The organism is Nocardia sp. NPDC056564 (assembly GCF_042793755.1).
Taxonomy (GTDB): domain Bacteria; phylum Actinomycetota; class Actinomycetes; order Mycobacteriales; family Mycobacteriaceae; genus Nocardia.
The window spans coordinates 110,466-165,809 of the sequence record NZ_JBHTUR010000007.1; the positions used below are offsets into that span (position 1 = coordinate 110,466).

The following is a 55,344-nucleotide window of genomic DNA, read 5'->3' on the forward strand; positions in this document are numbered from 1 at the left end:
CAGGGCGATCGAAGCAATGAATCGGCGGCTGGTCGTGTTGGTCTGCATGTTTCCCCCACTGATCGTTGTGTTCCTTCACTGTTCTTCGACGCGCCTGTGGCACAACGGGTTCCATCCGATTCGGTGACCTGGATCACCCGAATCGACCGCGATTCGGCGGGTTCGCCCTCGGTCCGGCGACTTCGGTGCGTAGGTTGGCGAGGTATGCGACGAATGACGCGTGGGGTCTTGCCCGTTGCCGTGCTCGCCGCGGCCAGTGTGCTGGGAAGCGGGTGTGGGACAGGCGATTCGGGGGCCGAACGGGAAGTCACTGTCGTCGGTAGTGGTCAGGTGCGTGGGGCGCCGGACATCGTGAACGCCGATATCGGCATCGAGGTGACCGCCGAGGATGTGTCGGCGGCGATCACCCGCGCCAACGACAAGGCGAAGGCGATGACCGACGCCATCGTCGGGGCGGGCGCGATCCGGGAGGACATCCGGACCACCGATGTCTCGATCCAGCCCAAGTACGCGGGCGGCCCGGACGGCGGCAATACCGTCGTCGGCTACCGTGCCGACAACTCGGTCCGGGTCGTCGTGCGGGATCTGAGCAAGGCCTCCGGCGTGCTGGACAGCGCGATCCGGGCCGGCGGCAACGAAACCCGGCTGCGCTCGGTGTCTTTCGCGATCGACGACAACTCGCAGCTGCTCGCCGACGCCAGGGCGCGCGCGTTCGCCGATGCCAAGGCCAGGGCGGAGCAGTACGCGGTGCTCGCCGGGGTGCGGCTGACGAAGGTCATCACCATCACCGAGGCGAACGGCCACGACGAGGCCAGCGCCAAGCAGTCCGGTCGGGATGCGGCCGCCCAGTCGGTCCCACTGGAGCCGGGCACCCAGACGGTGACCTTCACCGTGAAGGTCACCTGGGGCCTGGGCTAGACCGTGATCGCGAACTTCGGCAGCGTCACGACCTGCGCCGCGTAGGACAGCCCCGCACCGAACGCGATGAGCAGCGCGGTATCGCCCGGCTTCGACTCACCCTTGCGCAGCAGCGATTCCATCGCCAGCGGGATCGACGCGGCCGAGGTGTTGCCGGTCTCCTCGATGTCGTTGGCCAGCGCGCAGTTCTCCGGGAGCTTCAGCACCCGCGCCATGATCTCGATGATCCGGCCGTTGGCCTGGTGCGGAATCATCGCGTTCAGGTCCTCGGTGGACAGTCCGGCCCGGTCGATGGCGTCGCGGCACACCTTCTCCAACGAGTGTGCGGCCCAGCGGAATACCGCCGTGCCCTCCATCGCCAGGTAGGGGCGGACCGCGTCGGTGCCCTTCTCCTCGATCTCGCGGAAGAACTCGACCCAGTCCTTGTCCTGCCGGATCGCGTGATGCTGGGTGCCGTCCGAACCCCACACCGTTGGCCCGATGCCGGGCTCGTCGGACGGGCCGACGACCACCGCGCCCGCGCCGTCGGCGAACAGGAAGGCGGTGGAGCGGTCGGCCGGGTTGATCGTGTCGGTCAGCTTCTCCACGCCGATCACCAGCACGTGGCCCGCGGTGCCGCCGCGAACCAGGTCCGAGGCCAGCGCGAGCGCGTGACAGAAGCCCGCGCATCCGGCGGAGACGTCGAAGGCGGCCGAGCCGTTCATGCCGAGTTCGGTGGCGATCCGCGGGGCGGCGGCGGGGGTGAGCAGCAGGTGTGTCGACGTCGCGACGATCACGCAGTCGACCTGGTCGACCGCGATTCCCGCCGATTCCAGCGCCCCCTTGGCGGCCGCGACGCTCATGCTCTGGACGGTCTCCGACTCGTCGGCGAAGCGCCGGGTCTTGATCCCCGACCTGGTCTGGATCCACTCGTCGCTCGAGTTGATCGGACCCGCCACCTCGTCGTTGGTGACGATCCGGGCTGGGCGGTATACGCCGAGTCCGAGGATCGCCGTGTGCTCTGCCCCGGTGGTCTGGGCGATTCGAGCAGCCATGTGCGTCTCCTATGTACCTGCGGCACCGCCGCCGGGTTGTCCCCGAAGCTTCGAAATGGATCCCTCATCAGCCGCCACCTACGGAGCCGTAGACATGAGGCACCCTCATATTAGCCGGAGAATCGGCGTTTCGCCGTGCGTATTCTCACAAACCCCGGGTATCCGCGGATTAGCATGCTGAATGCTCAGTCCAGCGTGCCCCAACTATGTGTCTGCTTTCTTACCGTTCGACGGACAGCAGGCGCGGATTGCGAGGACACCATGCTCGGTCTCGGGATTATCGGATGGATCATCATCGGCGGTCTTGCCGGGTGGATCGCCAGCAAGATCATGAAGACGGACGCCCAGCAGGGCATCCTGCTCAACATCGTCGTCGGCGTGGTCGGCGGCCTGCTCGGCGGCTTCCTGCTGAAGCTGCTCGGCGTCGACGTCGAAGGCGGCGGCCTCTGGTTCAGCTTCTTCACCTGCATCGCCGGTGCCGTGATTCTGCTGTTCCTGGTCGGTCTGGTGACGGGACGCCGGGTCCGAAGCTGACGACGCCCTGCCACAGGCTCCTTTCCCGTAAGGTGTGAACGCTTGCGCCGGTCCGCTCGTCGACGGCGCGATCCGACTGCATCTAGCACGAAAGAGGAGCCTGTGGCCCGCCGTCCCACGCCGCCCGGCACGCCTGACCGCACCGGAGTCGGCCACGTCGCCGATCTGGTTCGCAACGCGATCCCACCGCTGCACCCCGCCGGGCTTCCGTTCGTCGCCGCACCCCTGGCGGTCGCCGTCCTCGGCGGCAAGCGCAAGTGGGTCCGCCGGACGGGCCTGCTGGCCGCCGCCGCGTGCGCGACCTTCTTCCGGCACCCCAACCGGGTGCCGCCGACCCGGCCCGGCGCCGTGGTCGCCCCCGCCGACGGCGAGGTCGCCCTCGTCGACACCGCCGCGCCGCCCGCGGAATTGGGCCTCGGCGACCAGCCGCTGCCCCGGGTGAGCATCTTCCTGTCCGTGCTGGACGTGCACGTGCAGCGCACGCCGGTCTCCGGCATCGTGCGCTCGGTTCAGCACCAGCCCGGCCAGTTCCGGTCCGCGGATCTGCCCGAGGCCAGCTCGGTGAACGAGCGCAACACCATGGTGCTGGACACCCCGGCCGGCGATCAGCTGATCGTGGTGCAGATCGCGGGCCTGCTCGCCCGCCGCATCGTGTGCGACGCCCAGGTCGGTGACGTGCTGACCATCGGTGACACCTACGGCCTGATCCGCTTCGGCTCCCGGGTGGACACCTACTTCCCGGCGGGCACCGAATTACTCGTCGAACCGGGACAGCGCACCATCGGCGGTGAGACCGTCCTGGCGGTACTCGGGTCCACCCAATCCGTCGTTTCATGATGGAGGCGGCTGCTCCGACCCAGGGACGGCGGCGCCGCTCTATTCGGCTGCTGCCGAGCGTGGTGACCATCCTCGCGCTGTGCTCCGGACTGTCCGCGGTGAAGTTCGGCCTGGACAACCGGCTCGATCTCGCGCTGGCGATGGTCGGCGCCGCGGCCGTGCTGGACACCCTCGACGGCCGGCTGGCCCGAATGCTGGACGCCACCACCAAGATCGGCGCGGAGCTCGACTCGCTCTCCGACGCCATCTCGTTCGGCGTCGCGCCCGCCCTCGTGCTCTACGTGACGCTGCTGCACTCCGAGACCGCGGGCTGGATTATCGCCTTGCTGTTCGCGGTGAGCATCGTGCTGCGGCTGGCCAGGTTCAACACCCTGCTGGACGACGACACCCGGCCGGAATGGTCGCGCGAGTACTTCGTCGGGGTGCCCGCGCCCGCGGCGGCGCTCATCGCGATGGCGCCGGTCGCGTTGTTCGTGCTGTTCGGCGACGGCTGGTGGGTCGGCTTCTACGCGGTCGCCGCGTGGACCGTGCTGGCGGCCGCGCTGGCGGTCAGCACCGTGCCGACGCTGGCCATGAAGTCGGTGTCGGTGGCGCCGCAGGCGGCGGCCGGGCTGCTGGTGCTGGTCGCGCTGGCCGCGGCGCTGCTGGTCACCTATCCGACCGTGCTGCTGCTGATCCTGATCGCGCTGTACCTGGTGCACATCCCGTTCGCCTGGCATTCCCAGCGCTGGGTCGCCGCGCGCCCGGAGACCTGGACGCACAAGCCGGCCGAGCGGCGCGCGCAACGCCGGGCCCAGCGGCGGCCGGTGATCCGCCGCCCGGCCATCCGCGGCTCCACCGCGCGGCTGCGTTTGCGCAGGCCAGGCGGTAAACGACGGGATACCGACGACCTGTCCCGCTGAATCTTGTTTCCTGCTGGGATTTCTTAAGGTCTTGGAAAGCCGGGCCGACAATGCTCTCGGAGCATGGGCACTCTGGCGGCAGTGGGTGGCTTCGACTTCGGTGAGTGGGGGATCGGTGGCTTCGGCGCCACCCGGTTCGGCCTGAAGCGATTGCTCGGTATCGCGGATTCCGCGCGGGGTGAGCACGGTCGGCTGTCCGACCGTGCGAGCGGTACGGTCATATCCGGCGGGCGGGCGCGGAAGAAGGTAGCGGTGGAGCCGGACGGGTTGGGCGTATTCGTGACGCATCGTCCCCGGCTGTTCGCCCTCGCCTACCGGATGCTCGGCGCGGCCGGGGAGGCCGAAGACGCCGTGCAGGAGACCTATCTGCGCTGGGCCGCCGCCGACCGCAGCCGGATCCGTTCCGCCGAGGCCTGGCTGACCACCGTGCTGGTGAATCTGTGCCGCACCTGGCTGGTTTCGGCGCGGGCGCGCCGGGAGACCTACACCGGGCCGTGGCTGCCGGAGCCGGTGTCCACCGAACGCGGCGAGCTCGGTCCGCTGGAGACCGCCGAGGAACGCGAGCTGGTCTCGTTCGCGCTGCTGACCACGCTGGAACGGTTGTCGCCGGTCGAGCGGGCGGTGTTCGTGCTGCGCGAGGCGTTCGGCTACGCGCACCGCGAGATCGCCGACATGCTCACCATCAGCGAGGCCAACTCGCAGCAGATCTACCGGCGGGCCGGGGTGCGGGTCCGCGAGGGCCGGGCGCGCTTCGACATTCCGAGCGAGTACGCGGGCGAACTGATCAAGCGGTTCCTGAAGGCGGCGCGCACCGGGGACCTCGAGTCGCTGGAGCAGCTGCTCACCGCCGACGTGGTCTCGATCGCGGACGGCGGCGGGCAGCTCAACGCGGCCCGGCGGCCGGTGGTCGGGCCGAAGAAGGTGGCCAGGTACCTGTCCGGGCTGTTCCGCTGGGAGGTGCCCGGCATGGAGATCCTGATCGAGCAGGTCAACGGCGCGCCCGCCGCGGTGGCCAGGGTGAACGGCCTGCCGGTGGCGGTGGTCGCGGTGGAGCTGGTCGAGGGCGCGATCGCGACGCTGCGCTTGGTCGTGAACCCGGAGAAGCTGGCCTACTTCGCCAGGTCGACCGCGCCTTCCGCGTAGGTCGCCGCGACCGTGACGTGGTTCACGGCCGATAGTTGTCAGGGACGGCTGGGCTGTCCGGTCTGAAGGGTGTCGACCGAAAAGGAGTCACCTCATGACCGGACAGCATCGGATCGTCGTTCTCGGCGCCGGATACGCGGGCTTGGCGGCAGCGGGTCGCCTCGCGCGCAAGGCGCGCGGGGCCGAGATCACCGTCGTGGACGCGCGCGACCGCTTCGTAGAACGGGTACGGCTGCATCAACAGGCGGCCGGACAACAGATTTCGGCGTGGAATCTGCGGGAACTGTTGGAAAGCAAGAAGATCCGCTTTGTCCGTGCGCGCGCGACCGAGATCGATACCGCGGGTAAGCGGGTATTGCTCGACACCGCAACGGCTCTCGACTACGACACCCTCGTGTACGCGCTGGGCAGCATGGCTGATCCGACCGGCGTGCCGGGCGTGACGGAGCACGCCTACTCGGTGTCGACCCCCGACGACGCGGATCGTTTCCGGGTACCCGGCGGTGCGATCGCCGTGGTCGGCGCCGGCGCGACCGGGATCGAGCTGGCCGCGGAACTGGCTGAATCGCAACCTGATTCGCGGGTGCTGCTGCTCAGTCCGGACGAGCCGGGCGCGTGGCTTTCGGCGCGGGCACAGGCGCATATCCGGCATGTGCTCGAGCAGCTCGGGGTCGAGATCCGCGCGGGCGCCAAGGTGATCGAGGTGCGCGCCGACGGTGTGCGGCTGGCGGACGGGTCGCTGGTCGAGGCCGCCGCGACGGTGTGGACCGCGGGCTTCGCCGTGCCGGATCTCGCTGCGCGAGCGGGTCTTTCGGTCGACGGCACGGGACGGGTGCGGACCGACCCGGCGCTGCGGTCGGTCTCGCACCCGGACGTCTACGCCGCGGGTGACAGCGCCGTGATCGCCGGCCCCGGCGGCCGGGATCTGCGGATGGCCTGCGCGACCGCGCTGCCCACCGGCAAGTTCGCGGCCGATGCCGTCGCCGCCCGCCTGCGCGGCGGTGAACCGGGTGAGCTGCGGTTCCGCTACGCCCTGCAGTGCCTGAGTCTCGGCCGCCGCGATGGCCTGATTCAGGTTCTGCGCGCGGATGATTCGCCGGGCCGCATCGTGTTGACCGGCCGGACCGCGGCCTGGGTGAAGGAGCTGATCGTGCGCGGCGCGGGATTCGCCGCTCGCCCCTGATATTGGCGTCAACTCAGGGTTGACGATGGGTGATCGTCAACCTATCGTTGACGCATGACGATTCCCTACCGCCTCGACGATCTGATCGACGGCATCAAGAAGGCCCGCCCCGACAACGTGCTCGACCAGCTGTCCGACGCAGTGGTCACCGGAAATCACCTCGGCGAACTGGCCGATCACCTGATCGGCCACTTCGTCGACCAAGCCCGCCGGGCCGGTGCCTCGTGGACCGACATCGGCGCCAGCATGGGCGTCACCAAGCAGGCCGCGCAGAAGCGGTTCGTGCCGAAGGGTCCCGGCGACGTGGCGCAGGCCGCGCTGATGGATCCCAACGCGGGCTTCGCCCGGTTCACCGACCGGGCGCGCTCGGTCATCGTGGCCGCGCAGGAATCCGCGCGCACCACGAACCACCAGGAGATCAAGACCCCGCACCTGGTGCTCGGCCTGCTCGCCGAACCCAACGGCATCGGCGCGAAAGAGATCCTGACCAGCGGCATCACCCTGGACGCCGTGCGCGCCGCCGCGACCGCCGCGCTGCCGGCGGGCGAAGGCGATGTGCCCCCGCTCATCCCGTTCGATCCGGAGGCCAAGAAGGTTCTCGAATTGACCTTCCGCGAGGCACTTCGCCTGGGCCACAACTACATCGGCACCGAGCACATCCTGCTCGCGCTGCTCGAGCAGGAGAACGGCAACGGCCTGCTCACCGGCCTCGGGATGGACAAGGCGAAGACCGAGGCGCACATCGTCGAACTGCTCGCCGCGTTCGTCGCCGACAAGCCGTGAGGCGCGGATGGACGTCGAAGTGAGCGGAGGCGCGATGCAGATCGGTGCGGCCGTCCTCGCGGTGTCCATCGTGGCCGGGGTCGCCGGGTCGGCGACCGCGCGCGGACGGATTCGCCGTGCGCGCAACGGAGTTCGAGCGGTCAACGCCGCACGGGTGCGCAGGCGGCGGCTGCTTCGCTCACGCGGCACCGCGTCCCGGCGGCAGGTCGGGCAGCGCTCGCTCGATCTGCCGCTGGCCGCCTGAGCTAGGCGCGTCCGCGCAAGCCGCCGCCCCAACGCGGCCACTGCGCTTGCGGTTTCGGCTCGGAGACCAGCGGCGCGCGTTCGATATCGGTGACGTACAGCGGCAGTTGCGGCGCCAGTTCTGCCAATAACGCCAGCGTCTTTCCGCCCTGCGCCGCCCGGTATTCGAGCATGGTCAGCCCGACCAGTTGCAGGAATCGCATACTCCCGTGCGGAGTTTCGATGGTGCCGAGTTCCGGGTCGGCGATGAAGCCGACGGCCTGGATGGTGCAGTTCGGCCGGTCGGCCGCGATCGGCCCGTTCGACTTGATCGTGTGCCCCGGCTCGAACCACTTGCCGGACTGGAAGACATAGCGGGCGAGATTCTGCAGAAAGTTCGTGGGCCACACCGGCGGCTCGGTCTCGGTGGGCTCGCGGACCAGCCGAAAGGTGAACTCGAAGCCCCAGCCGGACTCGTCGGGGTTGTCCCACTCCTTCTCGTACAGCTCGGTCATGCCGTAACTGATGTAGTGCCAGTGCGGTACCGGTTCGGTGCGTGAGTACGCGCTGATCCCGTCGAGCGGGTCGGGTCCGCCGAGCGACCAGCGGTGATCGGTGGCCCAATGGAAAGGTTCGAGATCGCCGTACAACGGCCGCAGCGCGTCGTCGATGGCGGTCCAGCCGGGTGCTTCACTCACCCGATCACCATAAGCGGAACCTCCGCGTTCGCTCCGGCCGTGCGCGGTCCGCGCCCGGCCGATGCCCCGTGTGGCGCCAGCCGAATCGTCTTGGCGGACAGCCTGGTCAGTCCTGCGGCACGTTGCGGGCGAGTTCGTCCAGCCAGGCCGCGGCCGACGCGTCGCTCGGCGCGCGCCAGTCGCCGCGCGGCGAGAGCGAGCCGCCGGAACCGACCTTCGGCGCGTTGGGCAGCGTCGAGCGTTTGAATTGGCTGGTCTGGACGAATCGGCGCAGGAACTCCGCCAGCCAGTGCTTGATCGCGGCGAGGTCGTAGGCGTTGCGCTGGTCGGCGGGAATGAGTTCCGGCCAGTGCCCTCGGCTCGGGTCCGACCACGCGTGCCTGGCCAGATAGGCGATGCGACTGGGGAGATAGCCGAAACGCAGCAGATAGTAGAGGTGGAAATCCTGGAGTTCGTACGGTCCGACGGTGGCCTCGGAACTCTGGCCCGGCGCGGACGAATCCGCATCGGGCACCAGCTCGGGCGAGATCTCGGTGCGCAGGATCGACGCGAGCACCTCGCCCGCCGCCGGCCCGAACTGCGCGGTCTCCACCGACCAGGCGATCAGGTACTTGATCAGCGTCTTCGGCACCGACGCGTTCACGCTGTAGTGCGCCATGTGATCACCGACGCCGAAAGTGCACCAGCCCAGGGCGAGTTCGCTGAGGTCACCGGTGCCGATGACGAGCGCGCTGTGCTGGTTGGCCAGCCGGAACAGATGCGAGGTGCGCTCACCCGCCTGCACGTTCTCGTAGGTGATGTCGTACTGCGGCGCGCCGTCGGCGGCCGGATGGCCGAGGTCGCGCAGCATCTGGGTGGCCGACGGGCGGATGTCGATCTCCCGCGCGGTCACCCCGAGCGCGTCCATCAGCCGGTGCGCGTCGGTGCGGGTCCTGGTGCTGGTCGCGAACCCGGGCATGGTGTACGCCAGCACGTTCGCGCGCGGCAGCCCGAGCCGGTCCATCGTCTCCGCGGCGACGATCAGCGCCAGCGTGGAGTCGAGGCCGCCGGAAACGCCGATGACCACCCGCTCGATCCCGGTGGCCCGCAGCCGCGTCGTCAGCCCCTCCACCTGGATGTGGCGCACCTCGGCGCACCGCTCGTTGCGCGCCGCGGAATCGGCGGGAACGTATGGGAAGCGCTCGATTTCGCGCCGAAGCTCGACCGCGCCCGGCGGAATCGGCAACTCCACCTCGATCCGGCGCAGCCGGGTCAGCCGATCCCGGTGGTCGTGCACATTGTCAGCAAAGCTGGTGGTGCGCAGCCGATCCGCGGCCAGCCGGCGCAGATCGAGGTCGGCGGTGACCAGCTGCGGGTGGTCGGCGAAGCGTTCCCCCTCGGCGAGCAGGTCGCCGTTCTCGCAGACCAGAGCCTGCCCGTCCCAGGCCAGGTCGGTCGTCGATTCCCCGTGTCCCGCAGCCGAATACAGATAGGCGGCCAGATAGCGCGCCGAATGCGACGTGCACAACGCCCGGCGATAGTCCGCCTTGCCGATGACGATATTGCTCGCCGACAGGTTGACCAGCACCGTTGCCCCGGCCAGCGCCGCATAGCCGCTGGGCGGCAACGGCACCCAGCCGTCCTCGCAGATCTCCAGATGGAACACGAATCCGTCGAGATTGCTCGCCGTGAACAGCAGATCGGCGCCGAACGGCGCCCGCTGCCCGGCGATCGTGACGTGCGTTTCCAGGTTCTCCCTGGCCGCCGCGAACTGGCGCTTCTCGTAGAACTCCCGATAGTTCGGCAGATAGCTCTTCGGCACCGCCCCGAGCACCACGCCGCGGCAGACCGCGACGGCGCAGTTGAACAGCCGTCCCTGGGTCCGCACCGGCGCGCCCACCACCAGCACCGTATCGATGTCGGCGCTCGCCGCGACCACCTGCGCCAGCGCCGCCTGTACCGCGTCGTCCAGCGCGTCCTGGTGGAACAGGTCGTCGGCGGTATAGCAGGAAAGTCCCAGCTCGGGGAACACGGTCAGGACGACCGAGTCGGCCGCCGCCTGCCGGGCCAGCAGCAGCGTCTGCTCGACGTTGTAGGCCGGGTCGGCGACCCGCACCCGGGGCACGGCCACCGCGACCCGCGCGAAGTCGTGCCGGTAGAGCGAGCCGAAGGGCAGTTCATCCACTGCCGTCCCCCTTCGCCGAGGCTGCGGAGTTGATCATGATTTCCCCTCCGCAACCTACCCTCGATGGTTGCCCGCTAAGCTATAGCAATGGCGGATGAAACGGATTCCGACCTAATCGCGGGGGAACGACGCGCCGATCTGCTGCGTGCGCTTTCTTATGTGTCCACGGAGTCACAACCGGACGGCAGCTACGTCGTCAACGGCGACCTTCCCCCCGAGGTGGCGCCCCCATTCATTCGGGCGATCATGCGGGTCGAAGCGGAGTTGTTGTTGCACGATGCCGAGCTGGTGACGGTGGAGGGCGGCGAGCCCCGCTCCCCGGAGGAACGCCGGACCGACGCGTTCGTCGCGTTGGTCCTGCGGGTAGACGATCGGGCCTGATTCCTGACCTTGCACTCGGCACCCCCGAGTGCTAGAAATGGCATTGGCACTCTCTACCTGTGAGTGCCAGGTCGGGACGGTGAGACCGGGTTCCATCGACACCCTCGGTCGTCCGTCGCGGGCACCGAACCTGGCCAGCGTAATGGGGCGATCCAACCTGTGGTCGTCCTGTGTGTCAGCCATACACATGGAGGATCTCAACAACGCCATGGCCAAGACAATTGCGTACGACGAAGAGGCCCGTCGCGGTCTCGAGCGGGGCCTCAATGCCCTTGCTGATGCGGTCAAGGTAACGCTGGGGCCGAAGGGTCGCAACGTTGTCCTGGAGAAGAAGTGGGGCGCCCCCACGATCACCAACGATGGTGTTTCCATCGCCAAGGAGATCGAGCTGGAGGACCCGTACGAGAAGATCGGCGCCGAGCTGGTCAAGGAAGTCGCCAAGAAGACCGACGACGTCGCGGGCGACGGCACCACCACCGCCACCGTGCTCGCCCAGGCGCTCGTGCGCGAGGGCCTGCGTAACGTCGCGGCCGGCGCGAACCCCCTCGGCCTGAAGCGCGGCATCGAGAAGGCCGTCGAGGCCGTCACCGCCAAGCTGCTCGACACCGCCAAGGAGATCGACACCAAGGAGCAGATCGCTGCTACCGCTGGTATCTCCGCCGGCGACTCGTCCATCGGTGAGCTCATCGCCGAGGCCATGGACAAGGTCGGCAAGGAAGGCGTCATCACCGTCGAGGAGAGCAACACCTTCGGGCTCCAGCTGGAGCTGACCGAGGGCATGCGCTTCGACAAGGGCTACATCTCGGGTTACTTCGTCACCGACCCGGAGCGTCAGGAAGCGGTCCTCGAGGACCCGTACATCCTGCTGGTCGGCTCGAAGATCTCGACCGTCAAGGACCTGCTGCCGCTGCTGGAGAAGGTCATCCAGGCCGGCAAGCCGCTGCTGATCATCGCCGAGGATGTCGAGGGCGAAGCCCTGTCGACCCTGGTGGTCAACAAGATCCGCGGCACCTTCAAGTCTGTCGCCGTCAAGGCGCCGGGCTTCGGTGACCGCCGCAAGGCTCAGCTCGCCGACATCGCCATCCTCACCGGTGGCGAGGTCATCAGCGAAGAGGTCGGCCTCTCCCTGGAGACCGCCGGTGTCGAGCTGCTCGGCCAGGCGCGCAAGGTCGTCATCACCAAGGACGAGACCACCATCGTCGAGGGCGCGGGCGACGCGGAGGCCATCAAGGGCCGCGTGCAGCAGATCCGTGCCGAGATCGAGAACTCCGACTCGGACTACGACCGGGAGAAGCTGCAGGAGCGTCTGGCCAAGCTGGCCGGCGGCGTCGCGGTGATCAAGGCCGGCGCTGCGACCGAGGTCGAGCTCAAGGAGCGCAAGCACCGCATCGAAGATGCCGTGCGTAACGCGAAGGCCGCCGTCGAAGAGGGCATCGTCGCCGGTGGTGGCGTTGCGCTGCTGCAGTCGGCGCCCGCGCTGGACGACCTGAAGCTCGAGGGTGACGAGGCGACCGGTGCCAACATCGTGCGCGTCGCGCTGTCGGCTCCGCTGAAGCAGATCGCCTTCAACGCCGGCCTCGAGCCGGGCGTGGTCGCCGAGAAGGTGTCCAACCTGCCCGCAGGCCACGGCCTCAACGCCGATTCCGGCGTGTACGAGGACCTGCTCGCGGCCGGTGTCGCCGACCCGGTGAAGGTCACCCGCTCCGCGCTGCAGAACGCGGCGTCCATCGCGGCGCTGTTCCTCACCACCGAGGCCGTCGTCGCCGACAAGCCGGAGAAGTCCGCCGCACCTGCCGGCGACCCGACCGGTGGCATGGGCGGCATGGACTTCTGAGTCCAGCCACCCGGCAACACTGCTAGAAACCGAAAGCCGGTCCACCCTCGGGTGGACCGGCTTTCGGCTGTCTGCGGAGTCCCTTCCGCGTGCTTCGGATCCGACTGTACAGGTTAGGCTAACCTATCTACAAGTCCGGTTCAGGAATAACGTTCAGATGCCCTCGACGGCGACGATGGTGAAGGGCTTCGGCGTGCCCGGTCCCATCGGCCCGCCCTTGTCGAATTGTGAAGCGACGACCAGGTTCTGGTTGTTGCTGTGCACCGAAGTGGTTGGCAGGCCCAGAGATTCGTCGGAAATGCGCTGATCCATGGTCGCGCCGGCGCCGTCCTCGCCGATGCTCCAGCGAGCGATGGCGTTGTCGGTGTTCTGCACCACCCACAGGGTGTTGTCCCGCAGTTCCAGTCCGTCGCCGTGAATCAGGTTGCCGCCGTTCAGCTTCACCTTGCGGATCGGGTCGGCGGCGTTCGGGGCGATGGCGATGCGGAACAGCTCGCCCGCGTTCATGTCGACGACCAGCAGGTAGCGACCGGCGGCATCGGCCACGATGCCGTTCAGGGTGAAGGCGTCGGCCGCGTGCGGGGCGACCGCCGCGGTCAGGTCGAAAGCCGTTGACAGCTCGGCCCGTCCGCCGTGCGCCGCGGTCTCGGCCACCTGCGCGGCGGTGACGCGGTAGACGACAGCGCGGCTGGAGTCGGTCAGGTAGGCCGTGCCGTCCGGCGTGATGGCGATGTCGTTGACGAACCGCGGCGCCGGGCCGGGCACCTCGAACCGGGCGATCAACGCGCGAGTCGCGATGTCGTACACCGCGACTCCGGCGGTCGAGTCGGTCACCCACAGCCGGCCCGCCGGATCGACCCGCAGGCCGTTGGCGGTCTTGCGGCCGTCGGCGCCGGCCGGCAGGAAGACCTCGGCCTGTTTGGTTCCTGGCGTCGCCCGGTAGACGGCTCCGGTGGCGTACGAGCCGACGTAGGTGTCACCGGTTCGCGGATCCGCGGCGATGCCCTCGGGGTAGACGCCCTCGCCCGGCAGCTCGTACGCCGTGCTGACGCGCACGGACCGGGTGGCCGGGGCGGGTTGTGCGGTGGTCTCGGTGGTGCCGCAGGCCGCGGCTGCGGTGCAGGTCAGCGCGATGGCGATGGTCGCCGTACGGCGACGCGGTGCGTGGAACACGGTTCGTGCCTCTCATCAGGTCTATCGCTTAGACGTATTAACATCTAAGAATGGATACGAAGATAGATTAGAGTTCTAACATCAGTCAATAGTCTTACGTTCGATCGGGCAGATACCATGCGGTAATGACGTCCCTGCACTCCTCCGAGCGCGTCGGCTCGTACGTGAAGCGCGCCGAGCAGGCGCTGCAAACGGCGAAACATGCCGCGCTGAAGCCGGCGGGCGTCACCGTTCCGCAGTACGCCGCCCTGCTGTTCCTCGACGAGAACCCGGGCATCTCGGCCGCCGCGCTGGCTCGCCTGTGCGGCGTGACGCCACCGACGATGAACGCACTGCTGACCAACCTGCAGGAGCGCGGCCTCATCGAGCGCACCCCGCACGCCTGGCACAAGAACATCCTCGAAACCCGCCTCACCGAGGCGGGCACCGCCGTGATGCGGGACGCCGACGCCCGCGCGGTCCGGGTGGAGCAGGCGGTGGCGGAGGGATTCACCGATACGGAACGCGCCACGCTCGAGCGTCTGCTCACCCGCTGCGCGGAGCTCTACGACGCCGTCCGTCCCGAAACCCCCACGGCGCCAAAGAAGTAGGCAAGCGGCGGTCTGTGTCCTTTATTCGGCGACCTATTCGCCGACGGCGCCGCGGTCCGCGAACTCCGTTGGCGGACAGGACGAATCAGACGTAACCGGTGGTCCAGTTCGGTTGAAGATTATTCTATGAATTCCCGTCAAAATCGCGGACCGGCAGTACTGTCGGTCGGTATCGTCTGTTTCGGCAAACTGTCAGTGACAATGGATTCGTCCCGCCTGAACCGTAACTCGCGACGGTTTGTGTCCCTATCGTTCGACCATATGAACCTGCGGTCCGTGCGACGCTGATGACGCCCGGTGAGTGGTTGCCGAACTGGCTACAACCCTGCCAACTTTCGGCAAACGCCTGGTCAGTTGCGGGTTGATACCAACGGCCCGATCCATGTCAGGGGCTTCTCGGGCTTCTGTATTGTCTGGCCCAATGTCACAGGATGCGAATACGGGTCGAATGTATGCCGGGCAACCCGTCGAGGACCGGCAACGTCAGCGGCGTGCGCGTTTTCTGGAATCGGGCCTGACGGTCTTCGCGCGCGACGGTTACGCCAATAGTTCGGTCGGCGCCATCTGTAAGGACGCCGGACTCTCCTCACGACAGTTCTACGAGGAGTTCACCGGCCGCGAGTCCCTACTACTAGAGCTCTACGAGCAGATCGATCGCGAGTCGCGCGAGGCGGTCGCCAAGGCGATGGAGAGCAAGGCCGAGGCGGGCGTGCTCGAGATCATCGACGCGTCCGTGCGCGCCTATGTCGAATCCATCGGATCGGATCCGCGCAAGGCGCGGGTCGCCCTGGTCGAGGTGGTCGGTGCGGGCCCGAAGGTGGAGAAGTTCCGGCTCGAGCTGCGCCGGATCTGGGGTTCGCTGCTCACCGGGGTCGCGGAGGACGCGGCCATGCAGGGCGAGATCCCGACCGGCGACTACGAGATGCGCGTGCTCGCGGTGATCGGCGCGGTGAACTACGTGGTGGACTCCTGGAGCGGATCGGATCCGCGCCCGCCGCTCGACGAGGTGATTCGGGTGCTGAGCAGGGTGATCATGGGAGCGGTCGGGGCGTAACCACCGAGCGGCCGGGGCACGGTTCGCGGGCGAACGGTAGCGTGCCCGGGATGGAGACGGTTCCGATCCAAATGCCGGACGGCAGCATGGTTCCGGTGCGGCTGATCCCGGCCGGTGGGGCACATAAGCACCCGGTCACCCCGGACGCGCCGCGTCCGGTGGTGGTGATGGTGCCTGGGCTCGGCGTACCCGCCGGGTACTACGAGCTGTTCGCCGGAAGATTGGCGGCGCGCGGGTTCGATGTGGCGATCGGTGAGCTGCGCGGCAACGGCGACAGCACGCCGAAACCCAGCGCCGCCAGCACCTTCGGCTACCACGAGCTGGTCTCGGTCGACTTCCCGGCGATCTTCGAGGTGGTGCGCGACCGCTTCCCGGCCAGCACGCCGTATCTGCTCGGGCACAGCATGGGCGGGCAGTTCTCGGTCATGTACGCCGCGCGGATCCGCGGCCGGCTCGGCGGGCTGATCCTGGTCGCCTCCGGAACGCCGTATTACCGTGGCTACCCGGGACTTTCGAGTCCGGGCATCCTGGTCGGCACGGCGGCCGCGTCGCTGACCGCCAGCCTGGCCGGCTTCTGGCCGGGCGACCGGATCCCGGCGGGTGGCTTCGGCCGCCAGTCCAAGGTGCTGATCGCGGACTGGGCGCGGCTGGCCCGCACCGGCCGGTTCCAGCCGGTCGGCGCCGACATCGACTACGAGGAGCGGATCTCCCGGCTCAAGCTGCCCGTCCTGTCCATTACCATGACCGCCGACGACCTGACCCCGCCCGGCTCGGCGGAGCACCTGCTGGAGAAGCTGCCGAAGGCCGATATCACCACCTGGCATCAGCCGGAACCGTTGGGGCACAACGGCTGGATCCGCGAGCCCGGCACCACCCTCGACCGGATCGAGAAGTGGCTGCGCGACCGTTAGCCGGGCCGGCCGAGGTCGAGGTGGCGGCTGAAGCCGTCCAGCATCGCGTCCAGCCCGATGTCGAAATGATCTGTGTCGGTAGGCTGTTCGGGCTGCTCGGTGCGCTGCGCCGCCACCGCGGCGATGGCGTGGCTGAGGATGTGCCCGATCGCGTACTCCCGTAGACAGCGGGTCAGCTGGGTCGCGACCGTCGCCGAAAAGCCCGCGCCCTGAAGGTGTTCCACCATCCAGCTGCCGGTCTCGACGGCCAGTTCGCTGCGCACCTGGCGAGTCGCGAAGACCGGCACCGCATTCGGGTGCTTGCGCAACGTGGACCGTAGCCGGTACGCGTAGGCGCGCATCAGGTCGCGCCAAGGTTCTTGCCACGGTAGGGATTCCATGTCCAGTTCGGCGAACATCGCGGCGGCGATACCGTCGAACAGGTCCTGCTGATCGGTGAAGTGCCGGTAGGCGGCCATCGGGTCGGCGCCGAGCGCACCCCCGAGTTTGCGCATGGAAAATCCGTCGACACCGGTCCGATCGATGAGGCTCAGCGCGACCGCGGCGATATAGTCGCGGTTCAAGGTGGTGCGCGTCGTCGGCGCCGGACTCGCCCGCCGGGGGCGTCGGGCGCGGGTCACCTCGACGGCGTTGCCGGAATCCACGACGGCTCTCCTCCCGGGTCCAGGTCTACGACGTAGACGATATCTACACCGTAGGCCCGGAACCTCGCAACCAGCGGTTATCCGCGCCGTTCGACCAACATCTGGGTGAAGAACTCATAGATCAGGCCCGCCTGGAACGCGGACTGCTTGTTGTCCGCGGCGCCGCCGTGGCCGCCCTCGATGTTCTCGTGGTACCAGAACTCGTGGCCCTGCTCCTCCAGCAGCGCGGCCATCTTGCGGGCATGGCCGGGATGCACGCGGTCGTCGCGGGTGGAGGTGGTGAGCAGGATCGGCGGGTAGGCGACGTCGGCCTTCGCGTTCTGATACGGCGAGTACTTGCTGATGTACTCCCACTCCTGCGGCTTGTCCGGGTCCCCGTACTCGGCGATCCACGAGGCGCCGGCCAGCAGCAGGTGGTAGCGCTTCATGTCCAGCAGCGGCACCTGGCAGACGATGGCGCCGAACAGTTCCGGGTAGCGGGTCAGCATCACTCCCATGAGCAGGCCGCCGTTGCTGCCGCCCACCGCACCGAGCTGATCGGCGGTGGTGATGCCGCGCGCGACAAGGTCTTTCGCGATCGCGGCGAAGTCCTCGTAGACCTTGTGCCGGTTCGCCTTCTGCACCGCGGTGTGCCACTGCGGGCCGTATTCGCCGCCGCCGCGGATGTTGGTCATCACCCAGGTGCCGCCGCGTTCCAACCAGCCCATCCCGGACGCGCCGCTGTAGGCGGGCGTGCGCGAGACCTCGAAGCCGCCGTAGCCGGACATCACCGTCGGGCCGGGCGTGCCCTTGCGGTCGCGATGCCGAATCACGAAGTACGGCACCTGCGTTCCGTCGTCGGAGGTCGCGAAGAACTGCTCGGTCTCGATGCCGTCGGCGTCGAAGAAGCCGGGCTCCTGCTTGAGCTGCCGGGTCTCGCCGCCGACCGAGCTGGCCAGCAGCGTGGCCGGCGTGGTGAATCCGCTTGTGGTGAGCATGAATTCGTCGCCGCCCTCGAGCGGGTCGAGGTTCATCACGCTGGTGGTGGCCATCGGCGGGGTGTCGGCCAGCGATTCGCGGCGCCAGCCGTCCGCGCCGGGCGTCACCACGTAGAGCTTGGTCTGCACGTCCTCCAGCGTGATCAGCAGCAGGTGGTTCTCGGTCCAGCCGTAGCCGTGCAGCGAGGTGTGCGCGTCCGGGGTGAAGATCACCTCGAATTCCCGTGCGCCGGCGAGGAATTTCTCGAAGTCGATGGCCAGCAGCGCGCCCGCCGGGTAGGCGTTGCCGCCGACCTCCCACGGCGACTTCAGCCGGATCAGCAGCCAATTCTTGTACCAGGACTCGCTGGCGTCGGTGGGCACGTCCACATGCCGCAGAGTGCCGTCGGCTTCGAGCAGATAGACCTCTTCGTTGAAGAAGTCGGTGGCCCGGCCGATGTAGTGGCGCTCGTAGCCGGGGGTCCGGTCGTAGCCCGCCGAGACCGCGACGTCGCCGGTCTCGCCCTCGAAGACGGTGACCGCGTCGGCCAACGCGGTGCCGCGCTGCCAGCGCTTGGCGATGCGCGGGTACCCCGAGTCGGTCAGCGAGCCGTGGCCGAAGTCCGTGCCGACGTACACCGCATCGATGTCGATCCAGTGCAGGTCGGACTTCGCCTCGGGCAGGAAGAACCCGCCGTCCGCCGGATCGATGAATTCCCTTGTCGTCAGGTCGAACTCGCGCACCACCTTGGCGTCCGCGCCGCCGCGGGACAGGCTGATCAGCGCGCGCGACTGGTCCGGGCGCAGCACCGCGGCGCCGCCCCACACCCAGTTCTCGTCCTCCGCGGCGCCCAGCGCGTCCAGATCGATCAGCACGTCCCAGTCGGGGGACTCCTTGGCGTACTCGGCGAACGTAGTGCGCCGCCACAGCCCGCGCGGGTGTTCGGCATCACGCCAGAAGTTGTAGAGCCAGCTGCCGCGCCGGCCGGGGTAGGCGATCTTGGTGTCGGTGTCGAGCATGTCCAGAATGCGCTGTTCGAGCTCGCGGAACCGGTCGGAGGTGGCGAATCGCTCGACCACCACGCTGTTATGCGCGCGGGCCCAGTCGAGCGCCCGCTCGTCGGTCACTTCTTCGAGCCAGAGATAAGGGTCGGTCACATTCAGCTCAACGCCACTCATGCCCTCATTGTTGCCGACCAGCGCAAATCGGGGCGTGGGGGTTACCAGTGGTGTGCGACGTCGACCACCACGCGCGATCCGTGGCCCGGTCCGTCGAGGGTGAACACGCGCATCGGCAGCCGGCCGCGCACGCCGAGGCCGACCGTGGTCTGCCCCTCGAACGATCCGGCCCAGGCGACCTGGCGGAAGGTCCGGTATCCGGCGACGTCGACCAGTTCGTTCCGGTTCCCCGGCCGGTAGGTGGCCTGGCCGGCGTCGTCGTATGCGGGCGCGGAGACCACGACCCGCAAGAACGCGCCCCCGCGCAGCGGAACCGGTGCACCCGACGCGTCCATCGTGACCGCGTCGACGTACCCGACGCGATACCCGGCCGCCGGACCGGCGATATCGAAGACCAGCCGATCGAAACATTCGTGCTCGCCGGAGCGGATGCCGGTGATCGGCGCAATGGTCCCTGGCCGGCTCGTCTGCTCGAGCGAACCCCACACCAACCCGCAGTAGGAGGGCGTCGCGGCGGCGGGCCCGGGAACGATCCAGAGGGCGGCCACTGCGATGACGGTGGCCAGGAGAACAAGTACGCGACGCATGTCGCACCGCCTTCAGGCAGTAAGGATGGAGCACTTGGTGAATCGGGCGAATGGGACATGTCGTTACGGCGGAGCGGATCTCGGCTCAGTAGGATCGCGGGTTCGAGCCCGATCGGACCAGGAGGTTTTCTTGCCGTTTCTGTGGGAGCAGCACTGCTGTCTGCCGTTGGTGCCGTCGGCGCGGATCGCGGACCTCGCGCGTTATCCACTCGGGTCCTATCTCTCGGTGAATGCCGGGTATTCGCCGCATTCGACCGAGGATTCGCTGAAGCTGATCCGGCAGTATCGCGCGGACGCGCTCGCCGACGGGCGATTTCGCCTGGTGCACAGCCATTCCGAGATCGGCGATCCGGAAACCATCGCGCTGGCCTTCGATCTGGAGGACTCGGGTCCGCTCGGCGGCGATCTGGACAACGTGGAGTTGTTCTACGAGTTGGGCGTTCGTTCGATGCTGCCGACCTACAACAGCGCGAACCTGGCGGGTTGCGGCTGCCTCGACGCGAACGACACCGGGCTCACCGCCTTCGGCCGGGACCTGGTGCGCAGGCTCAACGAGGTCGGCATGTTCGCGGACGGATCGCACTGTTCCCGGCGCACCGGGCTCGACCTGGCCACGCACACGCAGGTCCCGATGATCTACAGCCACTCGAATTTCGCCGCGCTGTGGGAGCACCCGCGCAACATCACCGACGAGCAGGCGAAGGCCTGTGCCGCCACCGGCGGTGTGGTCGGACTGAACGGAGTGGGTATCTTCCTGGGCCACAACGGCATCGATGACGCCGCCGCGCGGATCGAGGCGATGGCGGATCACGTCGAATACGGCGCGGAGCTGCTCGGCATCGAGCACATCGGGATCGGCTCGGACTACTCGTTCGATGCCGACGATTTCAACGACATGCTCGCCGACCACCCGGAGTTGTTCCCCGAGTCGTACACCAAATGGGGACCGCTGCAATGGGTGCCGCCGGAGGACCTGCTCGGGACGAGCGGGGTGCCCGGTCTCGACGCGGTGCTGGCGCGGCGCGGATTCAGCGCCGAGGAGCGCGCGGCGGTGTTCGGCGGTAACTTCTCCCGCGTCGCGCGGCAGGTCTGGCGCGACTAGCCGAGGTGCTCGGCGGCCACCCGCTTGGGCACGCACATCCGCCACGCCTCGACGACCAGCTCGGTCAGCTCTGCCTCATCGATGGCCGCCAGCCGCACCCGGACCCAGTTGTACCGCTCGTCCGCCGGCCGCGGCATCATGAACTTGTCCGGCTCGGCCTCGACCAGCGCCACCCGCTCGGCCTTGGGAAACGCGAAACCCATCCGGGTCTCGTCCGCGGACAGCGCCAGATAGACGATCCGGCCGATCCGGTATTTCACCCGGTCCCGGACCAGCGCCTCGGTCGTTCGCGGCAGGCTCATCGCGATCCGCCGCACGTCATCAGCAGTCACCACCCGCCCAGTATCGCGCCGGGGTACGACACCCGGCCCAGGCCCGCCGAATTGTCTGATTCGCCACTCTCGCCGCCGCGTGAGCACCGAAGTTGCGCCCAGGTGTGGCCCACGGCCCAGTGTTGTGGGGGACCGGTGGGCCAACTCGTAGCGACAGAGTTAGGCTCGGTGTCGTGACTTCCCATTACGACGTTGTCGTTCTCGGTGCCGGTCCTGGCGGTTACGTCGCCGCCATCCGTGCGGCACAGTTAGGCCTCCGTACCGCGATCGTCGAGCAAAAGTACTGGGGCGGTGTGTGCCTGAATGTCGGCTGCATCCCTTCCAAGGCGTTGCTGCGTAACGCTGAGCTGGCGCACATCTTCACCAAGGAGGCCAAGACCTTCGGGATCTCGGGCGAGGTGAACTTCGACTTCGGCGTGGCGTTCGATCGCAGCCGCAAGGTGGCGGACGGCCGGGTCAAGGGCGTCCACTTCCTGATGAAGAAGAACAAGATCGACGAGTTCGACGGCAAGGGCACCTTCACCGACGCGAACACGCTGTCGGTCGAGCTGTCCAAGGGCGGCACCGAGACCGTCACCTTCGACAACGTGATCATCGCGACCGGCACCGTGACCAAGCTGCTGCCGGGCACCCAGCTCAGCGACAACGTGGTGACCTACGAGGAGCAGATCCTCACCCGCGACCTGCCCGGCTCGATCCTGATCGTCGGCGCGGGCGCCATCGGCATGGAGTTCGGCTACGTCCTGAAGAACTACGGTGTCGACGTGCGCATCGTGGAGTTCCTGGACCGCGCGCTGCCGAACGAGGACGCGGACGTCTCGAAAGAGATCACCAAGCAGTACAAGAAGCTCGGCATCACCATCTCCACCGGTGCCGCGGTGCAGTCCATCGACGACGACGGCTCGAAGGTCACCGTCGCGATCAAGGACAACAAGTCCGGCAACGTGGAGACGGTCACCGTCGACAAGGTGCTGCAGGCCGTCGGCTTCGCGCCTCGCGTCGAGGGCTACGGCCTGGAGGCGGCCGGCGTCGAGCTCACCGACCGCGGCGCCATCGCGATCGACGACTACATGCGCACCAACGTGCCGCACATCTACGCCATCGGTGACGTCACCGCGAAGCTGCAGCTCGCGCACGTCGCGGAGGCGCAGGGCGTGGTCGCCGCCGAGACCATCGCGGGCGCGGACACGGTCACCCTGGGCGACTACCGGATGATGCCGCGCGCCACCTTCTGCCAGCCGCAGGTCGCCAGCTTCGGCCTGACCGAGCAGCAGGCCCGCGACGAAGGCTACGACGTGAAGGTGGCGACCTTCCCGTTCATGGCCAACGGCAAGGCGCACGGCCTCGGCGATCCGACCGGCTTCGTCAAGCTGGTCGCCGACGCCAAGTACGGCGAACTGATCGGCGGTCACCTGATCGGCCCGGACGTCTCGGAGCTGCTGCCCGAGCTGACCCTGGCGCAGAAGTGGGACCTCACCATCAACGAGCTGACCCGCAACGTGCACACCCACCCCACGCTCAGCGAAGCCCTGCAGGAGGCCTTCCACGGCCTCGCCGGGCACATGATCAACTTCTGAGCCCAGTCGCACAGCCCGACGGTGGCGCCCGGCCCGAAAGGTCCGGGCGCCACCGTTTTTCGTGGGCGAGGTCTGGTGGTCCCGCCGCCGGTTTGGTAGACAGCGATGATGCGGAAGTGGCTGATCGGCGGCGCGCTGGTGGTTGTCGTCTTGCTGCTGGTGGCGGTCGGCGGGTACTACCTGACGAACTCGCGCACGTTCCAGCTGGCCGGACGGCTGGTGAACCGGGTCGACACCGGCGACAAAGTGGTGGCGCTGACCCTGGACGACGGGCCGACCGATCGTGCGCCCGGCGTCCTGAAAGTGCTTGCCGAGCAACAGATCAAGGCGACCTTCTACCTGGTCGGCGGTGATCTCGCGGCACATCCCGAGTACGGCAGGGCGATCGCCGAGGCCGGGCACGAGATCGGCAACCACAGCTACCACCACCGCCGGATGGTCTTCAGCTCCGCGCGCACCGTCCGGGACGAGATCGAACGCACCGACGCCGAGATCGCGAAAACCGGTTATCCGGGCCCGATTACGTTCCGGCCGCCCTACGGCAAGAAGCTCTGGTCGCTGCCCAAGTACCTGTCCGACCACGATCGCACCTCGGTGACCTGGGATGTCGAACCCGACTCCGGCGAAATCGCGACCGCCGACGAGATCGCCGCGCAGGCCGTGCGCGAGACGCGGCCGGGTTCGATCATCCTGCTGCATGTCATGCACCGGTGGGCGGAACCCGCGCTGGCCGCCGTCCCGCGCATTGTCGCCGAACTACGGGCTCAGGGTTACCAGTTCGTCACCGTCTCGGAGTTGATGCGGCACTGATCAGAGCATCCCGTAGGCGTGCGACGGGGTGAGGATGGCCAGGGCCCGGCGATCGGCGACCATGGCGCGGCGATAGTCGTCCCAGTCCGGGTGCTCGCCGTTCGCCGCGCGGTAGTAGTCGACGAGGGCTTCGACGGTGTCGTCGTGCGGGTCCTCGGCCACCGGCGTGACCGAGGCGATGGCCTCGATCACCGCGTAGGCGAAGAAGTCCTCGCGGGTGACGTGGATGGCGGCCCACGGTTCGCGCACCAGGTTGTGGTACTTCGCGCGGTCCGCGGTGATGGAAATGCGGATGGTGCCGTCGCCGCCGATCACGTGCAGCACGTTGGACAGCTGCGGGCGGCCGTTGCGGCGGATGGTGGTCAGCACGGACCTGCGGTGGTCGCGGGCGAAGTCGACTGCTCGGGCGAGTTCCATGCCGGTATTCAACCGGTGGTGATCCGGGTCTCTTCCCCCGGGCGGCTCAGTCGCGGTGGTAGGCCGCTTGGGCGTCACGGACTTTCGGCATGTTCGTCTCGACCACCAGGACCAGCGCGTGCAGCTGATCGGCGACCTGGGCGCCCAGCTCGGTCAGCGTGTATTCGACCCGCGGCGGGATGGTCTCCTGCACCTCGCGATGCACCATGCCGTCGCGTTCCAGGGCCTGCAGGGTCTGCGACAACATCCGCTCGCTGACCCCGTCGACCCGCCTGCGCAGCGCGCTGAACCGGTAGGACCCCTCGCGCAGCGCGACCAGGGCGAGGATGCCCCAGCGGCTGGCTATGTTCTGTAAAACCGGCCTTGACGTGCAGTTTCTGGCGAATACGTCGGGTTCCAGCGACGGGTCGTCCAGGTCTGGCGACGAGGTGCGCTGCGTACTCATACATCCGATAGTACCCAACTTGACCAAAGTGGTGTATGAATGCATAGTACTTACTAATAGTTAGTGCTTAACGAACCGTACAGGCCCATGGAGGTAGTGATGACCGTTGCAGTGACCGGTGCCAGTGGACAGCTGGGCCGTCTTGTCGTACAGGCGCTGCTGCGCGAGGGCGCCACGCCGGTGGTCGCGATCGTGCGCGATCCGCAGAAGGTCGCCGATCTGGCCGAGCAGGGCGCGGACGCGCGTCAGGCGAGTTACGACGACGCCGAATCGCTGGATCGCGCGCTGGCCGGGGTCGACCGGGTGCTGCTGATCTCCGGCAACGAATTCGGCGCCAGGGTCGCGCAGCACACCAACGTCATTCGCGCCGCCGAGCGCGCGGGCGTCGAGCTGCTGGTCTACACCAGCATCCCGCAGGGACCGCGGAACCCGATGATTCTGGCGCAGGAGCACATCGGCAGCGAGGCGGCTCTCGCCGAGTCGACTGTGCCGCACGCGATTCTGCGCAACGGCTGGTACTGGGAGAACTATCTCGGCGGCCTCGCGCACGCCGTCGAGTCCGGCGTCCTCAACGGCGCCGCGGGCGAGGGCCGGGTGGCCGGCGCGGCGCGCGCCGACTACGCCGAGGCGGCCGCGAAGGTGCTTACCACCGACGGGCGTGCCGGGCAGGTCTACGAGCTGGGCGGCGACGAGCGGCTCACGTACGCCGAACTGGCAGAGGTGATTTCGTCGGTGGCCGGCCGCCCCGTCCGCTACCAGAACCTCCCGCAGGCCGACTACGCCGCAGCCCTCCAGCAGGCCGGCCTGCCCGCGGACTACGCCCATGCCCTCGCCGACGCGGACGCGGGCATCCAGCAGGCCCTCCTCGACGTCACCAGCGGCGACCTGCAAAAGCTGCTCGGCCGTCCGTCCACCCCCGCCGCCGAGGTGTTCCGCACGGCCCTGAGCTGAGCCGCACACCCGCTGATTTCCCGCACAGCGAATCGCCGACGATTCGGTGTGCGGGAAATCGGGCGCTGTGCGGCTACACCCACTGCACCAGCTGCACGATGATGCCGTTCGGATCGCGCATCTGGAAGTAGCGCTCGCCCCACTCCTCGGTCTCGATCGGGGTGACGATCGGTATTCCCTCGCCCTGGAGGCGGGCGTACTGGTCGTCGATGTCCTCCACTACGAACACGACCAGCAGGCCCTCGCCGGCGCTGCCCGCCGCGCTTTCCGGTTTGAACGACTTCAGTCCGGTCCGCAGATAGATCACGTTGAGCCCGGCGTCCGGGCGGTCCAGCGAGATGAACCCGTCGGCCGACATCTTCTCGACGAAGCCCAGGTGATCGATCAGGAACTTCGCCGAGGCCAGCGGATCGGGGACGTTGAGCGAGATGGCAGAAGCGGTGATGTTCATGGGTCCTCCTCGGAGCTGTGCTACTAATTTTATACTTAGTACGCTGTACTTTGTAGAAGAATTTCTGGGCGGCCGCACTATGACCTGGGTCACGCCGATACGATCGGGGCGACCAGGCGAGGAGGCAGGGTGGACGACGATTCGGGGCGGCGGCGCGGAAAGCAGGATCGCAGCGGGGCCGGCGATCCGGTGCGCACGCTGGAGTTGCTGTGGCGGATGCCCGGCAGTCCGGCCCCCGTGCGCGGACCGAAGCAACGCAGCAGCGTGGACGCCGTGGTCGCGGCGGCCGTCGAGATCGCGGACGCGGACGGCATCGCCGCGCTCACCATGCGCGCCGTCGCCACCCGGCTCGGCCTGACGCCCATGGCCACCTACACCTACGTCCCGGGCAAAGCCGAGCTGATCGACCTGATGGTGGATCAGGTCTACGGCGAAATGGACCGCGCCGACCTGTCCGGCCTGCCCTGGCGCGAACGGGTCGCGCGCATCGCGGCCGAGAACCGCACCATGCTCACCCGCCACCCGTGGGTCGCCTACCTGCCGACCACCCGCCCGCCGCTCGGGCCGGGCATGGCCGCCAAATACGACCACGAATTGCAGGCCTTCGAAGGCCTCGGCCTGGACGACGTCACGATGGACGCGTCGCTCACCTACGTCCTCGGCTTCGTCACCTCGGTCGCCCGCATCGCGATCGACACCGCGCGGGCCGCCGCGGACAGCGCGATGTCCGATCATCAATGGTGGGAACGCGCGGCGCCCTTGCTGGAGCAGGTCTTCGACGCGGAACGATTCCCGGTGGCGGTCCGTGTCGGATCAACCGCGGGCCGAACCCACGACTCCGCCTACAGCGCCGACCACGCCTACGATTTCGGCCTCGCCCGAGTACTCGACGGCTTGGCCACCCTCATCGAAAACCATTGAGCACCTGCGACTGCACGCACGCTTCTCGATCTCCCGCACCGGAAACGCGCAGGCGAATACCGGGCAGATGCAACAAGCGCGCTAGACCCCGTCGCGCTGGATCCGCAGGGCGGTGATCGTTGACGCCAGCCCTTCGTACTGATTGACCAGCAGCACGATCTCGATCAAGCTGCGCTCGTCGTAATGCTCGGCCAGCGCCGCCCAGTGCGCGTCATCCAGATCGCGGGTCCGCACCAGCTGATCGACGGCCGCGATCAGCGCCCGGTGCTTGTCCGTCCAACCCGGCGCTTCCGGCCCGGTGCGCAGCCGTTCGAGGATCTCCGAGGTCACCCCGGCCCGCTTGCCGAGCCGAATGTGATGGTCCATCTCGTACTCGCACCCGGTCAGGTGCGCGACGCGAATGATGACCAGCTCCGACTCGTGCCGCGGCAGCCTGCCGCCGGGCATGAGCTTGCCGGAGTAGTGCAGCCAGCCGCGGAACAATCCCCTGGTGCGGCCGAGCGTGCTGAACAGGTGCGCGTCATCGGTGCCCGCGGCCTTGGACAACACCTGCCAGACAACCCAGTTGATCGGGCCCAGCTCCCGCAGGCGTCCGGGCGAGATGCGTGGTCGCAGCGCTGAAACCATGCTTGGTCGGCTCCTCCGCGTGAGGGGGTGGGCGGCCAGGTGGTACCGGGCCGAGCCGTCAGCCTACCGGCGAGTACGGCCCGGATCGATGGCTGTCGCCAATTGCCCGCGCACCCTGGGGATTACCCCGTTACCATCAATCTGCCCGTCCTGACGACGCGGAGAGGCGGACGAGCTCGACATGCTGGTGAGGGTCAAGCCCGGGGCACAACTCTCGGGTGCTGAACAAGAGTTCGTCGAATGTCTGCGTTCCTATCCGTCGGCGGCCCTCGCCATGATCGACGTGCCGGTCGGCGATCGGCGCATCGATGCGGTGATCTGGACGCCGCGCGGGCTGACCGTGCTCGAGGTCAAAGGCTTCCGGCGCAGGCAGAGCGGCATTCTCAGCATCGCCGCGGACGGTCCATGGAAGATCAGCGATGCCGACGCGGACCTGGACGAGCCGTCCGGCAGCCCGTCGGATCGGCTGGAACACGGCATCTCGGCGGTGAAGACCACGCTGGAGCGGGCGCTGATCGACCCCGGTCACGTCTGCGGCGCCGTCGCGCTGATCCCGTTCCGCGGGGCGGTGGTGCGGCCGTCGCGTACCAACCTGCGACCGGGCCTGGACGTCGTCGTCGGCAATGTCGCCGACGCCACCGAGCTGCGCATCTACCTCGAGAGCTTCTCCGCCGGACCGCGGAAGTGGACGGCCGACCGGGTGATCGGCGACTGCACCGCGCTCGGTCTCGCCGACCGCACGCCGTCGCGCGCCGACCTGGTCGACGCCGGGTTCGAGCAGGTGGCGCAGGAGTCGCCGAGCGTCATCCCGCGCCCGCCCAAGCCGCGGGTCGAGCCCACCCCCGGTGTCGCGACCAAAACGCACTCGTACGCGGGGTGGACCGTGGTCGCGCTCGCGGTCGTCGGGATGCTCGCGGTGGTCGGGGTGATCGCCAACTCGCTGGTGCACGACTCCTCGCATCCGACGCCGCAGGAAACCAGCACGACGAGCCCCACTCCGTCGCCGCCCGCCTATCGTCCGAAGCAGTGCTGGCCGTTCCAGCAGGACTGCTGAGCGTCAATCCCGCACGGCCCGAGCCAGTTTGGTGAGTTCCAGCGCGCGCTGCGCACGGGCGAGGACGTGTGCGCGGGAGATATCGATGTGCGTGATGAGGGTGTGCAGCGCGCCCTTCACATTGCCGGACAGCAGCTGTTCGGCGATCGCGATGTGCTCGGCGGTCATGGTGGCGATGCGATCCGGGGTCGGCACGTCCAGGGTGCGGACCGGGCGCACCCGGCTATGCACCGCGGTAAGCGCTTCCGCCAGTGCGGTATTGCCCGCCGCGGTCAGCAGGGTCGTGTGGAACCGCTCGTCGGCGACCAGCGCCGGACCGGGCTCCGGCGGGTGGTCGCGCAGCGTGCGCCAGGTGTCCAGCTCGGCCCGGATCAGGTCGAGATCGTGTGCGGGACGACCGGTTTCGGGCGAATCCGGGCTGACCCGCTGAATGCCCCTGGCCTCCAGCACGATGCGCAGCTCATAGAGGTGATCGAGCTCATCGAGTCGCGGCCGGTAGGGGTAGAGGCCGTCGGCGCGCCGCTCGATCAGCCCATCGGCCTGCAACCGAGCGAGCGCCTCGCGGACCGGGGTGCGCGACACCCCGTAGATCTCCGCGAGCCGTTCCTCGCCGAGTCGTTCGGTCGGCACGAAGATGCCGGCGGCCAGATCCCGGCGCAGCGAGTGATACACGCGCTCGCTCAACGGGATCCGCCCCCGGCGCGGCATGGTGGTCAGCTCAGATCGCCATCGCCGAGCGGACCGCGGTCTCCGCACCCGCACCGCCCGCACCGGTGGAGGTGACCCGGCCGGACGCCAGGATGTAATAGCGTTGCGCCGCCTGGAGCGCGAAGCCGATGTGCTGCTCGACCAGCAGCACGCTCAACCCGCCGCGCCGGGTCAAATCGATGATGGTGCGCTCGATTTCGGCGACCACCGAGGGCTGGATGCCCTCGGTCGGTTCGTCCAGGATGAGCAGCTTCGGCTCGGTGATCAGCGCCCGCGCGATCGCCAATTGCTGCCGCTGCCCGCCGGAGAGCAGGCCCGCCTTGCGGCCGAGCAGTTCGCGCAGCGCGGGAAACAGATCCAGGGATTCGTCGATCAGCGCCTTGCCGCGCTTTCGCCCATCCGCGACCACCTGGAGATTCTCCGCGGTGGTCAGCTGCGGGAAACTCTGTTGTCCCTGCGGCACATACGCCAGACCGCGCCGCACCCGCCGCGACGGCGACAGCTTGGTGATCGGCTCCCCGTCGAATCTGATCTGTCCCGACTTGGTGCCGATCAACCCGACCGCGGTGCGCAGCAGCGTGGTCTTGCCCGCGCCGTTGTGCCCCATGATGGCGACCACGCTGTCGTCCGGAACCGTCACCGACACACCGTGAATCACCTCGCTGCGGCCGTAACCGGAGTGGATATCGATGAGCTCGAGCATCAGACGGACTCCTTCACGGTGGCATCTCCGGTCGTTCCTGCGTCTTCGAGGGCGGTGCCGATGGCCGCGGCCGTGCCGAGATAGACCTCCTGCACCTTCGGATCCGCCTGTACCTGTTCGACGGTGCCCTCGCTCAGCACCTTGCCGCCGGCCAGCACGGTCACCGAGCTGGCGAACGAACGCATGAAGTCCATATCGTGCTCGACCACGACGACGATGCGTTCACCGCCGATGCGGCGCAACAGGTTTCCGGTCTCCTCGCGTTCCTCGGCGCTCATGCCCGCCACCGGCTCGTCGAGCAGCAGCACCGACGCGTTCTGCACCAGCAGCATGCCGATCTCCAGCCACTGCTTCTGGCCGTGCGCGAGCACCCCGGCGGGCTTGTCCCGCAGATCACCGAGGCCGGTGATCTCCAGTGCCTCCTCGATGCCGGGCAGCACCGCAGTGCGCCGGCGCAGCATGGCGCGCGCCGAGCGGCCCGCACCGGCCGCGATGTCGAGATTCTGCAGCACGCTGAGCTGTTCGAACACGCTCGCCGTCTGGAACGTGCGCCCGACGCCCAGCCGGGCGATCTGGTGCACCTTCTTGCCGAGCAGTTCGACGCCGGTCTTCTGCGCCGATCCGGTGGCCGGGACCAGGCCGGTGATCGCGTCGATGAGCGTCGTCTTGCCCGCGCCGTTCGGGCCGATCAAGAAGCGCAGATCGCCTTGCAGCACAGTGATATCGACATCGGTCACCGCTTTGAAGCCGTCGAAACTGACGGAGAGGCCGCGGATCTCGAGGTACTCGCTCGACATGCCGGCATTGCCGCCGAGCTTCGGCTCGGGTGTGGTCGTGCTCATCGGGACTCCACCTTCTCCGGCTCGATCGCCGGCTGGGGTTCGACCACGACCGACGCGGGGGTGGTCGGCGTGCCACGACGGAATCTGCTGTCCAGCAAGCTCTTCAGCATCGGCCACACGCCCGCCAGCCCGGCCGGGATGAAGCCGATCACCACGATGAACAGCACACCTTGCAGATAGGTCCAGCCGGACGGGAACTCCTCGGAGAACGCGGTCTGCGCCCAGGCCACGCCGATCGCGCCGAGCACCGGGCCGAGCAGGGTGGTCCGGCCGCCGATCGCGACGCCGATGAGGAACGCGATGGACGGCACCACGCCGATGTCGGCGGGGGAGATGATGCCGACGATCGGGGTGAACAACGCACCGGCGATGCCGGCGAAGAACGCGGCGACCACGTACGCGATGATCTTCACGTTGGCCGGGTCGTACCCGAGGAAGCGCACCCGCTCCTCCTGATCCCGCACTGCCACAAGCAGTTCGCCGTACCGGCTGCGCATCAGCTGGCGCACCAGGGCGACCACCACCAGCAGCGTGCCCGCCGCGATGAAGAACAGCATCTTGCGGTTCGCCGGATCGGACAGCTTGAACCCGAAGAAGGCGCGGAAGTCCGACAGCCCGGTGAACCCGCCGATGGCCTGCTGCCCGGTCAGCAGGATGGCCAGCGCCGCCGCCAGCGCCTGACTGAGGATGGCGAAATAGGCGCCCTTGACCCGGCGCTTGAACACGCCGTACCCGAGCACCGCCGCGACCAGCGCGGGCAGCACCAGAATCCCGATCAACGCCACCGGCCCGGACGCGAAAGGCCGCCAGAACGAGGGCAATTCACGGATCCCGGAGATCTCCATGAACTCCGGTACGTCATTACCGAGCCGCGCCGCGTCGGCCATCTGCAAATGCATCGCCATGATGTACGCGCCGATGCCGAAGAACACCCCCTGGCCCAGCGTCAGCATTCCGCCCCGCCCCCAGGCCAATCCGATACCCACCGCGACGATCGCGAAGCAGAGGAACTTGGCCAGCAGGTTCAGCCGGAAGTCGCTGAGCACCGCAGGCGCGACCGCGAACAACAGGATCGCGGCGATGCCGAAGCCGCCGAGCGCGGTCAGGGTCGAGTGCGCGCGCCACCGTTCTACCAGCGTGGTCATGCCAAACTCCTTGTGCGAACGGTGAACAGGCCCTGCGGGCGCACCTGCAGGAAGATGACGATCACGACGAACACGATGACCTTCGCGATCGACGCGGTCGTCGAGTATTCGATGTAGGAGTTGAGCAGGCCGAGCGCGAACGCCGCGATCACCGTGCCCTTGATCTGGCCGAGTCCGCCGATCACCACCACCAGGAAGGCATCGATCAGATAGCTCTGCCCGATGGTCGGGCTGGTCGAGCCGATCAGCGTGAGCGCCACCCCGGCGACCCCGGCCAGGCCGGAGCCGATGAAGAACGTGCTGATATCGGTGAAACGACTTGATACGCCGCTGGTTTCGGCCAGGCCGCGGTTCTGCACGACGGCCCGGATGCGCCGTCCCATCGGCGTCGTCTTCAGCACCGTGGCCAGCGTGATCACCGCGGCGACCGCGAGCACCAGGATGAAGATCCGGCTCTTCGGCACCACCGCGCCCAGGATGGTGACGCCGCCGCTGAGCCATTCCGGCGCGACGACATTCTTGGCCGGCGCGCCGAAGACGTCCCTGGCCAGCTGTTGCAGCACCAACCCGACACCGAAGGTGACCAGCAGGGTGTCCAGCGGCCGGTCGTACATCCAGCGGATCAGCCCCATCTCCAGTGCCGCGCCGAGCAGGCCGCCCACCAGGAAACCGACCAGCAACGACACCACCAGCGAGACGCCTGCCGACGAAATGACCTTCTGCACCACATAAGTCGTGTAGCACCCGGCCATGATGAACTCGCCGTGCGCCATATTGATCACGCCCATCTGACCGAAGGTCAACGACAGGCCGAGCGCGGCGAGCAACAGAATTGATCCCAGACTCAACCCGGTGAAGAGCTGGCCGATCACGACGTCCATGCGGACTCCTCGGATATCGGGCCGGTGCGGGGCGACCGTGAGATCACGGCCACCCCACACCGATCGGGCGAATTACTTGAGGCCCTTGGCCCACTCGTAGGACTTGAGGTACGGGTCCGGCGTAACCGCCTTGCCCGAGTCCCACACCGTGTAGATGAGCCCGTCCGGCCGGATCTCACCGATCCGCGCGGTCTTGGTGATGTGATGGTTGGACCCGTCGACGGTCACCAGTCCCTCGGGCGCCTCGAACGTCACGCCGTCGGCCGCGGCCTGAATGTCGGCCACCGCGAACGACTTCGCCTTCTCCACCGTGTTCTTCCACAGGTAGACCGAGGCGTAGGCGGCCTCCATCGGATCCGAGGTCGGCTTGTCCGCGCCGAACGCGGCCTTGTAGTCGGTGACGAACTTCTTGTTCACCGGGGTGTCCACGGTCTGGTAGTAGTTCCACGCGGTCAGCTGCCCGGCGATGTTCTGCGCGCCGATGCCCGCGACCTCCTCCTCCGCGATGGACACCGAAACCACCGGCATCTCAGCGGCTTTGAGGCCGGCGTTGGTGTACTCACGGAAGAACGCCACGTTCGAGTCGCCGTTGAGCGTGTTGAAGACCGCGCCCGCCTTGGCGGTCCGCACCTTGTTCACGATGGTGGAGAAGTCGGTCGAGCCGAGCGGGGTGTAGTCCTCGCCCTTGATCTCGATGCCGTTGGCCTTCGCGTACGCCTTGATCTCGCGGTTGGCGGTCTGTGGGAAGACGTAGTCGGAGCCGACCAGGTAGAGGGAGGTGATGCCCTTCTGCTTCAGGTAGTCCAGTGCCGGAATGATCTGCTGATTGGTGGTCGCGCCGGTGTAGAAGATGTTCTTGCTGTCCTCCAGGCCCTCGTACTGCACCGGGTAGTAGAGCAGCGAGTTCAGGCTCTCGAACTTCGGCTTCATCGCCTTGCGGCTCGACGAGGTCCAGCCGCCGAACACCGCCGCGACGCAGTCGGAGCTGATCAGCTTCTCGGCCTTCTCCGCGAAGGTCTTCGGGTCCGACGCGCCGTCCTCGAGCACCAGCTCGATCTTCTTGCCGAGCACCCCGCCCGCGGCGTTGATCTGGTCGACCGCCAGCTTGGTCGAGTTGGCCACGGTGACCTCGGAAATGGCCATCGTGCCGGACAGCGAGTGCAGCGATCCGACCTTGATCGAGTCCTTCGACGTGTCCACGCAGGAGGCGGCGTTCGAGCCGGTGGTCGTTGCGTCGTCCTTGGCGCCGCAGGCGGTCAGCAACAAACCGGCGAGCGCTACCGCGGTGGGTACCGCCATCGCCTTGGCCATGCGCCGGGAGCGGGATCGATGGATGGCACGGGAATCTGACATGGGGCGGGACCCTTCTCACTTCATCAGGTAATTCGGCGGCACGACGTGCACCGCGGCGAACACCTCCGCCTTTGCCCCGGTCAGAGCTGTCGACCGGGATGTATACAGGCGGTGTATTCGTGGTGCGAACGTTAGACAGAAGTTGTTGCGCCGGAATATCTCTCGGTGACGAGTCCGTTGCCTGTGTTTCGGCCGTGTGAACCTTTGCGGTTACCGTCTGGTGAACCTCGGTGAGGTGGCGGCGAGCCTACGGTTGCGTAGCGTCGCCGCGGTACGGCAGGCTGCGTTTGTACATCGTCAAAACGGCCGAAACCTGGGAGGACCGTCGTGGGTCACTACAAGGCGAACGTGCGTGACATCGAATTCAACCTCTTCGAGGTGTTCGGGCTGGACAAGCTGCTCGACACGGGCGCCTACGGTGATCTCGACTCCGATACCGTGCGCGAGATCCTGGCCGAGGTGAAGCGGCTGGCCGAGGGGCCGATCGCCGAGTCCTTCGTCGCGGCCGACCGCGATCCGGTGGCGTTCGTGCCGGACACCCACTCGGTCACGGTGCCGGACGCGCTGCGCAAGACCATCACGGCGGTGCACGACGCCGACTGGAGCAGGCTCGGGCTGCCGGAGGGCATGGGCGGCACGCCCGCGCCCGCCGCGGTGGTGTGGGCGGTCCAGGAGATGATCATGTGCGCCAACCCGGCGGCGAGCTTCTTCAACATGGGCCCGGTAATGGCCGCGGTGCTCTACAACGTCGGCAACGACCAGCAGAAGCACTGGGCCACCGAGGGGTACGAGCGCGGCTGGCAGGGCACCATGGTGCTGACCGAGCCGGACGCGGGCTCCGATGTCGGGGCGGGCCGCACCAAGGCGATCGAGCAGCCCGACGGCACCTGGCACATCGAGGGCATCAAGCGCTTCATCTCCGGCGGCGACGTCGGCGACACCGCGGAGAACATGTTCCACCTGGTGCTCGCCCGCCCCGAGGGCGCGGGCCCCGGCACCAAGGGCCTGTCGCTGTTCTATGTGCCGAAGTTCCTCTTCGATGCCCAGACGCTGGAGCTCGGCGCCCGCAACGGCGTATTCGCGACCAACCTCGAGCACAAGATGGGCCTGAAGTCCTCGCCCACCTGTGAGCTGACCTTCGGCGGCGACGTGCCCGCGGTCGGCTGGCTGGTCGGTGACGTGCACAACGGCATCGCGCAGATGTTCCAGGTGATCGAGAACGCGCGCATGGTGGTCGGCATCAAGTCCACCGGCACGCTGTCCACCGGGTACCTCAACGCGCTCGAGTACGCCAAGGAACGCGTGCAGGGCGCCGATCTGACCCAGATGACCGACAAGGCCGCCCCGCGGGTACCGATCACCCGGCACCCGGATGTGCGGCGCAGCCTGGCCTTGCAGAAGGCGTACGCCGAGGGGCTGCGGGCGGTGTACCTCTACACCGCGGCGCACCAGAATCCCGATGTGGCACAGCTGGTTTCGGGCGCGGACGCCGAATTGGCGCACCGCGTCGACGATCTGCTGCTGCCGATCGTCAAGGGCGTCGGTTCCGAGCGGGCCTACGAGTATCTGACCGAATCGCTGCAGACCCTGGGCGGTTCGGGTTACCTGCAGGACTACCCGATCGAGCAGTACATCCGGGACGCGAAGATCGACTCGCTGTACGAGGGCACCACCGCGATCCAGGCGCAGGACTTCTTCTTCCGCAAGATCATTCGGGACAAGGGGGTGGCGATCGGGCACGTCACCGGGCAGATCGCCGCGTTCCTGGAGACCAAGAGCGGGCGCTTCGAGTCCGAACGCGAGCTGCTGCGTACGGCTCTGGGCGAGGTGCAGGCCATGGCCGCGACCCTGACCGGCTATCTGATGGCGGGCCAGCAGGATTCGGCCGAGCTGTACAAGGTCGGCCTCGGCTCGGTGCGCTTCCTGCTCTCCGTCGGCGACCTGCTCATCGGCTGGCGGTTGCTGGTGCAAGCGGAGATCGCGGCCGCCGCACTGGCCGGGGACGCACCGGCGAAGGACCGCGACTTCTACGCCGGAAAGGTGGCCGCCGCAAGCTTCTTCGCGAAGAACGTGCTGCCGCAGTTGACCGCCAACGCGGCGATCATCGCCGCCATCGACACCGACATCATGAAGCTGGACGAAGCGGCCTTCTGAGCCGGACTTCCGCTTGATCGAAGGCGCCCTTCACACGGCTGGCAGGGCGCCTTCGATCGTTATGCGGAGGCAGGGAGTTACTCGGCCAGCAGTTTCAGGACGACCGGCCGGGACAGGGTGCCGGAGACGTCGCGGGCGAGTTGGTTGGCGGTGGTCCCCTGCGCGTGGGCCTCGCGCAGGGCGGCGGCGAGCTCGTCGCGGGCGGTCTCGGCGGCCGCCTGGGCCTCGCGCAGGCGTTGGGCCGCTCGGTCGACCCTGGTGGGCTGGTCTGCCTGGGTAGTCAAGGCATTGACCGGCGCGGCTTCCGGTGCTGACGACGCCACGTCCGCCTTCATCGCGGGCGGCAGGTTCGCCATCGCCGCCTTGGCGAACTCCTGCATGAACTCGCGGGTCGCGGCCTTGTCCTCGGCGGCGTTGCCGAGCAGCAGGCGGGTGGTCTGCGGCACGGCCAGGCTCCAGTTCGACATGCCGCACAGCGCGAGCAGCAATCGCCCGGCGTACTGCGCGTCGATGCCGAATTGTTCGATGGCGCGGTCGAATTTCTGCTCGTAGTGCTGGGCGCGCCAGCCGTCGATGTCGTGCGCGTCGACGCCGCGGTGCAGGCCCTCCCACAGCAGCAGGCGCAGCAGTTGCGGGTTGTTGTTGTGGTAGTCGAACAGCTTGCCGATGTAGCGGCCGGGGTCGGTCTCGGTCAACGGCTGGACCACGTCCATGAACTCGCGCATGGTGTCGATCAAGATGACGTCGAACAGCTTGTCCTTGCTGCCGAACAAGCCGTAGATGCGTTCCTTGTTCACCCCGGCGGCCTCGGCGATGCGGTCTACCCGCGCGCCGGCCAGGCCGTATTCGGCGAATTCGTCCCGCGCGGCACGCAATAGCGCCTGTTTGGTCGCGTCGCTGCGTTTGATCGTGGCCGTCATGGTCCATGATTTTACCATCCGTTTAAACCAACTATTTGGTTGACAACCGATCACTCGCGGTCCTACTGTCATCGTCATGGCTACGCCGACTCTTCCGCTCACGACCGGTACCCCGGCCGCCGCGCCCGCCCTGGGCGCCCCCTCGCGCGCCCACACCGCGCGCACCGTGCCCGTTTTCGTGCTGGCCGCGCTGCTCGCGACCGGCCAGATGTACGTGCCGATTCCCCTGTTCGCGGCCATGAAATCGGACTGGAATGTGGGCTCCGGCGTGATGACCTGGATCATCAGCGCGTTCGCCTTCGGCTACGCGGGCGGTTTCGTGCTGTTCGGCCCGCTCTCGGACCGCTACGGGCACCGCCGGGTCCTGATGACCGGCATGCTCGTCGCCGCGGTGGTCACCCTATTGACCGGCCTGGCGTTCAGCGCACCGGTCGCGGTCGCCCTGCGCATCGTGCAGGGCCTGGTGGTCGGGTCCATTCCGCCCGCGATCATGGCCTATGTCGCCACCCGGGTCACGCCCGCGCACCGAGCCGTGGCGACCATGTCGGTGGCCACCTCGTTCCTGGCCGCGACGGTGATCGCGCAGATCGTCTCGCAGGCCGTGGTCGCCTCGTTCCCGTGGCGCACCATGTTCATCGGGTCCGCCGTGGTCTTCGCGGTGCTCGCGGTCGTGCTGCGCCGGGTGATGCTCGAGGACGTCCCGGCCGGGCGTGAGCTGCCGCTGCGGCACAGCTACGCCGCCATTCCCGCGGTGCTGCGCATCCGCCCGCTGCTGCCGATGCTGGTCGCCGGTTCGATGAGCATGGCGGTGATGGTCGGCGTCTACACCGGCCTCGAGCTCACCGGTGTGGTCAAGGGTTCCGGCGAACTGCTGGCCCTGCGGGCGGGCGCGCTCCCGGTGATGGTGGCGCTGCCGCTGCTGGCCATCCCGCTGGCCCGGTTGACCAAGCACTACCAGATCATGCTCGGTGTCCTGGTCGCGGCGGCCGCGATGGTGGCGGCCACTTTCGAGGGGTCGCACCTGGCGGTGCTGACCATCCTGCTCGCGGTTCTGGTCGGCGGCCTCGGCGTGATCGGTCCCGCCGTGCTGCAGAGCGCGGGCGAGCTCGGCGGCGAATCCAGGGCCGCCGCGATGTCGGTCGCGATGTTCAGCTTCTACGTGGGCGCCACGGTGGGCCCGCTGGTCGCGGCGGCCGCTGCGCCGCACGGCTTCTCGGCTCTGGCCTGGACCCTGGCCGCGCTGCTTGTGCTCGCGCTGGCCATGACCCTGGTCGGGCTGCGGATTCAACGGCGGGCACTGGCCGTGGCCTAGCCAGCCGCATCCGCCCAACGGCGAAGGCCGACATCGCGATCCGGCGATGTCGGCCTTGTGCCCGTTGTCCCGCAACGGCTTCGGGGCTACTTCAGTACGTAGGGCGAGACCGAGCTGCGGTGCTCGCTGATGTCGAGGACCTTGCCGAGCGGCGGGAACGCACGCTGCGGGCAATTCAGGCGCTCGCAGACGCGGCAGCCTGCCCCGATCGGCGTGGCCTGGACCTCGTCGAGATCGATGCCGTCGGCGTAGATCACCCGGCCCGCATGCCGGAGCTCGCAGCCGAGGCCGATGGCGAAGGTCTTGCTCGGCTGGCCGTAGCGGGTGGCGCGGCGCTCCACCGTGCGGGCGACCCACAGGTATTTGCGGCCGTCGGGCATCTGGGCGATCTGCGTCATGATCTTGCCGGGGTAGGCGAAGGTTTCGTACACGTTCCACAGCGGGCAGGTGCCGCCGCTGGCGGAGAAGTGGAAACCGGTGGCGGACTGGCGTTTCGACATGTTCCCGGCCCGGTCCACCCGGACGAAGGAGAACGGGACGCCGCGCAGCTTGGGTCGCTGCAAGGTCGAAAGCCGGTGGCAGATGGTCTCGTAACTCTGGGTGAAGAACGCCGAGAGCCGCTCGATGTCGTAGCGGAAGTCCTCGGCCACCTCGTGAAAGTGCGTGTAGGGCAGCACGGTCGCCGCCGCGAAGTAGTTCGCCAGCCCCAGCATGGCCAGCTTGCGGGTGTCCTCGGAGGCGAAATTGCCCTCTTCGACCAGCTTTTCGAGCAGCTCGCCGCATTCGAAATAGGCGAGCTCGGCGGCGAGTTTGAAGGTGCGCTGGCCACCGGACAGGTGCGGCGCGATCTCCAGCCGCTGGGTGGTCTCGTCGTAGCGGTGCAGCACGCCCTCGCCGAGGTCGATGCGCTCCACGATCCGCACGTCGTGCGCGCGCAGGATCCGCGCCACCTCGCTGTTCACGTCGCCGCCGTGGAATCGGATGCGCGCGGTGAGTTCCTCTGCGGCGGTGTCCAATTCGTGGATGTAGTTCTGCCGCTGATAGAAGAAGTCGCGAACCTCCTCGTGCGGCTTGCTGATCGCCGCGCTGCCCGAACCGTCGGCGAAGCGGTCCTCGGTGGCGGCGGCCAGCTGGGCGGAGGTGTTGCGATAGCGGTTGTGCATGTTGACCAGCGCGCGCGCCATGCTCGGGTGCGCGGAGACCATGTCCGCGATCTCCTGGGTGTCGGCCTCGATGCCCAGCTCCTGGTCCATCACGACCTCCTGGAGTTCGGCGATGAGCCGGGTGTCGTCCTGGGAGGAGAAGAAGGTCGCGTCGACCCCGAACACCTCGCTGATCCGCAGCAGTACCGCAACGGTGAGCGGGCGCACGTCGTGTTCGATCTGATTGAGGTAGCTCGCCGAGATCTCCAGCTTCTGGGCGAGTGAGACCTGGCTCAGCCCCCGTTCGGTCCGCAGCTGACGAAGCCGCGCCCCGACGTAAGTCTTGGCCATGCGTCCAGTTTATGGGCGTTTTCGCAACCGTGCCAATGGGTAATTAGCAGTTCTGCTGAGCTTTGTGTCACAGGTAGGCGTTACCGTCGACGAGTGTTGTTCTCCCATGTCGTCCAGGCTTCGGCGACGGTGCGCGCGACCAGGTCACGCAAGACGAAGATCGCCGCCTTCGCCCAGTTGCTGACCGCCGCCGAACCGGACGAACTCGCGCCGGTCGTCGCGTGGGCGTCCGGCGAGCTACAGCAGGGCCGGATCGGCACCGGTTGGCGCACCCTCGCTGCCGTGGACACTACCCCGGCACCCGTTGCGACGCTGGCGGTTTCGGCGGTCGACTCCGCGCTGACCGAGCTGGCCGAGACCTCCGGCCCCGGATCGACGGCCCGGCGCAAGGCGTTGCTCGCCGAGCTGTGGAGCGCCGCGACCGCGGATGAGCAGTCGTTCCTGCTGCGCCTGCTGACCGGTGAACTGCGGCAAGGCGCACTCACCGCGATCGTGCTGGAGGCGGTCGCGGTGGCCGCCGACGTGCCCGCCGACCTGGTGCGCCGCGCGTACATGCTGTCCGGCCGGCTGCCGGTGACCGCGATCGCCGCGCTGACCGGCGGCGTCGCGGCGCTCGGCGAATTCCGGCTGGAGGTGGGCCGGCCGATCCAGCCGATGCTCGCCTCGCCCGGCGCGACGCTGGACGGCGCGCTCACCGAGTTCGGCGGTGACGTGAGCGTCGAGATCAAGATGGACGGCGCCCGGATCCAGGTGCATCGCGACGGTGCGCGGGTCTGGGTGTTCACCAGGACGCTGCGCGACATCACCGCCGGCGTGCCGGAACTGGTCGAGCTGGTGGCCGGGCTCGACTGCACCAGCGTGGTGCTCGACGGGGAAACCCTGGCGCTCACCGATGCCGGGCGCCCGCGCCCGTTCCAGGAGACGATGAGCCGCTTCGCCGAGGTGAGTTCCACCCGGGAACTGCTGCTGCATCCGTACTTCTTCGACTGCCTGCACCTGGACGGCGTGGACCTGCTCGACGCCCCGCTGGCCGAACGCCGCGCCGCGCTCACCGAAGTGGCCTCCGCACACAGCATTCCGGCCCTGATCCGTCCTGACGAGGAGGCCGCAGCCGAATACTTCGACGGCGCGCTCGCCGCGGGCCACGAGGGCGTGATGATCAAGTCGCTGTCCGCGCCCTACGCGGCGGGCCGGCGCGGCCGGGCCTGGCAGAAGATCAAACCGACGCACACCCTCGACCTGCTGGTCCTCGGTGCCGAATGGGGCTACGGCCGCCGCACCGGCTACCTGTCCAACCTGCACCTCGGCGCCCGCGATCCGGAAACCGGCGAACCGGTCATGGTCGGTAAGACCTTCAAGGGCCTCACCGACGCGCTACTGCAGTGGCAGACCGCCGAATTCCCGCGCCACGAACGCGCCCGCGACGAGCAGACCGTCTACCTGTGGCCGGAACTCGTCGTCGAGATCGCCCTCGACGGAGTGCAGGTCAGTCCGCGCTACCCCGGCGGCGTCGCGCTGCGCTTCGCCCGCGTGGTCCGCTACCGCCCCGACAAGGAACCGGGCGAGGCCGACACCATCGACACGGTGCGAGCGCTGCTTTCGTAGCCGACTCGCGGCAGTCTCGGCGATGTCCAGCGGTAGCGGGCGCGCGGTGCGAGGATTGCTCTGCCACTGCAAGTACGGGCTCCTCAGGGGACCGGGGGCGGGTCAGACTGCAGTGGGTTCGGCAGAGCGCTGCTTCGGGATCGGGGAAGACGGTTGGGTGCAATGGTGTGGCGGCTGCGCGCGATGGCGCTGGTCGCGGTCGTGGCGGTGAGCGCGGTGCTGGGCACCTTGGCGCACGCGAATCCGATCGATGACCTGCTGTTTCCGTCCCGCGAGATCGCCGACGCCATGCCGACCCCGCTGGGCGATCCGTTCTACACGCCGCCGGTCGGCTTCGAATCTCTGGCGCCGGGAACGGTTCTCGCGTCCCGTCCCGGTGGCACCGGCGTCACCGGGGTGCCGCTGATCTCGACCGAGCTGCTGATCCGGTCGAACGACGCCAAGGGCAGGCCGGTCCCGGTGGTCGCCACCCTGCTCATGCCGGCCACGCCGTGGACCGGGCCGGGACCGCGTCCGTTGGTGACCTTGAATCCGGCGATCGATTCGCTCGGCAACAACTGCGCGCCGTCCTACGAGCTGCGCATGGTGTCGAGCAAGTTGTGGATGGCGCAGATCCCACTGAACAAGGGCTTCGCCGTGCTGGTGCCGGACCATCAGGGACCGCGTCAGGCGTACGCGGCCGGGCTGATGGCCGGGCACGCGGTGCTCGATTCGATCCGGGCCACGGTGCGGACCCCGGAACTCGGCCTGGTGCCCGAAGCGCCGACCGCGATCACCGGCTATTCCGGCGGCGCCATCGCGTCGGCGTGGGCCGCGCAGCTGGCGCCGCGGTACGCACCGGAATTGAATCTCGTCGGGGTCGCGTTCGGCGGCGTGCCCGCCGATTTCGAGATGCTGCTGCACACCATGAACGGCAAGCCCCTCGCCTCCGGAATCTTCCTCGCCGCGACCCTGGGCATGGCGCGGGAGTATCCGGAGATGCTCGGCCTGATGAACGACAACGGCTGGCGGCTCGCGCGCATCGGCAAGGATTTCTGCATGGCGCACGAGGAGGCGGTCGGGGTCGTCGCGCCGATTCCGGTGCAGGCGCTCACCGATGTGCCCGCGCCGACCGAGCTGCCGCTCATCCGGGACATTCTGGCCGAGAACCGGCTCGGTGCGCTGCCGCCGACCATTCCGGTGTTCCTGTACCACGGACTGAACGAATGGTGGGTGCCGCTGGCCGGCGCCGAGAACCTGTATCGGGACTGGTGCCGAGGCGGTACCCAGGTGGATTTTCAGGTATATCTCGGTGAACATTTCATCGTCAGCACCAGCGGAATTCCGGGCGCCTACGCCTGGATCGAGGATCGATTCGCCGGTAAACCGGTGCCGCAGGGCTGCACGCGATTCGGCTGATAGCTGCCGCATCCGGGCCGATAGAGGACAGGGTCCAACTTAACCCATCGGCGACGCGCGGTGAACCGCAACCACCTGGCAATCCTATTGACCTGTGCCGCACACTGGACATGTGACCGTCGAATTATTGGTTCTCCTGATCGTCATCGTCACGGCACTCGCATTCGATTTCACCAACGGCTTCCATGACACCGCGAACGCCATGGCGACCTCGATCGCCACCGGTGCGCTGCGGCCACGGGTCGCGGTGGCGTTGTCGGCGGTGCTGAATCTGGTCGGCGCGTTTCTCTCCGTCGCAGTGGCCGCCACCGTGGCCAAGGGCATCGTCCGGCTCGACGCGGTGCAGGGGCACGACCTGTTGATCATCGTGTTCGCCGGTCTGGTCGGCGGCATTCTGTGGAACCTGCTCACCTGGCTGTTCGGCCTGCCGTCGAGCTCCTCGCACGCCCTGTTCGGCGGCCTGATCGGCGCCACCCTCGCCGCGCTCGGCTTCAGCGGCGTGATCTGGGCGGCCGGCTCGGACGGCGTGCTGACCAAGATCATTCTGCCGGCCGTGCTCGCCCCGATCGTGGCGGCGCTGGTGTCGGCCCTTGGCACCTGGCTGGTCTACCGGATCACCAAGAAGTCCGACCCGGACAAGGTGGAGGCCGGTTTCCGCTGGGGTCAGATCGGTTCGGCCTCGCTGGTCTCGCTGGCGCACGGCACCAACGACGCGCAGAAGACGATGGGCGTCATCTTCCTGGCCCTGGTCGCGCACGGCACGCTCACCAAGAACGCGGAGATGCCGATCTGGGTGATGGCCGCGTGTGCGATCGCCATCGCCGCGGGCACCTACCTCGGCGGCTGGCGGATCATCCGCACCCTCGGCAAGGGCCTGGTCGAGATCGAGTCGCCGCAGGGTCTCGCGGCCGAAACCGCGTCGGCGGCCATCATTCTCAGCTCCGCGCACTTCGGGCTGCCGCTGTCCACCACGCAGACCGCGACCGGTTCCATCCTCGGCACCGGGCTCGGCAAGGGCGCCGAGGTGCGCTGGGGCGTGATGGGTCGCATGGTCGTCGCGTGGATGCTCACCCTGCCGCTCGCCGGTCTGGCCGGCGCGGCCTGCTGGGCGATCGCGCACTTCATCGGCGGCCTGCCGGGTGTGCTCGTGGTGTTCGCGATCCTGCTCGGCCTGTCCGGGCTGATGTATGTTCGCTCGCGCCGGGATCCGGTCGACACCAGCAACGTCAACGAATGGCCGGAGGACACGCCGGGCGGCCCTGGTGAGGTTGTTAAGCCGGAGAGCGCGCCGCGCGTCGATGGTGCAGAATCCGGCACACCGGACAGCACGGACGTGCCCGCGCCGCAGGGGCAGTCCACCCGGTCGGCGCAGGTGTAGGAGGAGTAGACGTGCATACGCTCATCACGAATCTGAACGCGCTGTGGAAGGTGATGCTCGCCGGGCTGATCCTCGGCGCCGGGCTGCCGCTGGTGTTCGCGGTCGGCGTCCGCTTCTGGTCGGCCGGGGACGCCGTGAGCGCGGACGGCCGGGTCGCCCAGCGCAACTACCCCGCGCTCGCCGTCGCGGTATTGTGCTTCGGGCTGATCATCGCGGCGATCGTGACCGGAATCCTCTACACGGCAAAGGCTTTCATCGCCGCCAGGTTCGGCATTCACCTGTTCGGACAGTCCTGAAGGGCGCAATGTGACCGATCAAGCGAAATCCGCAGAGCTCAGGCCGAACGTCCTCGGCCGGATCATCGGCTGGCTGCGCGCCGGCTATCCGCAGGGCATCCCGCATTCGGATTATGTGGCGCTGTTCGCGGTGCTGCACCGGCACCTCACCGATTTCGAGGTGGTCGCGATCGCCGAGGAACTGGCGGCGGAGAATCCGGACAGCGCGATCACCCGCACCGAGATCGAGGACGCCATCGCGCGAGTCGCGAAGGAGCAGCCGGCCGAGACCGACGTCGCGCGGGTGGCCTCCCACCTCGCGGCCGGCGGTTGGCCGCTGGCCGCCCCACCGGCCGACGCCGACTAGCCCGAGACGCGTTCACCGATGCCTCCCTTCTTGAACGCCATCATCGACTGGCTGCGGGCCGGATATCCGGACGGTGTCCCGGAATCCGACTACATCCCGCTGCTCGCCCTCCTGCGCCGCCGCCTCTCCGACGACGAGGTCCGCCAAATAGCCGCCGAACTGGCCGGCTCCGGCGACCTCCCCGCCGACAAGACCGACATCCAGGTGATGATCACCAAGATCACCAACGAAATGCCCTCGGAGACAGACGTTCTCCGCGTGCAAACCCGCTTGGAAGCACACGCCTGGCCGCAAGACGGCGCCACCCCGCAAGACGGCGCCACCCCGCAAGACGGCGCCACCCCGCAAGACGGCGCCACCCCGCAAGACCCGACACCCCTCTGACCGCCCGATTGTTCGCCGAGCCGGACCCGGCCGCGCTGACCAACGAGGCACGGCTGCGACGAACACCGAGCAACCCCGCGATGTCCCGTTCGATCTGGTGGCCTTGTGGACGGGACATGGCTGCGCCGAAGTGCGAGTAGGCCTGCTGTGGTGTCCCGTTCGCCGATGGTTGGTCTCGCCGACGGGACCTGGTTGTGGTGAACGTCGTGTGGTGGCGCTGTCATATCGTGAGCCGTGAGCCGTGAGCCGTGAGCCGTGAGCCGTGAGCCGTGAGCCGTGAGCCGTGAGCCGTGAGCCGTGAGCCGTGAGCCGTGAGCCGTGAGCTGCGAACCGCGAACTGTCGAGCGTCGAGCGTCGAGCGCCTGAAGGCGGCCTGATCGGTGAAGTGCCGCTGGGCCTTTCCGTCGAGTTCTGCACGGCGCACGCCTGCTCCCGGCGGGCAGGATGTGCGCCTGCGGGACATGGCTGCGGTGAAGGCCGAGTGGTGGCTCCGTGGTGTCCCGTCCGGCTGGTGATGGGTGACTGAGTGGGACATGGTTGTGGCGAAGTGTGAGTAGAGGCGCGGTGATGTCCCGTTCGGCCAGTGGCGAGTGATTGGGTGAGACATGGGTGGGGTGAAGTATGGGTGGGGTTCTGTGGTGTCTTGGTCGGGGTTGTTGGCCTGGGGCGGCGGGGCCTGGTGTAGCGAGAGTTGTGGGGTGCCTGGATAGGGCGTTTCGGTGAAGGTGGTGGGGTTGGTCAGGTGAGTGGGTTGTGGGTTCGGGGGTGGGTGAGGGAGGGGAGGCGGCGGAAGCCGGCGGAGACTTCGAAGGCCAGGTCGTGGTAGCCGGTGGCTAGTTCGGCGAGGCGTGCCCTGGCGTCGTGTACGGCCCATTCCGGTGTGCTGGACGGGGATTCGTTGGCGCTGACGGAGAACTGGGCTAGTCGGTCGATCACCATGCCGACGGTTTCGGTGTGCAAGTGCGCACCGTCGTGGGGTGGCGGGAGTTCGGTGGCGACCCAGCGGTCGATGGCGAGGACCAGGCGGGCGCGGTGGGCGTCGATGTCGGCGGCAGTGCCTGGCCCGGTGCGGGCTCGGCGCTCGTGCAATCCGGCCAGTAGATGGGCGGATTCGAGCAGCGGGTGGCCGGTGTGTGGCGCGGTTCGGCAGGCTTCGAGAACCATGGCCTTGGGCGGAAGCGGTTCCAACGTGATAGTCCCCTGACGTGAATATTGTTACTGGACAACAGGTATGGATCTATTGGCCTTTGGTGGGTTGACTTCGCGGTCGCGTCGGCGATCGGATCAGCCCGGATTCCGTTGTCTTCCAAGGTTTTCAGAGAGCGACCCGTCTGATCGGCGCGAAGGCCGTCAGTCCCATCCGCTATTCGACTCTGGCATGGGCGAAACCGCTTCTACCACTAAGCCGGTCGCCGTCGCTTGTCTCGCCGGCATCCGATCACACAGATACGACACCGTCCCTGCATCGCCACCGACTCGTCGGTTCCGATGCGTCGTCTGGTCATTCAGGCCCTACTGATAACCGGCATCGACATACGAAACCCCCTCGCGCCCACCGTGTGGGCCCGATCCAGGTCGGGTATGTGATGCGTGACACAACGAGGTTAAAGTTATATCTATCGATAAGTCAAGTTGACCTATCGCTCGACACTGCCGTGGCGTACTCTGACGGAAGTTCGGTCGACTCCACGCATCACCAGAGCTGGAAGGACACCATCGAGCCATGGCTCCACTCTCGCCCACGGTCGCTCGCTGGGAGCTCATGCTCCGAATTCGCCGCCGCCGCAACGAGTTCAACGTCAGCGCTTCGGTCATCGCCAAGGAACTCGGCTTCACCCTCTCCTACTGGTCGAAGGTGGAGAAGGAACGAGTCCTGGCCGAGGACAAGCTGAAGCGGCTGATGTCCCTACTCGAGTTCGATCCGGCCGAGCGCGAGGAGATGTTGCGGTTGCGCGAGATCGCCAAGCAGCGCGGATGGTGGTCGAATTATGCTGACCTGCTACCGGATAGCCACGTGCGGTTGTATGGGCTCGAGCTCGGTGCACAGTCGGTCCGTACTTACGAAAGCGTGCTGGTTCCGAGCCTGTTGCAGACCGCCGACTATGCGCGTGCGTTGCTGGTCAGTGATGCCGCGCGAATCCGGCAGGTGGATATCGACCGCCTGGTGCAGGTGCGACTGCGCCGACAGGAGCGGTTGACCATCGGGGATCCGTTGCACCTCACGGTGATTGTCAACGAGGCGGCGCTGACCCAGCAGATCGGTGGTCCCGAAGTCCGGCAAGGGCAATTGCGCCATCTCGCCGCCCTGGCCGAGCAGCATCCGGACACGATCGATATCCGGGTCATCCCCTTCGAGGCGGTCGGCGGCGGGTTACTCGGCGGCGCGGCGTTCCATCTCCTGGGCTTCGACAACCCGCTGCTACCGGATATCGCCTGGACCGAAACCCTGATCGAGCTGGATCTGATCGAAGACCCCGAACCGGTGCGGCATATCGACACCTTGTTCGCCAACGCCATAGCCGATTGCGCACTGCCGCAAGCGGAGTCACTCGCGCTGATCGAGCGGAAGATAGCCACTGGGTGATCGCCGCCGGGCGCAACGGGAACCGTGCTCGACCAGCCGGTTCGCATCGTGGCATCCCAGCGGCGATGCGGCAGGAACCGAGATCGAAGTTCCCAGCCGACTCCCAGCAGAAAAGGGGCCACCATTCAGCCGCATCACCCAAGCTGAATGCTGTCGGATTCCTCCCGAACACCCCGACCACCCACCTGGTGGGCCACTGCCCGGCCCACCACCCCACCGGCCGGCGGCGCCGGGCCCGCGCCCGCGCCGCCGGCCGCCCACCTCCGCGTCGAGCGGGACATAGTCGAGCCGAAGTGCGAGTAGTTCAGCTGCCGTGTCCCGTTCGTTGGCTGGTCCAGCGTCGAGTGGGCATGACGGAGCGGAAGTTCGGGTAGCTCCGCCGATCACATCGACCGGCTGGCTTGCATCATGATCACCTACCGGTTACGCACCGCGTGTATGAACGTGAGGTTGCCGCGCTGTCCGCGCTGATGCGCGACGCGGGTGGCCCGGTGTACGTCGACAGCGTGAACCCTGACGCACTTGTCCGCCATGTCCCGCTTGACGTGCGGCTTTGCATCGAGTGGGACACGGTAGAGCGGAAGTGCGAGTAGCTCCACTGTCATGTCCCGTTCAGTGTCTGGCCCAGCGTCGAGTGGGACGTGGCCGAGTGGAAGTGCGAGTGGCTTCGTTGTCATGTCCTGCTTGATGTTCGGCTTTGCGTCGAGTGGGACATGGCGGAGGGAAAGTGCGAGTGATGTGCCAGCGTGTCTGGTGCGTCGTCCACCTTTGCGTCTGATGGGCCGGGGTGGAGGGAAGTTGGAGTAGCTCGTCGACTACGTGCCGTTCGTTGGTCGGCCCGGGGTGGGGCGGGGTACGGCGGAGCGGGGCTCGAGTGATTTCGCCGCAGTCTCGGAAGCCGGGGGCCGCTTCGAGCGGGATGTGGCAGGGGACTGGCTGCTTGGTTTTGTTGGGCGGGGTTCAGAGGGGTGCGCCGTGGGCGAGGAGGGCTTGGCGGGTTCGGGTCAGGACTTTCTGTGGGTGGTCGGTGAGGAGGGTGGCGCTGACTCGGATGAGGATCCAGCCGAAGGATTCCAGGGTGGCGGTGCGGTCGATGTCCTTTGTGCGTTGGGCGGGGTCTGTCCAATGTTGTTCTCCGTCGTATTCGACACCGACTTGCCAGCGGCGCCAACCCATGTCGAGCCGAGCGAGGCATTTACCGCGGCGGTCACGGACTTGGATCTGCGTCTCGGGTGCGGGCAGACCCGCTCGGTGCAGGAGCAGGCGGGTGCGGCTTTCCTGGATTGATTCGGCTCCGCCGTCGATGTAGGGCAAGGCCTTTCGGAGATTCGGCAGCCGCGGACGCCCGGATGACGGTCGGCGAGTTGCTCGATGGCTCCCACCTCCAGGCCGGTCGCATTGCAGAGCGCGTCGACTACTTCGACGGCCTCGGCGGGGGCGAGACGGCGACCGAGATCGAATGCGGTGCGAGCCGTTGTGGTGCAACGGAAGCCGTCGATCGAGCACACCTCGTCGTCGGGGATCGTGTCGCGGTAGACCCGGAGGTTACGAGGTGCTCGAGCGTGTCCAGGTAGCGTGATCTCGGCCGGCTTGCCGTCGAGCCACCGCGTGCCGTGCATCGCCGCCGCCGAGAATCCGGTCAGAATTCCCGCGCCTTTCGCCCAGTACCCGGCCGCCTGCGCGCGCCCCTTCGCGTCCAACCGAATGCCTTTGCGCTGATACACATCCGGATGCACGCGTTCGAACTCCGTGCGCAACTGCCACGGGCGCACCAGCCCGGCGCGCAACGCCCAACTGCCCGGAAACGGTTCATCGAGTTCCGCCATGCGTGCGATCCTGCCCGCCCACCGTCGCTGCGATCCCGCACCGAACGTGAGTTATCCCCAGTTCTCCCCAGAAAACGAGTTATCCACACCCCCAGCCGAATCACCGCCCTCCAGCACCCACTCGCGCAGCTGAACACCCAGATTGCATACGGCTCGACCAGACCCGGTCAAAGCAATCTCAACCGCCCGCTCAGCCATGTCCCGATCGCGTGCTCGGATGCCCGGCCTATGTCAGGGAGTGGGACGTGACCGCGGGGAAAGTCGAGTGTTGCCTCTGTCATGTCCCGTTCACGCAGCCAGAAGCCGGGTCTCTTCGGCGAGTGGGACCTGAATGCGGCGAAGTCCGAGTGCCTGCACAGTCATGCCCCGTCTGCATTACTGGTGGCCGGTTTCCCTCGGCGAGTGGGACCTCGTTGTGCAATGGCCAAGCGCTGCCCGGTGACTTCCGGCCGCGCCTGGGTGTCGGTGAGTTGATCGTGAGTGGGATCAGGCTGAGGCAATGGTCGAGTGCACGCCCTGTCGTGTCCCGTTCGCGCGTTCGTTCGCCGCTGAGTGGGGCCTTGCTGTGGCAAAAGGCGAGCATTGGCTTGGTGGTGTCCCGTTCACGCGTTCGGATATCGGGGTTGGTGCCGAGCGGGGCATGGTCGTGGCGAATCCCGAGAGGCTGTTCTGTGGTGTCCCGTTCGCGCATTCGGGTGTCGGGGTTGGTGGCGAGCGGGGCATGGTCGTGGCGAATCCCGAGTGGCTGCTCTGTGGTGTCCCGTTGGCGCGGTGGGTGGCCGGGCTTGTCGGTGATTGGGTCCTGGCTGTGGCAAAAGGTGGGTGCTGGCTTGGTGGTGTTCCCGTTCGTGTGTCCGGGTGCCGGGGTTGGTGGCGAGCGGGGCATGGTCGTGGCGAATCCCGAGTGACTGTTCTGTGGTGTCCCGTTCGCGCGGTGGGTAGCTGGGTTTGTTGGTGAGTGGGTCCTGGCTGTGGCAAATGGCGGGTGTTGGCTTGGTGGTGGCCCGTTCGTGTGTCCGGATGTCGGGGTTGGTGGCGAGCGGGGCATGGTCGTGGCGAATCCCGAGTGACTGCTCTGTGGTGTCCCGTTCACGCGTTCGGATGTCGGGGTTGATGGCGAGCGGGACATGGTCGTGGCGAATCCCGAGTGGCTGCTCTGTGGTGTCCCGTTCACGCGTTCGGATGTCGGGGTTGGTGGCGAGCGGGACATGGTCGTGGCGAGCCCTGAGTGGCTGTTCTGTGGTGGCTCGTTCGTGCGGTGGGTAGCCAGGTTTGGTGGCGGGTGGGGCTGGGCGTGGCAAAAGGTGCGTGGCTGGGCTGGGCGTGTTTCGTTCGCGCAGCTGGACGGGGCGGGTTTTGCTCGGTGTGTGTGGGCTGTGGCTGGAGCGATGGGGTGGTGCGACGGTGTTTCGAAGGGGACTCTCAGGTGTCGCAGGGGGAAGTGCTCAGGTGGGGTGGGCAAGGTTGGGGGTGAGCTTTGGTGGATCGGCTGCCCCGGTTCACCCATCCCCGCGGTCGGCGGCGTTACTCCTGGCGTCGCCGACCGCATACTTCTGCCGGGTGTGGTCAGCGCGCGAGTAGCTGGAGGAAGCGTTCGACCTCGGTGTGGATGGCCGCGCGGGCGGGGGTGAGGTATTTGCGCGGGTCGGAGAGGGTGGGGGTGGCGGCGAGGGTGGTGCGGACGGCCTCGGTCATGAGGACGTTGAGGCGGGTGGCGATGTTGACCTTGGTGATGCCGTGTTCGACCGCGGCGCGGAGGCCGTCGTCGGGAACGCCGGAGGAGCCGTGCAGGACCAGCGGGACGGGGACCTTGGCGGCCAGGTGCGCGATGAGGTCGTTGTCGAGGGTCGCGGTGCGGGTGTGCATGGCGTGCGAGGAGCCGACGGCCACGGCCAAGGCGTCTACGCCGGTGCCGGCCACGAATTCGACGGCCTCGTCCGGGTCGGTGCGCACACCGGGGGCATGCGCGCCGTCCTTGCCGCCGACCTCGCCGAGCTCGGCTTCGACGTGCACGTCCCGTTCGTGACACCAGCGGGTGATCTCGGCGGTGGTGGCGACGTTGGCGGCATATTCGAGGGTGGATCCGTCGTACATGACCGAACGGACACCGAGTTCGACTGCGGCACGGACCAATTCGGGCGAGGTCGCGTGATCGAGGTGAACGGCGATGTCGGCGGTGCTGTCCGCCGCGATCCGCAGGCAGGCCAGGGCGAGCGGGGCGAGACTACCGTGATACGCCGCCGTGTTCTCCGAAAGTTGCAGCACAACAGGCCGTTTCGCCGATTCCGCGGCCGCCGCGATGGCCTCGGCATGCTCCAAGGTGATCACATTGAACGCGCCGAGCCCACCCGGTCGCGCGGCGGTGATCAAGTCGGCTACGGGCGTCAACGGCATAGGTACATCTCCTGAGAACTCAACACAGCCGCCGACGGTGGTTCACGGGGCGGTTTCGTGACGGGTGGGTAGGTCCAGCGGGGTGACACGGACGGTGGGGGCGATCCGGGTGCGCAGGCAGCGGTCGATCTCGCCGGCGACGGGGACTACCACCGCGGCGGCGGAGGTGGCCACGGCGTCGGTGAGGATGGCGGGCCAGTCCGGGACTTCGTCCGCGGTGAGCGCGGCGATAACCGCTGCGGTGGCGGAATCGCCTGCACCGGTGGGATTTCCGGACAACGGCTCGGGGAGCGTGGCGTACCACGCGCCGTCGGCGGTGACGGCGACCATGCCGTCGGCCCCGCGCGTGGCGATGACGGCGCGGACACCGCTCTCGACGAGGGGATAGGCGGCGGTGACGACCTCGTCGGCGGTGGCCGACTTGATGCCGGTGAGGCGGTGCAGTTCGTCGCCGTTGGGCATGAGGATGATGCCGGGGATCTGGGCCGCCAGCCGCAGCGCCTCGCCGTCGACATCGCAGATGGTGGGCACGTCGGCGGCGACGGCGGTGCGGGCGATCTCGGCGGGCAGGGACGGCGCGATGCCGCCGGGCAGCGACCCGGAGATGACCAGGCCGTCGACGTCGGGCAGCATGCCCGCGACCCGGACCGCGAGTTGCTCGGCGGCGTGCGGGTTGGAGACGCGGGCGCCGGGCTCCCACAGGGCGGTCGCGGTGCCGTCCTCGGATTCGCTGATCACCACGGTGCGGCGGACCCAGGGGAGCGCGTGCACGAAGTCGACCGGCATCTCCAGCTCGGCGGCGGCCGCGAAGGCGTGATCGGAGAAACCCGTTGCCCTGGCGTACTTTCCGAGTTGATTCAGCACCCGCGTGACGTTGATGCCCTTACCGCCGATGCGTTGTTCGACCGAGCGGACCCGATGTGCCTGGCCTCGTTCGAAGTGCTCGACGCGATAGGTCATGTCGTAGGCGGGATTCATCGTCACGGTGAGGATCACGACAACCACTCTCCTCGCCTGAGCACCCGGCGCAACCGCAGGCTCTCCCCAACGATCAATAGGTCGGCGAAGTATCCCCTCCGCAGGTCACCGACGTCGGGTAGGCGCAGCGCCGCCGCGGGGGTGGACGTCGCCGCGAGCACGGCGTCGGTCAGCGACACGCCGGACTCGCGCACCGCGCGCGCCACCGTGTCGAGCAGCGTGCTGACGCCGCCCGCGATCGATCCGTTCGCGATCCGGGCCACGCCCTGCCGCACGGTCACGGACTGCGGGCCGAGTTGATACTCGCCATCCGACAACCCGGCCGCCTGCATCGCGTCGGTGATCAGCGCGACCCGGCCCGGCGCGGCCGCGAAGACCAGCGCGGCGAAGCCGGGATCGACATGCACACCGTCCCCGATCAACTCGACCGTCGCCTGCCCGGCCGACGCGGCGACCAGGCTGGCTCCGACCGGGCCGGGATCGCGGTGGTGCAGCGGCGGCATCCCATTCGCCAGATGCGTCACCAGCGCGCCGAATCCCGTGGGCCGCAGCGCCTTCAGGAACGACGCGTAGTCGGAATTGCTGTGCCCCAGTGAAACCACGACACCGTTCTCGGTAAGCCGTTGCGCGACCGCGTCGTAACCGGTTCGCTCCGGCGCCAGCGTCATCACCCGCAGGTGTCCGCCGCCGGCCGCGAGCAGCCGATCGGTTAGCTCGAGGTCCGGATCGCACAGGTATCGCGGGTCCTGCGCACCGCACCGCGCCTCCGACAGGAACGGCCCCTCGGCGTGAATCCCGCCGATCACCCCATCCGCGGCCAACTCTCGCAGCACGCTGGTCTGCGCGATCATGTCCGACGCGGCCGCGGTGACAATGCTCGCGACCACCGTCGTGGACCCGCTCGCATGATGAAACTCCGCCGCCGCCCGCGCCTCCGCCACATCGACGGTGTCGAACCGATGCCCGAACCCGCCATGATTGTGGATGTCCACGAGCCCGGGCAGCAGCGTTCCGGCAAACGGCGGCTCCGGCGAATCCGGATGCGCCGCAACCCACTCCGCGAACGGCAGCACGGAATCGATCCGGTCGCCCGCGATCGTGACCACACCGTCGTCCCACTGCGCGGACGCGGCGACGACTCGCCCGCGGATCGCCTCCGTCAGCATCCGGACGCCTCCCGCCCGCGAATCCGGCCTGGCTCGTGTCGTTCTGGCGCTGCCTCCACGGGGTCGCGCCGCAGCCGCAGCCGCATGACCAGCGTGGCCGGCGGCAACTTCAGCCGACTGCGCCGACCGGCCGGCGAACCAACCCGCCGGTGCGGACTGCGCTGTAGACACCACGCGGCCGTCGCGTAACCGGCACCTGACCCCAGCGCTGTATCTGCCTCGTCAGCAATAGTTTTCAACCGCACGGTGTCGGTATGGCACGAGGCGAAGGCGGGCCCGATCATTCGAGCGCTCCCTGCCGGGCGAAGAGCGCCGCACCGGTCAACCCGGCGCGCGCACCATATGCACCGAGCACGACGCGCGGCGCCGGCACCAGTCGAAGCCGGTCGGCGATCGCTTGATGCAGCGGATCGGTCAGCGCGGCACCGGCACCGGCCAGCCCGCCACCGAGAATGATCAGCTCGGGACACGCGGCGTGCACGATCCCGATGAGTCCGTCGGCCAGCGCATCGACCGCGTCCGCGAGCACCGCCTTGGCGTCGACATCGGTATCCACCAGCGCGAATACTTCGGCAGCACCACTGATTTCACGGCCGGTGCGCCGGGTGTACGCGCGGGCGATCGACGCACCGGACGCAACGGTCTCGACGCACCCGGTGTTGCCACACGGACACGGCAGCCCATCCGCCCGAACCGGGATGTGCCCGTATTCGCCGACCTGACCGTACGTACTCCGCAGCAACCGTCCGCCGACCGACAGGGTCCCGGAGATCCCGGTCCCCAGAATGACCACGCAGACGTTGTCGTACCCACGCCCGGCCCCGAACCGCCACTCGGCCCAACCCGCAACGGCCACATCATGTTCGATCAACACCGGAACGCCCCAGCGATCGAGGAATCGATCGCCGACCGCGAAGTCCCGCCATCCGACATTGCTACTGAACACCGCGATCGAGCGAACGGTGTCCACAATGCCCGGCAGCACGACCGCCGCCCGGCCGACCCGACCCCGCTGCTCCTCGGTCAACTCGCCGAGCAACTGATCGCCGAGCGCCCCCATCACC

General features: G+C 67.9%; 54 protein-coding genes and 1 pseudogene (2 of these 55 running past the window's edge). 28 read left to right on the plus strand and 27 right to left on the minus strand.

Translation table 11 applies throughout. The features are described from left to right. Positions 1 to 48, minus strand: partial view of a hypothetical protein gene (locus tag ACFQ9K_RS19495; RefSeq protein WP_378718571.1) — the 5' end (the start) only. The gene continues 312 nt to the left of window position 1, outside the view; the window shows 48 of its 360 coding nt (coding positions 1-48); its start codon is at positions 46 to 48; its stop codon lies off the left edge, out of view. Positions 49 to 204: 156 nt separating this feature from the next. On the opposite strand from ACFQ9K_RS19495, the gene ACFQ9K_RS19500 reads away from it, so the two are divergent. Next, on the plus strand, positions 205 to 918 hold the full coding sequence (locus tag ACFQ9K_RS19500; RefSeq protein WP_378718572.1) for an SIMPL domain-containing protein: 714 nt from the start codon (positions 205 to 207) through the stop codon (positions 916 to 918). On the opposite strand, the gene ACFQ9K_RS19505 is transcribed toward ACFQ9K_RS19500, so the two are convergent. Further along, a complete protein-coding gene (locus ACFQ9K_RS19505) occupies positions 915 to 1,952 on the minus strand; it encodes a beta-ketoacyl-ACP synthase III (RefSeq protein ID WP_378718574.1) in 1,038 nt (345 codons plus the stop codon). The two genes, ACFQ9K_RS19500 and ACFQ9K_RS19505, sit on opposite strands and share 4 nt — an antisense overlap. 261 nt (positions 1,953 to 2,213) lie before the next feature. Here ACFQ9K_RS19505 and ACFQ9K_RS19510 point away from each other — a divergent pair, with 261 nt between their 5' ends. The 7 genes from ACFQ9K_RS19510 (at position 2,214) to ACFQ9K_RS19540 (ending at position 7,578) form a co-directional block, all read left to right on the plus strand. Then, complete coding sequence (locus ACFQ9K_RS19510; RefSeq protein ID WP_357385871.1) at positions 2,214 to 2,486, plus strand: GlsB/YeaQ/YmgE family stress response membrane protein; 273 nt, start codon at positions 2,214 to 2,216, stop codon at positions 2,484 to 2,486. A 102-nt stretch (positions 2,487 to 2,588) separates the two neighbouring features. Continuing rightward, entirely contained in the window at positions 2,589 to 3,323 is a 735-nt protein-coding gene (locus ACFQ9K_RS19515) for a phosphatidylserine decarboxylase (protein ID WP_378718576.1), read from the plus strand. Further along, positions 3,323 to 4,225, plus strand: a complete 903-nt coding sequence (locus tag ACFQ9K_RS19520; protein WP_378718594.1) for a CDP-alcohol phosphatidyltransferase family protein — start codon at positions 3,323 to 3,325, stop codon at positions 4,223 to 4,225. Before ACFQ9K_RS19515 ends, ACFQ9K_RS19520 begins: the two co-directional genes overlap by 1 nt. 63 nt (positions 4,226 to 4,288) lie before the next feature. Then, entirely contained in the window at positions 4,289 to 5,368 is a 1,080-nt protein-coding gene (locus tag ACFQ9K_RS19525; protein WP_378718579.1) for an RNA polymerase sigma-70 factor, read from the plus strand. 94 nt (positions 5,369 to 5,462) lie between these two features. After that, positions 5,463 to 6,551 (plus strand): NAD(P)/FAD-dependent oxidoreductase, encoded by a 1,089-nt coding sequence (locus ACFQ9K_RS19530; protein WP_378718581.1) that lies wholly within the window; start codon positions 5,463 to 5,465, stop codon positions 6,549 to 6,551. A 54-nt stretch (positions 6,552 to 6,605) separates the two neighbouring features. Beyond that, a complete protein-coding gene (locus tag ACFQ9K_RS19535) occupies positions 6,606 to 7,334 on the plus strand; it encodes a Clp protease N-terminal domain-containing protein (RefSeq protein WP_378718583.1) in 729 nt (242 codons plus the stop codon). A gap of 7 nt (positions 7,335 to 7,341) precedes the next feature. After that, positions 7,342 to 7,578, plus strand: coding sequence for a hypothetical protein (locus ACFQ9K_RS19540; protein ID WP_378718586.1), 237 nt, complete (start codon positions 7,342 to 7,344; stop codon positions 7,576 to 7,578). 1 nt (position 7,579) lies between these two features. Here ACFQ9K_RS19540 and ACFQ9K_RS19545 read toward each other — a convergent pair whose 3' ends face one another. Both ACFQ9K_RS19545 and ACFQ9K_RS19550 read right to left on the minus strand, forming a co-directional pair. Next, positions 7,580 to 8,254, minus strand: a complete 675-nt coding sequence (locus ACFQ9K_RS19545; RefSeq protein WP_378718588.1) for a suppressor of fused domain protein — start codon at positions 8,252 to 8,254, stop codon at positions 7,580 to 7,582. Between the two features lie 106 nt (positions 8,255 to 8,360). After that, positions 8,361 to 10,418, minus strand: coding sequence for an NAD(+) synthase (locus ACFQ9K_RS19550; protein WP_378718590.1), 2,058 nt, complete (start codon positions 10,416 to 10,418; stop codon positions 8,361 to 8,363). Between the two features lie 87 nt (positions 10,419 to 10,505). On the opposite strand from ACFQ9K_RS19550, the gene ACFQ9K_RS19555 reads away from it, so the two are divergent. Beyond that, on the plus strand, positions 10,506 to 10,799 hold the full coding sequence (locus ACFQ9K_RS19555; protein WP_107659693.1) for a hypothetical protein: 294 nt from the start codon (positions 10,506 to 10,508) through the stop codon (positions 10,797 to 10,799). A gap of 208 nt (positions 10,800 to 11,007) precedes the next feature. Continuing rightward, positions 11,008 to 12,633, plus strand: coding sequence for a chaperonin GroEL (gene groL, locus ACFQ9K_RS19560; RefSeq protein ID WP_150399964.1), 1,626 nt, complete (start codon positions 11,008 to 11,010; stop codon positions 12,631 to 12,633). A 153-nt stretch (positions 12,634 to 12,786) separates the two neighbouring features. Here groL and ACFQ9K_RS19565 read toward each other — a convergent pair whose 3' ends face one another. Continuing rightward, positions 12,787 to 13,806, minus strand: coding sequence for an SMP-30/gluconolactonase/LRE family protein (locus ACFQ9K_RS19565; protein ID WP_378725646.1), 1,020 nt, complete (start codon positions 13,804 to 13,806; stop codon positions 12,787 to 12,789). A gap of 125 nt (positions 13,807 to 13,931) precedes the next feature. On the opposite strand from ACFQ9K_RS19565, the gene ACFQ9K_RS19570 reads away from it, so the two are divergent. The 3 genes from ACFQ9K_RS19570 to ACFQ9K_RS19580 all read left to right on the plus strand — a co-directional run bounded on the left by ACFQ9K_RS19570 (position 13,932) and on the right by ACFQ9K_RS19580 (position 16,361). Further along, positions 13,932 to 14,396, plus strand: coding sequence for a MarR family winged helix-turn-helix transcriptional regulator (locus tag ACFQ9K_RS19570; protein WP_378725648.1), 465 nt, complete (start codon positions 13,932 to 13,934; stop codon positions 14,394 to 14,396). Positions 14,397 to 14,817: 421 nt separating this feature from the next. Beyond that, a complete protein-coding gene (locus ACFQ9K_RS19575; RefSeq protein WP_378725650.1) occupies positions 14,818 to 15,450 on the plus strand; it encodes a TetR/AcrR family transcriptional regulator in 633 nt (210 codons plus the stop codon). 50 nt (positions 15,451 to 15,500) lie between these two features. Continuing rightward, entirely contained in the window at positions 15,501 to 16,361 is an 861-nt protein-coding gene (locus ACFQ9K_RS19580; protein ID WP_378725652.1) for an alpha/beta fold hydrolase, read from the plus strand. On the opposite strand, the gene ACFQ9K_RS19585 is transcribed toward ACFQ9K_RS19580, so the two are convergent. The 3 genes from ACFQ9K_RS19585 to ACFQ9K_RS19595 all read right to left on the minus strand — a co-directional run bounded on the left by ACFQ9K_RS19585 (position 16,358) and on the right by ACFQ9K_RS19595 (position 19,727). Then, a complete protein-coding gene (locus ACFQ9K_RS19585; protein ID WP_378725654.1) occupies positions 16,358 to 17,005 on the minus strand; it encodes a TetR/AcrR family transcriptional regulator C-terminal domain-containing protein in 648 nt (215 codons plus the stop codon). The genes ACFQ9K_RS19580 and ACFQ9K_RS19585 overlap by 4 nt on opposite strands. Before the next feature lie 77 nt (positions 17,006 to 17,082). Next, the gene (locus ACFQ9K_RS19590) at positions 17,083 to 19,140 is read right to left on the minus strand and encodes a prolyl oligopeptidase family protein (RefSeq protein WP_378725656.1); all 2,058 of its coding nucleotides are present in this window, start codon (positions 19,138 to 19,140) and stop codon (positions 17,083 to 17,085) included. A gap of 41 nt (positions 19,141 to 19,181) precedes the next feature. After that, a complete protein-coding gene (locus ACFQ9K_RS19595) occupies positions 19,182 to 19,727 on the minus strand; it encodes a hypothetical protein (protein WP_378725658.1) in 546 nt (181 codons plus the stop codon). Between the two features lie 130 nt (positions 19,728 to 19,857). On the opposite strand from ACFQ9K_RS19595, the gene ACFQ9K_RS19600 reads away from it, so the two are divergent. Then, positions 19,858 to 20,829 carry a dipeptidase gene (locus tag ACFQ9K_RS19600; RefSeq protein ID WP_378725660.1) on the plus strand — a complete coding sequence of 324 codons (972 nt, stop codon included), beginning with the start codon at positions 19,858 to 19,860 and terminating at the stop codon, positions 20,827 to 20,829. Here the strand turns inward: ACFQ9K_RS19600 and ACFQ9K_RS19605 are convergent. Continuing rightward, on the minus strand, positions 20,826 to 21,164 hold the full coding sequence (locus ACFQ9K_RS19605) for an MmcQ/YjbR family DNA-binding protein (protein ID WP_378725662.1): 339 nt from the start codon (positions 21,162 to 21,164) through the stop codon (positions 20,826 to 20,828). The two genes, ACFQ9K_RS19600 and ACFQ9K_RS19605, sit on opposite strands and share 4 nt — an antisense overlap. 170 nt (positions 21,165 to 21,334) lie before the next feature. Between ACFQ9K_RS19605 and lpdA the strand changes: the two genes are divergently transcribed. Both lpdA and ACFQ9K_RS19615 read left to right on the plus strand, forming a co-directional pair. Then, positions 21,335 to 22,738 (plus strand): dihydrolipoyl dehydrogenase, encoded by a 1,404-nt coding sequence (gene lpdA / locus ACFQ9K_RS19610; protein WP_378725664.1) that lies wholly within the window; start codon positions 21,335 to 21,337, stop codon positions 22,736 to 22,738. Between the two features lie 105 nt (positions 22,739 to 22,843). Continuing rightward, positions 22,844 to 23,548 (plus strand): polysaccharide deacetylase family protein, encoded by a 705-nt coding sequence (locus ACFQ9K_RS19615; RefSeq protein WP_378722142.1) that lies wholly within the window; start codon positions 22,844 to 22,846, stop codon positions 23,546 to 23,548. Here the strand turns inward: ACFQ9K_RS19615 and ACFQ9K_RS19620 are convergent, their stop codons facing one another. Both ACFQ9K_RS19620 and ACFQ9K_RS19625 read right to left on the minus strand, forming a co-directional pair. Further along, positions 23,549 to 23,965: a PPOX class F420-dependent oxidoreductase gene (locus ACFQ9K_RS19620; RefSeq protein WP_378722141.1), complete on the minus strand. Its 417-nt coding sequence runs from the start codon at positions 23,963 to 23,965 to the stop codon at positions 23,549 to 23,551. 46 nt (positions 23,966 to 24,011) lie between these two features. Next, positions 24,012 to 24,410, minus strand: a complete 399-nt coding sequence (locus ACFQ9K_RS19625) for a winged helix-turn-helix transcriptional regulator (RefSeq protein ID WP_378722140.1) — start codon at positions 24,408 to 24,410, stop codon at positions 24,012 to 24,014. A gap of 99 nt (positions 24,411 to 24,509) precedes the next feature. Here ACFQ9K_RS19625 and ACFQ9K_RS19630 point away from each other — a divergent pair, with 99 nt between their 5' ends. Next, on the plus strand, positions 24,510 to 25,361 hold the full coding sequence (locus tag ACFQ9K_RS19630) for an SDR family oxidoreductase (RefSeq protein WP_378722139.1): 852 nt from the start codon (positions 24,510 to 24,512) through the stop codon (positions 25,359 to 25,361). 73 nt (positions 25,362 to 25,434) lie between these two features. Here the strand turns inward: ACFQ9K_RS19630 and ACFQ9K_RS19635 are convergent, their stop codons facing one another. After that, a complete protein-coding gene (locus ACFQ9K_RS19635) occupies positions 25,435 to 25,812 on the minus strand; it encodes a VOC family protein (protein ID WP_378722138.1) in 378 nt (125 codons plus the stop codon). A 216-nt stretch (positions 25,813 to 26,028) separates the two neighbouring features. On the opposite strand from ACFQ9K_RS19635, the gene ACFQ9K_RS19640 reads away from it, so the two are divergent. After that, positions 26,029 to 26,733, plus strand: a complete 705-nt coding sequence (locus ACFQ9K_RS19640) for a TetR/AcrR family transcriptional regulator (RefSeq protein ID WP_378722146.1) — start codon at positions 26,029 to 26,031, stop codon at positions 26,731 to 26,733. Positions 26,734 to 26,814: 81 nt separating this feature from the next. Here the strand turns inward: ACFQ9K_RS19640 and ACFQ9K_RS19645 are convergent, their stop codons facing one another. Continuing rightward, the gene (locus ACFQ9K_RS19645; RefSeq protein ID WP_378722145.1) at positions 26,815 to 27,348 is read right to left on the minus strand and encodes a carboxymuconolactone decarboxylase family protein; all 534 of its coding nucleotides are present in this window, start codon (positions 27,346 to 27,348) and stop codon (positions 26,815 to 26,817) included. A gap of 193 nt (positions 27,349 to 27,541) precedes the next feature. Here ACFQ9K_RS19645 and ACFQ9K_RS19650 point away from each other — a divergent pair, with 193 nt between their 5' ends. Continuing rightward, on the plus strand, positions 27,542 to 28,414 hold the full coding sequence (locus ACFQ9K_RS19650; RefSeq protein WP_378722137.1) for an NERD domain-containing protein: 873 nt from the start codon (positions 27,542 to 27,544) through the stop codon (positions 28,412 to 28,414). 3 nt (positions 28,415 to 28,417) lie between these two features. Here the strand turns inward: ACFQ9K_RS19650 and ACFQ9K_RS19655 are convergent, their stop codons facing one another. From ACFQ9K_RS19655 to urtA, 6 genes are all read right to left on the minus strand, one after another. Next, positions 28,418 to 29,122: a GntR family transcriptional regulator gene (locus tag ACFQ9K_RS19655; RefSeq protein ID WP_378722136.1), complete on the minus strand. Its 705-nt coding sequence runs from the start codon at positions 29,120 to 29,122 to the stop codon at positions 28,418 to 28,420. A 10-nt stretch (positions 29,123 to 29,132) separates the two neighbouring features. Beyond that, positions 29,133 to 29,825, minus strand: coding sequence for an urea ABC transporter ATP-binding subunit UrtE (gene urtE, locus ACFQ9K_RS19660; RefSeq protein ID WP_378722135.1), 693 nt, complete (start codon positions 29,823 to 29,825; stop codon positions 29,133 to 29,135). Continuing rightward, positions 29,825 to 30,667 (minus strand): urea ABC transporter ATP-binding protein UrtD, encoded by an 843-nt coding sequence (gene urtD / locus ACFQ9K_RS19665; protein ID WP_378722134.1) that lies wholly within the window; start codon positions 30,665 to 30,667, stop codon positions 29,825 to 29,827. The genes urtE and urtD overlap by 1 nt, the downstream gene beginning before the upstream one ends. Next, positions 30,664 to 31,812: an urea ABC transporter permease subunit UrtC gene (gene urtC, locus ACFQ9K_RS19670; protein ID WP_378722133.1), complete on the minus strand. Its 1,149-nt coding sequence runs from the start codon at positions 31,810 to 31,812 to the stop codon at positions 30,664 to 30,666. The genes urtD and urtC overlap by 4 nt, the downstream gene beginning before the upstream one ends. Next, on the minus strand, positions 31,809 to 32,693 hold the full coding sequence (gene urtB / locus ACFQ9K_RS19675) for an urea ABC transporter permease subunit UrtB (protein ID WP_378722132.1): 885 nt from the start codon (positions 32,691 to 32,693) through the stop codon (positions 31,809 to 31,811). Before urtB ends, urtC begins: the two co-directional genes overlap by 4 nt. A gap of 72 nt (positions 32,694 to 32,765) precedes the next feature. Then, positions 32,766 to 34,004 (minus strand): urea ABC transporter substrate-binding protein, encoded by a 1,239-nt coding sequence (gene urtA, locus ACFQ9K_RS19680; RefSeq protein WP_378722144.1) that lies wholly within the window; start codon positions 34,002 to 34,004, stop codon positions 32,766 to 32,768. Positions 34,005 to 34,373: 369 nt separating this feature from the next. On the opposite strand from urtA, the gene ACFQ9K_RS19685 reads away from it, so the two are divergent. Next, complete coding sequence (locus ACFQ9K_RS19685; protein ID WP_378722131.1) at positions 34,374 to 36,200, plus strand: acyl-CoA dehydrogenase; 1,827 nt, start codon at positions 34,374 to 34,376, stop codon at positions 36,198 to 36,200. Between the two features lie 77 nt (positions 36,201 to 36,277). Here ACFQ9K_RS19685 and ACFQ9K_RS19690 read toward each other — a convergent pair whose 3' ends face one another. After that, positions 36,278 to 37,120, minus strand: coding sequence for a TetR/AcrR family transcriptional regulator (locus ACFQ9K_RS19690; protein ID WP_378722130.1), 843 nt, complete (start codon positions 37,118 to 37,120; stop codon positions 36,278 to 36,280). A 76-nt stretch (positions 37,121 to 37,196) separates the two neighbouring features. On the opposite strand from ACFQ9K_RS19690, the gene ACFQ9K_RS19695 reads away from it, so the two are divergent. Further along, positions 37,197 to 38,432 (plus strand): MFS transporter, encoded by a 1,236-nt coding sequence (locus ACFQ9K_RS19695; RefSeq protein WP_378722129.1) that lies wholly within the window; start codon positions 37,197 to 37,199, stop codon positions 38,430 to 38,432. An 86-nt stretch (positions 38,433 to 38,518) separates the two neighbouring features. Here ACFQ9K_RS19695 and ramB read toward each other — a convergent pair whose 3' ends face one another. Beyond that, complete coding sequence (gene ramB, locus ACFQ9K_RS19700) at positions 38,519 to 39,925, minus strand: acetate metabolism transcriptional regulator RamB (RefSeq protein ID WP_378722128.1); 1,407 nt, start codon at positions 39,923 to 39,925, stop codon at positions 38,519 to 38,521. A 93-nt stretch (positions 39,926 to 40,018) separates the two neighbouring features. Between ramB and ACFQ9K_RS19705 the strand changes: the two genes are divergently transcribed. The 6 genes and pseudogenes from ACFQ9K_RS19705 to ACFQ9K_RS19730 form a co-directional block, all read left to right on the plus strand. After that, positions 40,019 to 41,530 carry an ATP-dependent DNA ligase gene (locus tag ACFQ9K_RS19705; protein WP_378722127.1) on the plus strand — a complete coding sequence of 504 codons (1,512 nt, stop codon included), beginning with the start codon at positions 40,019 to 40,021 and terminating at the stop codon, positions 41,528 to 41,530. Positions 41,531 to 41,692: 162 nt separating this feature from the next. Continuing rightward, the gene (locus ACFQ9K_RS19710) at positions 41,693 to 42,928 is read left to right on the plus strand and encodes a lipase family protein (protein WP_378722143.1); all 1,236 of its coding nucleotides are present in this window, start codon (positions 41,693 to 41,695) and stop codon (positions 42,926 to 42,928) included. Positions 42,929 to 43,040: 112 nt separating this feature from the next. After that, complete coding sequence (locus ACFQ9K_RS19715) at positions 43,041 to 44,306, plus strand: anion permease (protein WP_378722126.1); 1,266 nt, start codon at positions 43,041 to 43,043, stop codon at positions 44,304 to 44,306. A gap of 11 nt (positions 44,307 to 44,317) precedes the next feature. Further along, positions 44,318 to 44,602, plus strand: coding sequence for a hypothetical protein (locus ACFQ9K_RS19720; protein ID WP_378722125.1), 285 nt, complete (start codon positions 44,318 to 44,320; stop codon positions 44,600 to 44,602). A gap of 10 nt (positions 44,603 to 44,612) precedes the next feature. Further along, positions 44,613 to 44,948: a DUF3349 domain-containing protein gene (locus tag ACFQ9K_RS19725; protein ID WP_378722124.1), complete on the plus strand. Its 336-nt coding sequence runs from the start codon at positions 44,613 to 44,615 to the stop codon at positions 44,946 to 44,948. An 18-nt stretch (positions 44,949 to 44,966) separates the two neighbouring features. Beyond that, positions 44,967 to 45,248, plus strand: a pseudogene (locus tag ACFQ9K_RS19730) (DUF3349 domain-containing protein); the annotation flags it as partial. A gap of 822 nt (positions 45,249 to 46,070) precedes the next feature. On the opposite strand, the gene ACFQ9K_RS19735 reads toward ACFQ9K_RS19730, so the two are convergent. Then, positions 46,071 to 46,496 carry a DUF4254 domain-containing protein gene (locus ACFQ9K_RS19735; RefSeq protein WP_378722123.1) on the minus strand — a complete coding sequence of 142 codons (426 nt, stop codon included), beginning with the start codon at positions 46,494 to 46,496 and terminating at the stop codon, positions 46,071 to 46,073. 559 nt (positions 46,497 to 47,055) lie between these two features. On the opposite strand from ACFQ9K_RS19735, the gene ACFQ9K_RS19740 reads away from it, so the two are divergent. Then, on the plus strand, positions 47,056 to 47,916 hold the full coding sequence (locus tag ACFQ9K_RS19740; RefSeq protein WP_378722122.1) for a helix-turn-helix domain-containing protein: 861 nt from the start codon (positions 47,056 to 47,058) through the stop codon (positions 47,914 to 47,916). A gap of 960 nt (positions 47,917 to 48,876) precedes the next feature. On the opposite strand, the gene ACFQ9K_RS19745 is transcribed toward ACFQ9K_RS19740, so the two are convergent. The 5 genes from ACFQ9K_RS19745 to ACFQ9K_RS19765 all read right to left on the minus strand — a co-directional run. Then, positions 48,877 to 49,092 carry a DUF559 domain-containing protein gene (locus ACFQ9K_RS19745; RefSeq protein WP_378719535.1) on the minus strand — a complete coding sequence of 72 codons (216 nt, stop codon included), beginning with the start codon at positions 49,090 to 49,092 and terminating at the stop codon, positions 48,877 to 48,879. 2,216 nt (positions 49,093 to 51,308) lie between these two features. After that, positions 51,309 to 52,136 carry a class II fructose-bisphosphate aldolase gene (locus tag ACFQ9K_RS19750; protein WP_378719528.1) on the minus strand — a complete coding sequence of 276 codons (828 nt, stop codon included), beginning with the start codon at positions 52,134 to 52,136 and terminating at the stop codon, positions 51,309 to 51,311. Positions 52,137 to 52,178: 42 nt separating this feature from the next. Then, positions 52,179 to 53,132: a hexose kinase gene (locus tag ACFQ9K_RS19755; protein WP_378719527.1), complete on the minus strand. Its 954-nt coding sequence runs from the start codon at positions 53,130 to 53,132 to the stop codon at positions 52,179 to 52,181. Next, the gene (locus ACFQ9K_RS19760; protein WP_378719525.1) at positions 53,129 to 54,280 is read right to left on the minus strand and encodes an N-acetylglucosamine-6-phosphate deacetylase; all 1,152 of its coding nucleotides are present in this window, start codon (positions 54,278 to 54,280) and stop codon (positions 53,129 to 53,131) included. Before ACFQ9K_RS19760 ends, ACFQ9K_RS19755 begins: the two co-directional genes overlap by 4 nt. Positions 54,281 to 54,560: 280 nt before the next feature. After that, positions 54,561 to 55,344, minus strand: the 3' portion of a protein-coding gene (locus tag ACFQ9K_RS19765) for an ROK family protein (protein ID WP_378719524.1). It continues 260 nt past the right edge of the window; only the last 784 of its 1,044 coding nucleotides appear in the window; its start codon lies off the right edge, out of view; the stop codon is at positions 54,561 to 54,563.

Bases quoted from the DNA above. Each gene is read 5' to 3' on its own strand.
- ACFQ9K_RS19500 (WP_378718572.1), top strand. From the start codon at position 205: ATGCGACGAATGACGCGTGGGGTCTTGCCCGTTGCCGTGCTCGCCGCG.
- ACFQ9K_RS19505 (WP_378718574.1), bottom strand. From the start codon at position 1,952: ATGGCTGCTCGAATCGCCCAGACCACCGGGGCAGAGCACACGGCGATC.
- ACFQ9K_RS19510 (WP_357385871.1), top strand. From the start codon at position 2,214: ATGCTCGGTCTCGGGATTATCGGATGGATCATCATCGGCGGTCTTGCC.
- ACFQ9K_RS19520 (WP_378718594.1), top strand. From the start codon at position 3,323: ATGGAGGCGGCTGCTCCGACCCAGGGACGGCGGCGCCGCTCTATTCGG.
- ACFQ9K_RS19525 (WP_378718579.1), top strand. From the start codon at position 4,289: ATGGGCACTCTGGCGGCAGTGGGTGGCTTCGACTTCGGTGAGTGGGGG.
- ACFQ9K_RS19530 (WP_378718581.1), top strand. From the start codon at position 5,463: ATGACCGGACAGCATCGGATCGTCGTTCTCGGCGCCGGATACGCGGGC.
- ACFQ9K_RS19535 (WP_378718583.1), top strand. From the start codon at position 6,606: ATGACGATTCCCTACCGCCTCGACGATCTGATCGACGGCATCAAGAAG.
- ACFQ9K_RS19540 (WP_378718586.1), top strand. From the start codon at position 7,342: ATGGACGTCGAAGTGAGCGGAGGCGCGATGCAGATCGGTGCGGCCGTC.
- ACFQ9K_RS19555 (WP_107659693.1), top strand. From the start codon at position 10,506: ATGGCGGATGAAACGGATTCCGACCTAATCGCGGGGGAACGACGCGCC.
- groL (WP_150399964.1), top strand. From the start codon at position 11,008: ATGGCCAAGACAATTGCGTACGACGAAGAGGCCCGTCGCGGTCTCGAG.
- ACFQ9K_RS19570 (WP_378725648.1), top strand. From the start codon at position 13,932: ATGACGTCCCTGCACTCCTCCGAGCGCGTCGGCTCGTACGTGAAGCGC.
- ACFQ9K_RS19575 (WP_378725650.1), top strand. From the start codon at position 14,818: ATGTCACAGGATGCGAATACGGGTCGAATGTATGCCGGGCAACCCGTC.
- ACFQ9K_RS19580 (WP_378725652.1), top strand. From the start codon at position 15,501: ATGGAGACGGTTCCGATCCAAATGCCGGACGGCAGCATGGTTCCGGTG.
- ACFQ9K_RS19590 (WP_378725656.1), bottom strand. From the start codon at position 19,140: ATGAGTGGCGTTGAGCTGAATGTGACCGACCCTTATCTCTGGCTCGAA.
- ACFQ9K_RS19595 (WP_378725658.1), bottom strand. From the start codon at position 19,727: ATGCGTCGCGTACTTGTTCTCCTGGCCACCGTCATCGCAGTGGCCGCC.
- ACFQ9K_RS19615 (WP_378722142.1), top strand. From the start codon at position 22,844: ATGATGCGGAAGTGGCTGATCGGCGGCGCGCTGGTGGTTGTCGTCTTG.
- ACFQ9K_RS19620 (WP_378722141.1), bottom strand. From the start codon at position 23,965: ATGGAACTCGCCCGAGCAGTCGACTTCGCCCGCGACCACCGCAGGTCC.
- ACFQ9K_RS19625 (WP_378722140.1), bottom strand. From the start codon at position 24,410: ATGAGTACGCAGCGCACCTCGTCGCCAGACCTGGACGACCCGTCGCTG.
- ACFQ9K_RS19630 (WP_378722139.1), top strand. From the start codon at position 24,510: ATGACCGTTGCAGTGACCGGTGCCAGTGGACAGCTGGGCCGTCTTGTC.
- ACFQ9K_RS19635 (WP_378722138.1), bottom strand. From the start codon at position 25,812: ATGAACATCACCGCTTCTGCCATCTCGCTCAACGTCCCCGATCCGCTG.
- ACFQ9K_RS19640 (WP_378722146.1), top strand. From the start codon at position 26,029: ATGCCCGGCAGTCCGGCCCCCGTGCGCGGACCGAAGCAACGCAGCAGC.
- ACFQ9K_RS19650 (WP_378722137.1), top strand. From the start codon at position 27,542: ATGCTGGTGAGGGTCAAGCCCGGGGCACAACTCTCGGGTGCTGAACAA.
- ACFQ9K_RS19655 (WP_378722136.1), bottom strand. From the start codon at position 29,122: ATGCCGCGCCGGGGGCGGATCCCGTTGAGCGAGCGCGTGTATCACTCG.
- urtE (WP_378722135.1), bottom strand. From the start codon at position 29,825: ATGCTCGAGCTCATCGATATCCACTCCGGTTACGGCCGCAGCGAGGTG.
- urtD (WP_378722134.1), bottom strand. From the start codon at position 30,667: ATGAGCACGACCACACCCGAGCCGAAGCTCGGCGGCAATGCCGGCATG.
- urtC (WP_378722133.1), bottom strand. From the start codon at position 31,812: ATGACCACGCTGGTAGAACGGTGGCGCGCGCACTCGACCCTGACCGCG.
- urtB (WP_378722132.1), bottom strand. From the start codon at position 32,693: ATGGACGTCGTGATCGGCCAGCTCTTCACCGGGTTGAGTCTGGGATCA.
- urtA (WP_378722144.1), bottom strand. From the start codon at position 34,004: ATGGCCAAGGCGATGGCGGTACCCACCGCGGTAGCGCTCGCCGGTTTG.
- ACFQ9K_RS19690 (WP_378722130.1), bottom strand. From the start codon at position 37,120: ATGACGGCCACGATCAAACGCAGCGACGCGACCAAACAGGCGCTATTG.
- ACFQ9K_RS19695 (WP_378722129.1), top strand. From the start codon at position 37,197: ATGGCTACGCCGACTCTTCCGCTCACGACCGGTACCCCGGCCGCCGCG.
- ramB (WP_378722128.1), bottom strand. From the start codon at position 39,925: ATGGCCAAGACTTACGTCGGGGCGCGGCTTCGTCAGCTGCGGACCGAA.
- ACFQ9K_RS19710 (WP_378722143.1), top strand. From the start codon at position 41,693: ATGGTGTGGCGGCTGCGCGCGATGGCGCTGGTCGCGGTCGTGGCGGTG.
- ACFQ9K_RS19735 (WP_378722123.1), bottom strand. From the start codon at position 46,496: ATGGTTCTCGAAGCCTGCCGAACCGCGCCACACACCGGCCACCCGCTG.
- ACFQ9K_RS19740 (WP_378722122.1), top strand. From the start codon at position 47,056: ATGGCTCCACTCTCGCCCACGGTCGCTCGCTGGGAGCTCATGCTCCGA.
- ACFQ9K_RS19745 (WP_378719535.1), bottom strand. From the start codon at position 49,092: ATGGGTTGGCGCCGCTGGCAAGTCGGTGTCGAATACGACGGAGAACAA.
- ACFQ9K_RS19750 (WP_378719528.1), bottom strand. From the start codon at position 52,136: ATGCCGTTGACGCCCGTAGCCGACTTGATCACCGCCGCGCGACCGGGT.
- ACFQ9K_RS19760 (WP_378719525.1), bottom strand. From the start codon at position 54,280: ATGCTGACGGAGGCGATCCGCGGGCGAGTCGTCGCCGCGTCCGCGCAG.